Genomic DNA, 56,331 nt, shown 5'->3' with positions numbered 1-56,331 from the left:
TTTCATGACCATCCCGTTCGTCAAACCGGTGATTGCGCATGGCTATTCGGGATTGGTCGCAGCGGGCGGATCGATGTTCAAGGTCTTCGCAGACAACAAGAGTGAAGGCGAATTTCTTGTCAAACCGAACCATGCCTATGTCTATCGCGGACCGGGCAAGATCGAAGCCGTCCAGTAGGCGACGCACCTAGAAATCGGTTGGTGCACCACCTTCGGCCTTTCGCCGGTCCACAAAGGCGGCGAGTTCCTCCTTGATGCTTTCATCCATTGGCGGTGCCTCGAACGTGTTCAGGATGTCCTTGAAGGTCCGGTGCGCCCGTTCGGCAGTCCAGATACCGCCTGCAGCCTCCCACGCTTCGAAGTTGCGCCAGTCGGACACCATTGGCTGATAAAACGCCTTTTCATAGCGGTCCTGCGTGTGCTGGATGCCAAAGAAATGGCCCTGCGGACCGACCTCCTTGATCGCGTCGATGGCGATATCGTCAGGGCCGGTGGCCACCACCTCTGGCTCCATATAGCGCTGGATCATCTGCAACACTTCGCAATCCATCACGAATTTCTCGGGGCTGGCCACCAACCCGCCCTCAAGCCAGCCTGCGGCATGGTAGACGATATTGGTGCCCGACTGCACGGCGGACCAAAGGGAATTCGATGTCTCCCACATCGCCTGCCCATCCGGCACATTGGCCGCACACACGCCAGAGGCGCGCATCGGCAACCCATAAAACCGGGCCATCTGCCCGGTCATCTGGGTGGCCCGCATGTATTCCGGGGTCCCAAAGGCTGGCGCACCCGATTTCATGTCCACATTGCTGGTGAAGGTCCCGATGACGCATGGGCAACCGGGGCGGACATATTGGAACAGGGCAATCGCGCTTAACGCCTCGGCAATTGACAGGGTCACGGCGCCCGACATCGTCACCGGGGCCATCGCCCCCGCCAGCGTAAAGGGGGTCACAATCACCGCCTGCCCGCGCCGCACACAGCGCAAGCACCCGTCGATCATCGGCACATCATGTTTCAGCGGCGAGGTGGAATTGATGTTGGTATACATATGCGGCTTAGCGGCGAATTCATCCTCGCTCAGCCCGCCCGCGATCTTGACCATCTCCATCACATCCTCGACCCGTTCGCGGCCCAGCGAATAGGCATGGACGACCTTGTCGGTCAGCAGAAGCTTGTCATGGACCACATCCAGATGCCGGACAGAGGCATGGATATCCACCGGTTCCACCGGATAGCCGCCCGCGAAATGGATGCAGTTGAAATACTGGGTCAGGCGCAAAAGGTTGGCACATTGGGCGCGGCTGCCTGATACCTTCTTGCCGATCTCGAGGTCGAAGTAATTGGGCGGCGACGACACATTGCCAAACAGGATATGCTTGCCACCAATGGTGATCTTTCGGTCCGCGTTGCGTGGGGTGAGATCGAACTGCGCTGGCGCATGGCCCAGCATTTCCATCACCCAATCGCGGCCCATCCGCACATTGGTGCCGTCCACGCGGCACCCGGCCTCTTTGAAAATCTCGAGCGCCTCTTCGTTCAGAAACTCGATCCCGATCTCTTCCAGAATGCGCATCGCCCCGTCATGGATCGCCTGCACGCCGTCCTCGGTCAGCGGTTCGGTCGGGCGGTCGGTATTGACGGGCAGCCGCCAGGGCATCTGTTCGATCGCCGCCGTGCCGCGCCGGTTCGCCGCCCCTGCCCGGCCGCCGCCGCGCCGTTTTGGTTTTCCATCCGCCATGGTGTCACCCTCTGCTATCGCAGCAATGGTGCCACCGGCAGGCAGACGAATATCACGCAAAAGCGACAGGTCGTGTCGGTGGCAGGATCAGAGCAGGCTTTGCCCGCGCAACCAGCCCGGAATGTCGGCAATCGTGGGCAGGACAACATCCGCCTGCGATGCCAGTTCCTCTGCCGGGGCCGGGCCGGTCAGCACGCCGATGGTCAGCATACCCGCCGCGCGGCCTGCATCCAGATCATGCAGGCTGTCACCCACCATCGCGCAAACCCCGGCATCAAGCCCCGTCAGCGCGCAGAACGCCTGCATCTGGCCGGGACCGGGTTTGGCACCGTGGCCGCTGTCATAGCCTGCGATGAAATCGAAATGCTGCCTGACGCCCGCGCGTTCCAGATGGCGAAGCGCCGACGATTCCGCATCATTGGTGGCAATCCCCAGCGCCAGATCAGTCTGGCGCAACGTATCAAAATAGGGAACCAGCGGCGTGGCTTCGACCTGCACCACCTGGGTCGCTGCGGCATTCATCCGCGCGATCAGGTCGGATTTGTCGACACCCTTCAGAACACGCAGCATATGATCGGCGGTTTCGCTGACAGTCGATGCAATCACCACGCTGCCCGGATGGAAACGCTCGCCTACGGGATCATATCCCATCACCTCGGCCAGTGCGTCAAACAGCGCCGGGTCGCCGCCCACCTCCGCCTCAAGCATCCGCCGGGTCCAGGCGCCCCATGTGGCGTTGAAATCGAACAGCGTGCCGTCCTTGTCGAAGATGATACCTTTGATCACGTCACTGGTCCTTTGGGGTCATTGACACTGGCCCGCGCCCGGCTGAGGTTGCGGAAATGCTCAAGCTGCGATCCTACAAGAACCGCCCGATGCATCTGGGTCCGTTTCCACTGGAACGTCTGCGGCGTCAATCCACGATTAATGTCGCGGGATTACCGCCCTTCACGGGATTGTCGTTCCGGCGGCCCGATGACCCGCTCAGTATCGTCAACGCGATGCAGGATTATCAGGCGATGCTGGACGCGACCCGCGACGGCATGGTCAAGCGCGAGATGGCCGAGATCCCCGATGACCTGACCGAACGCGCCAATCACCTGAAGGCGTTCGGCTATTATTGCGATGCCGCCATGGTGGGCACCTGCCTGATCCCCGACGCGGCCTGGCTGGATGCACCCGTGATCAACCCCGATGTGGACCGGCTGGCCGACAAGCTGCGCACAATGCAGCCCAAGACGCTGGCCGCAGGTATCGACGTCATCATGGCGGGCCTGCGCGAAAGTATGGCACTGCCCCCCACCGATTGCCGTCACCACACCCATGCGCTGGTGTTCCTTTATGACCACCCTCGCGATCCCCGCCCGGACGAAGGCGACTGGATCAGCGATGCGCTTGATCATCGGGCCTGCCTGCGGGGCATGGAAACCGCCGTCACGTTGGCCAGCTACATCCGCACGCTGGGCTATGACGCGCGCGCCCATTCCATGGCCGCGTCCGACATGCATCTGGGCGCGCTGGCCCTGCAGGCCGGGCTGGTCGCGTTGGAGGATGGCAGCCTGCGCAACCCCTTCACCGGCGACCGTTACGGGCTGGCCGCGATCACCACGACGCTCGCCATGACCCCCGATCAGCCGATTGTGCCGGGCCAGCAACCGCCTGCCAGCTACCGCACCGGGCTGGGCGATCACGCAAAATCCGCCCGCACCCGCGACCCCTACGCGACCCGCGATTTCGCCATGGGTCCGCACCCGTTCGAAACGCTCAAGCGTGTGGACGAACCGACAACCTATATCGACCGACCCAACGTGGCGCGTGTCCCGAAACGGGCGAACATGTTTGCCCGCGGCCTCTTCGGGGACATGGGCAAACAGGTGCAGGAGGCGACGAAGAACGGTAATTATGTACGCAAATCCGCGGCCGCCTTTGCCTTTCGCCCGTCGCTAGGGGCGTTTGTCTTGCTACAGGATGGCCAGGCGGCAGAGAAGCATGAAACCGCACATATCCCAGACCTGAACGCCAAAAACATCAAATCAGCACTCTATTTCCTCGGCGTCGATGCGGTTGGCCTTTCTGCCTGTCCTGACTGGACCTATTACAGCCACGACGTGGCGGGCCAGCCAATCACTCCCTACCACAGCAACGCGATATCCATGATCATCGATCAGGGGCACGAGACGATGGAGGGCGCATCCGGCGATGACTGGATCGCTTGCGCCCAGTCCATGCGCGCCTATCTGCGGTTTTCCCTGCTGGGCGGCGTGCTGGCGCAGCATCTGCGCAATCTGGGCTACACCGCCCGCGTCCATTCGGTCATGGATGACGAGGTGCTGCACCCGCCGCTCCTGCTCCTCTCCGGTCTGGGCGAGGTCAGCCGGATTGGCGAGGTGATCCTGAACCCCTTCCTCGGCCCGCGCCTGAAATCCGGCGTGGTCACGACCAACATGCCGATGACCCATGACAAGCCGATTGATTTCGGCCTGCAGAAATTTTGCGACGCCTGCAACAAATGCGCGCGCGAATGCCCCAGCGGGGCGATCACCGCCGGGCCAAAGCTGATGTTCAACGGCTACGAGATCTGGAAATCCGACAGCCAGAAATGCACCACCTACCGCGTCAGCCAGAAGAACGGGGCGATGTGCGGGCGCTGCATGAAAACCTGCCCTTGGAACCTCGAAGGGTTGTTCGCCGAAGCCCCGTTTCGCAAATTGGCCATGACCGTGCCAACGGCCGCCAGGGCATTGGCAAGACTGGACGATTTGGCAGGCAAGGGCGCGATCAATCCGGTCAAGAAATGGTGGTGGGATCTTGAGATGGAGGATGACGGCGCCTATCGCCCGTCCCGCCATCCGGTCAACAAACGCGACCTGCAAAAGGACCTTGATCTGCGGTTCGCGGATCAGACTCTCGCGGTCTATCCCGCCCCTCTGGCACCGCCACCCTACCCCTGGCCCTACCCCATGGATCGGGAGGCCGGGATCGCCGCCTATCAGGCCATGATCGGCGCGGATGAACACCGCAAACGGCGCGACCAGGGGCTTGCGCCGGAACATGTCTATACGCCCGTCACAGGCGACGCACCGGTGATGCAAGTGGTGATCAGCAAGGTCACAAAGATGACCGACGCGTTGACCAAATATGAATTTTCCCTGCCCGACGGGTCCGACCTGCCGCCAGCCACGGCAGGCGCACATATCGACGTGGTCGTGGCCCCGGAATTCTTTCGCCAATACTCGCTCTCGGGCGATCCCGCCGACCGCAGCAAATACCAGATCGCCGTCCTGCGCGAAGATATCGGGCGCGGCGGATCAAAACTGATGCACCGCATCTTCACCGAAGGACGGAGGGTTTTCATCTCCAGACCCATCAACCATTTCCCGCTGGTCGAAGATGCCGCAAAAACGCTGCTGATGGGCGGCGGCATCGGCATCACCCCGATGATCGCCATGGCCCACCGGCTGCACGCCATCGGCGCCGATTTCGCGCTGCATTACAGTTGCCATGACCGGCAGGATGCCGGGTTCCTCGACGATCTGGCGGCAGTGCCATGGGCCGACAAGGTTCATCTGCATATCAGCAAGGAAGGCACGCGCGCCGACCTACCCAAAATCGCAACCTATTCAAAAGGCACGCATATCTATACCTGCGGGCCAGATGCCTACATGGCCGCGGTGATCGAAGCCGCCACGCAAAACGGCTTTCCCGAAGACGCGCGGCACCTTGAATATTTCGTCGTGCCCGAACAGCAGGATTACGAAAACCACCCCTTCACGCTGGAGTTGAAAGACGGGCGGCAGATCGCCGTTGCGGCGGATCAGTCAGCGGCTGACGCGCTGATTGCGGCCGGCGTCCATGTGGATCTGAAATGCGCTGACGGACTTTGCGGGGTCTGCAAATGCGGGGTCATCGACGGGGCCGTCGAACACCGCGATTTCGTGCTGTCGAAGGCCCAGCGCGACCACGAAATGATTCTCTGCCAAAGCCGCGCGGCAGACCCCGACGGGACCATCACAATCGATCTTTAGGTCCAGTGAACCTCGCCCGCGCCGGGCAGCGCATAGCGGGCGCGCAAGGGCTGGTCATAGGCCAGACCGGCACCATCACAAAATTCCATCACCCATTTGTCATCCATCGTGATGAACTCAAGAACCGATGCCAGAAACGCAGGATCTGTTGCCTTATCACGCAAATCGTCGACCGATCCGCCGGTTGAGCCCAGAAAAACCGGGCAAAGGTCGTCGTTTGCAACCAGCCAGCCCAAAGCCTGATAGGCGATCGTCTGCGCATGTTCCTGTTCCATCAAGCTTAATCCCACCAAAAGTACCAATAGGGCGCGCGCATCCGGTCTGCGGCGAGCGCCGAGATTGTGCCGACACCTTGCAAGACGACATCCGCATCATAGTGGAAATGCGTGATCGCCAGCGCAATAGCCGCTTCTTGATCGGTTGGGCGATTGGGGGCCCAAAGTTCCATCTGGTCATGCGCGATGACAATCGGTTCCGCCCCGTAGTCGTTGAACCATTGGCGCAAGGCGGCGACGTGGATTTCAGGAGAGGGATTGGCGTTCCAGCCGCCAAAGCGCAGATAGGCCGGGGCCTCCCACGGGTTTTCGGTGGGCAGGATGGCGATATAGGCGGTGTTGACCGGGCGACCGGTTTCCCAGTCATTCAGGCTGATAATCTCTTGCGGGGGTATATAGAAGAATGGCCAGCGGCCCATGTCCAGTTCGGCGATGGTCACGGGATCGAAGGTTTCCGGCAAATCGGTTTCGTAATCATTATCCTTCATCCAGGCGACGAAGTCCGCGTGTTCCGCAGCGCGGATGTCATAGAGCGCGCCGGGAAAGGCCAGATCATTGGCGGCTGCCACGACCTCTTGCGGTGACAATGGATAGAATTCGTCCCATTGCGGATCGAACATGTCGATCAGGCTGGTGACGGCATCGGCGTCGCCAATGATCACCGGCGTGCCGGGGGCGTCGCGCAGCCGGTGCCATTCGGCCTCGGCGTCCTCTCCGGCCACTTCGATCACCGGAAAGGGCAGAAGGTCGAGATCCTGCGCCGTGGCGGGGAGGGCAAGCAGAGCGAAAGCAAGTGTAAGGCGCATGGCATGGTCCGTTGGCGATTTACGCTAGTCTGGCGAAAGCACCACGTTGGTACAAGCATGGGAAATCATGGAATCTGTGTGATCTACGAATCACATTCCGGTGGGATTCGGTCAAAACTGGGTAGGATTGCGGTTATGTTCGCCGTATGAGAGGCCGGAATTGGCGGGGTAGCGTAAAAAAGTTGGGATTTTCTGGAATGGTTTGGAAATTGAACATCTCGTCTACATGTTGTGTGCAGTATTCCTTCTTCCGCTACAAATATGGCTGACTGGAGGTCCCGATGTCCATATCTTGTTTCGCAGAGCCCCCCAAAACACCATGTAGTACCATGAATTCCCAAAAAGTTGTTGATCGGTGATCCAACTGGTGTCACAACAGTTGCACGGTAAGACGGACACGACATCAAAGGGGCACCAAGAACCCCAACCGGCAAAAGCAGGTTTCATACAGGCTTCGTCTTACCCAACCAGATCCGGCGCGTGAGCGAGCAGACATCCCCCCAGGTGGCACGCGCAGTCGGACATTCCCCGCTAGGGGCGGAACCGGCGGATTGTGCAGTGGCAGCAGCGCAATCCGCCGTTTTCACATCCAGAGACAAGATTTCCGGGGGCAAGAGGTAAAGGACCGAGGGACAGTGGTTCTGAGTTTTACAGGCGAACACACCCAAAAGGTGGACGGTAAGGGGCGTATGTCGATCCCTGCCGATTTTCGTCGTGTGCTCGAAGCCGGCGACCCTGACTGGACCCCTGGCCTGTCCCCGCGCATGTTCCTGCTCTATGGCGATCATCTGAAAAATGAACTGCACGGCTACACGGTTGACGAATTCAACGCGGTGGTGGCCCAGATCAATGCCCTTCCCCGCGGGTCCGCGAACAAGAAGAAACTTCAGCGTCTGATCATCGGCCAGTCCATCAAACTGGACGTGGACAAGGACGGACGCACGGTCATGCCGCTGAAACAGCGCCAGAAACTTGGGATCACCGAAGGTGAGTTGGCCTTCAGCGGCATGGGCGACCATTTCGAAATCTGGAAGGCCGATGTCTTTGCCGAAGAGGTGGCAGAGGACATCAGCGGCTGGCTGGCAGAACACGAGGATGGCTTTGATCCGCTCATCCTGCTGGATGAGTAGATCATGCCTGCTGCTGCCGCACCTGACCCACATATCCCCGTTCTGATTGGACCGCTGATCGCAGCGGTCTCGCCCGTTTCCGGGGTCTGGCTGGATGGTACATTCGGGGCGGGTGGCTATACCCGTGCCTTGCTGGCCGCCGGTGCCGACAAGGTGATCGCGGTGGATCGTGATCCGCTGGCGTTCCAGATGGCCGCCGCCTGGGCCGGGGACTATGGCGACCGGATCGAGATGGTCGAAGGCGTGTTTTCCAAGCTCGATCAATACGGCTCCGACCTGGACGGTGTCGTGCTCGACCTTGGCGTCAGCTCCATGCAGCTTGATCTGGCCGAACGCGGTTTTTCCTTCATGCGTGACGGCCCGCTGGACATGCGGATGTCGCAGGACGGGCCATCAGCCGCCGATCTGTGCAACACTGCGGATGAGGGTGAACTGGCCGATATCATCTACCTTTACGGCGAAGAACGCGCCTCGCGCCGCATCGCCAAGGCCATTGTCGCCGCCCGCCCGCTGACCACCACCGGGCAACTGGCCAAGGTGGTCGAAGGCTGCCTGCCCCGCGCCAAACCAGGCCAGTCGCATCCGGCCACCCGCACCTTTCAGGCGCTGCGCATTGCGGTGAACAACGAATATGGCGAACTGGCCGAGGGGCTGATGGCCGCCGAACGGGCCTTGAAACCGGGCGGGCAACTGGCTGTCGTGACCTTTCATTCGGTTGAGGACCGGATGGTCAAACGGTTCCTGCAGGCGCGATCAGGCAATGTGGCCAACGCCAACCGTTACGCGCCCGAAACAGCGCAGGTCGTGCCCGCCTTTCGCATCGAAAAACGCAAGGCCATCGGTCCTGACGCACAGGAACTGGCCGAAAACCCACGGTCACGCTCGGCCAAGCTGCGGGTGGCGATCCGGACCGATGCGCCAGCCGAAGATATCGATCCGGCATCACTCGGAATGCCGATGAAGAAAGGGGCGCGGTAATGCGCGGTGTGTTGTATGTACTGGCGGCGCTGGCCGTCATGGGGCTCGCGTTCTGGGCCTATCAGGAGAATTATAAGACCCAGCAGGCGGTCAAGGAAGTGCGCCAGTTACATGCGCGCATCGGGGCCGCCCATGAGCGGCTGGGCATGTTGCGGGCCGAATGGGCCTATCTGAACCGGCCTGACCGGCTTGCCGATCTGGCAGAGCTGAATTTCGACCGGCTTGGTCTCTTGCCGCTGATGCCCGATGCCTTTGGCGCGGTCGATCAAATCATCTATCCGATCCCGCCGATCAGCCCCATCATCAACCCGATCGAGCTGTCATCGGACGCCTTTGACGACGTGGAGAACCCGCTATGAGAACGCCACTGCGTCCGCTTGCCCGTATCCTCAAGGCCCGCGCGCAGGGCGAAGACCCCGCCGCGATTGAGGCCGAAAACAAGCGCCGCCGTCACGAAGAAATGGCTGACAAGGCTCGCCAGCGATCCGAAGGGCGTTTGCTGCTGCTTGGCCTTGCGTTTTTCTGCGCCTTTGGCGTGATCGGCATGCGCATGGGCACGCTAGCCTCATCCGTCCCGGAAGAGCCGCGGGCGAGTGCTGTCGGTAACCCGATCATTGGCCAACGCTCAGATATTGTTGATAGAAACGGGCGTATTCTGGCGACGAACCTGCAAACCCATTCGCTTTATGCGCATCCACAGGACATGATCGACCCGCTGCATGCCGCCGCTGGTTTGGCCACAATTTTCCCCGAACTGGACGAGGAAGAACTGATCGCTGATTTCACCGGCGACCGGAAATTCATGTGGGTGCGCCGCCAGATCAGCCCTGAACAGATGCAGGCGGTCCATGATATCGGCTCGCCCGGTCTACTCTTCGGCCCGCGCGAGATGCGGCTTTACCCTAACGGCCCGATTGCGGCGCATATCCTTGGCGGGGCCAGCTATGGCCGCGAAGGAGTCGCCAGTGCCGAGGTGATTGGCGTGGCCGGTGTCGAGCGTCAGTTTGACGCCTTCCTGCGCGATCCCGCCAATGAAGGGGCGCCGCTGGAATTGTCCATCGACCTGACGGTGCAGGCCGCCGCGGAACAGGTGCTGGCAGGTGGCATGTCGCTGATGAACGCCAAGGGCGCGACCTCGATCCTGATGGATATTCACACGGGCGAAATCATCTCGATGGTGTCCTTGCCCGATTTCGACCCCAACAATCGCCCCCGCGTTCTGACCGAAGGCGATCAGTCCGACAGCCCGCTTTTCAACCGCGCGGTGCAGGGCGTTTACGAGTTGGGATCGGTGTTCAAGATCTTCACCGTGGCGCAAGCGATGGAGCTTGGGTTGGTCAACCCCAACACCCTGATCGACACGCAAGGGCCATTGTCCTGGGGGCGGTTCCGCATTCGCGATTTCCGTGACTATGGCCCGGAACTCAGCACCACGGATGTGATTGTGAAATCCTCCAACATCGGCACAGCGCGCATCGCTATGATGATCGGCGCGGACCGGCAGCGCGAATTCCTCGGCTCGCTCGGCTTTCTCGAAGCGACGCCCGTCGAAATGATCGAAGCCCCGACCGGCGCCCCCCTGTTGCCGCGCAACTGGTCAGAGATTTCAACGATGACAATCTCTTACGGCCACGGCCTGTCATCATCGCCCCTCCACCTGGCGACCGCTTATGCCTCACTGCTCAACGGCGGCACACGGGTCGAACCGACGCTGCTGCGCATGGAAAACGCGGTTGTCGGTGAACGGGTGGTCAGCGAGGCCGTCAGCCGCCGATCCATGTCGATGCTGCGGCAGGTGGTACAGGATGGGACCGCATCCTTTGGTGAGGTTCCGGGATACGAGGTTGGCGGCAAAACCGGCACCGCCGATAAGCCGCGCACCCGTGGCGGCGGCTACTACGATGACAAGGTGATCGCCACCTTCGCAACCGCATTTCCCGCCAGCGATCCGCAATATGTGCTGGTGGTGACGCTGGATGAACCGTCCGAAAACTCCGGCGAAGAACCGCGCCGCACAGCAGGCTGGACAGCCGTGCCCGTCGCCGCCGAAATGATACGCCGCGTCGCACCCTTGCTGGGCCTCAGACCGCAAGTGGACAGTCCTCAATCCATCGGTGTAACACTCACCTCAAACTGAATGGGGCGGCATATGACATCACTGGCGGAACTGGGGCTGACGGCACAAGGCGGGCGCGAGGCGCAGATCAAAGGGCTGGCCGTCGATAGCCGTGACGTCAAGGATGGGTTCCTTTTCGCGGCCCTGCCCGGTGCGCGGGTGCATGGCGGCGAATTCATCCAATATGCCCTGCGCATGGGCGCCGCGGCTGTGCTGACAGACGCGCAAGGGGCCGACATCGCTGCTAATGAACTGGCCGCATCCGACGCCGCCGTGATTGTCGCACAGGATCCGCGTCAGGCACTGGCGCAGACCGCATCGCTCTGGTTCGGGCCGCATCCCGACACCGTGGTCGCGGTCACCGGCACCAATGGCAAGACATCCGTGTCCACTTTCTGTCGCCAGATCTGGGAAGAGATGGGGATCGCCGGCGTCAACCTTGGCACCACCGGCGTCGAAGGGGCCTGGACCCACCCGCTCAAACACACCACGCCGGAACCGATCACCCTGCACCGCGTCCTGTCACAGGCGGCGCAAAACGGCGTCACCCATGTCGCGATGGAGGCGTCATCGCACGGGCTTGACCAGCGGCGGCTCGATGGCGTGCTGCTGGCCGCCGCAGGCTTTACCAACTTCACACAGGACCATCTGGACTATCACGGAACGTTCGAGGCGTATTTTGACGCCAAGATGGGCCTGTTCAAGCGCGTACTGGCCGAAGACGGCGTGGCCGTCATCAACCTCGACGATCCCAAAGGGCCGGAGGTCGCCGATATCTGCACCGCCCGCGGGCAAGAGGTGATCGGCGTGGGCCGCAGCCCCGCCGCGCGCCTGCGGATCACCGGCAACCGGTTCGACGCCACAGGTCAGGACCTGCTATTTGCCTGGCAGGGCCGCCCGCGTCAGGCGCGGCTGGACCTGATTGGCGGCTTTCAGGCCGACAACGTGCTGCTGGCCGCTGGTCTGGTCATCGCCGCCGGTGCCGACCCGGTCGAGGTGTTCGACAGCCTGTCGCATCTGGGCACTGTGCATGGCCGGATGGAGCTCGCCGCGACCCGCCAGAACGGGGCGGCGGTGTTTGTCGATTACTCACATACGCCCGATTCCGTGCAAACCGCGCTCAAGGCGCTGCGCCCGCATGTGATGGGGCGGATCGTCTGCATTGTCGGCGCAGGCGGTGACCGCGACCGAGGCAAACGCCCGCTGATGGGGGCGGCGGCTGCCCTGAACGCCGATGTCGTGATCATCACCGATGACAATCCCCGGTCCGAAGACCCCGCAACGATCCGCGCCGCCGTCATGGAAGGGGCCATCGCCGCTGGCGGTACCGACAGCATCACCGAAGTCGGCGACCGGGCTGAGGCGATCCTGCGCGGCATCGACGCGCTTGGTCCCGGCGACGCCCTGCTGATCGCGGGCAAGGGGCACGAGACAGGGCAGATCGTGGGCGATAGCGTGCTTCCCTTTGACGATGTGGAACAGGCCAGCGTGGCCGTCGCCGCGTTGGAGGGGCGGATATGACGCTGTGGACCTCTGCCGACGCGATAGCCGCCACCGGCGGGCGCAGTGCTGTGGATTGGACAGCAACCGGCGTGTCGATCGACACCCGCACGCTCGAACCCGGCGATCTGTTCGTCGCACTGAAAGACATCCGCGACGGGCATGATTTCGTGGCTCAAGCGCTGGAAAAAAGCGCGGCAGCCGCACTTGTGTCCTACAAACCCAAGGATATCCCCGTCGATGCCCCGTTGCTGATCGTCGATGACGTGCTTCAGGGGCTTGCCGATCTTGGCGCGGCTTCGCGGGCACGCTCCAACGCACGAATCGCCGCGATCACCGGGTCGGTGGGCAAGACCTCGACCAAGGAAATGCTGCGCGCGGTCCTGTCCCGCCAGGGCAAATGCCACGCCGCCGAAGCATCCTACAACAACCACTGGGGCGTGCCGCTGACGCTGGCCCGTATGCCTGCCGAAACAGACTATGCCATCGTCGAAATCGGGATGAGCAATCCGGGCGAAATCGCCCCGCTATCCAAACTTGCCCGCCCGCATGTGGCCATGGTCACCACAGTGGCCGCCGCGCATCTGGCATCGTTTGACAACCTCTCGGGCATCGCCGTCGAAAAGGCGACCATCATGGACGGGCTGGAACCCGGTGGGACCGCCGTGCTGAACGCCGATATCGAAACCACCGGCATCCTGCGCGATCACGCCACCGAAACCGGGGCTACGCAGGTGCTGTTCGGCACCACAGCCGATGACTGGCAGGTCAAGGATGTGCGCCTGACCGGCGACGTCACGGTCATAAACGCAACCGGCAAAGGGCATGATTACCTGTTCAAGCTTTCCGTCCCCGGACGGCATTTCGCCATGAACGCGGTCGGTGTGCTGGCGGTGGCTGACGCGCTGGGGGCCGACCCCGTCCAGGCCGCCCTTGATATCGCCCAATGGGTGCCGCCTGCCGGACGCGGCACACGCGAAGTCATCGTCATCGACGGCGCGAACGAGGATGAAACTCTCGATCTGATCGACGATGCGTTCAACGCGAACCCAACCTCGCTCGGAGCCTCACTGGAAGTGATCGCAGCATCCAAACCGCACGACAATGTCGGGCGCACGATCAAGGGGCGGCGGGTCGCGATCTTGGGCGACATGCTGGAACTGGGTCCGGACGAGGTCCAGATGCATCGGGATCTGGTCCACAACGCGCATCTGCAATCGCTCGACCTGATCCATTGCACGGGACCGCTGATGCACCACCTCTGGCTGGCCCTGCCGGAAGAAAAGCGCGGACAATGGGCCGAACATGCTTCCGATCTGGCCGCCCGCGTCACGCGGCTGGTTGACGCCGGGGACGTCGTGCTGGTCAAGGGATCAAAGGGCAGCAAGGTCTCACTGGTCGTTGACGCCATCCGCAAACTGGGGCATCGCCGCCCTCAAGAAGAATAGGACAACCCATGCTCTACTGGCTCACGGCTCTCTCTGACGGCGGCGACTTTTTCAACCTCTTTCGCTACATTACCTTCCGGGCGGGTGGGGCATTCATGACCGCGCTCATGTTCGGGTTCATCTTCGGGCCACCCCTGATCAACGTGCTGCGGCGCAAACAGGGTAAGGGGCAGCCGATCCGGGGCGACGGACCCGAAGGGCATTTCGTCAAGGCTGGCACACCAACCATGGGCGGGCTGCTGATCGTGGGGGCGCTGACCACCTCGACGCTGCTCTGGGCGCGGCTCGACAATCCGTTTGTCTGGATGGTGCTGTTTGTCACCCTGTCTTTCGCCCTGATCGGCTTTGCCGATGACTACGCCAAGGTCTCCAAGCAGAACACCGCAGGCGTGTCGGGTAAGATACGGATTTTACTGGGTATTCTGATCGCGGGGATCGCGGGATATTGGGCCGCCGCCTATCACCCGGATGATCTGACCAACCAACTGGCGCTACCGGTTTTCAAGGATACGCTGATCAATCTCGGGGTCATGTTCATCCCCTTCGCGATCATCGTGATCGTGGGTGCGGCCAACGCGGTCAACCTGACCGACGGGTTGGACGGGCTGGCGATCATGCCCGTGATGATCGCGGCAGGTGCTTTCGGGATCATCGCCTATGCGGTCGGGCGGACTGACTTTACCCAATATCTCGACGTGCATTACGTGCCGCAAACCGGTGAAATCCTGATCTTTTCCGCAGGGCTGATAGGCGGCGGGCTGGGGTTCCTGTGGTACAACGCGCCGCCTGCGGCGGTATTCATGGGCGACACCGGGTCTCTGGCGCTCGGCGGGGCACTGGGGGCGATTGCGGTCGCCACCAAGCACGAGATCGTGCTGGCCATCGTCGGCGGCCTTTTCGTGGTCGAGGCTCTCTCGGTCATCATCCAGGTCCTCTATTTCAAGCGGACGGGCAAGCGGGTCTTCCTGATGGCCCCGATCCACCATCACTACGAGAAAAAAGGCTGGGCCGAACCCCAGATCGTGATCCGTTTCTGGATCATCTCCCTGATCCTCGCGATGATCGGGTTGGCGACGCTGAAGGTACGCTAAAGCCGCTTATACATCACAAACGCATTCACCATCCCGGCCCTAGGATGGTCGAACGCATCGGGGATCGTGCCGACTGTTTCGAAACCCAGCCGGTGCCACAGCCCGACGGCACCCACATTGCTCGCCAGTACGAAATTGAACTGCATGGCGCGGTAACCCAGCGCCCGCGCCATGACTTGACTGTGTTCGCACATCTGCCGTGCCAGCCCCTGCCCGCGCGCAGCCTCGGCCACCACATAGCCGCAATTGCAGATATGGGCCCCGCCGCCGGGCTGGTTCGTGCGGATATAATAGGTACCAAGGATACCACCCTGCCCTTCGGCGACATAGGTCGCTGCAGGTGTCGTCATCCAGTAGTCACGGCAGGCTTCTTTGCTGATCCGGGGGTCCACGGCATAGGTCTCGCCTGCCCGGAAGACATCGTGCAGAATGGGCCAGATGGCATCGAAATCCGCCGCCTTTGCCGGGCGAATAATCACGCCATGCCACCCTCGATAAAGCGGCGGGCCAGGTGGCGATAGGCCTCGGCCATCGTACCATCACCCACGGCAATCGGTTCACCCGCATCACCGGCCAGCCGCGTATCAAGGTCAATCGGCAAGGCGCCCAGGAACGGCACCCCAATCCTGTCAGCCTCTGCAGCCACGCCACCCTGACCGAAGATGTGGCTTTCGGTGCCACAGGTCGGACAGACGAATGTGGACATGTTTTCGATCAGTCCCAGCACAGGGGTGTTCAGCGTCTTGAACATATCAAGCGCCTTGCGGGCATCAATCAGGGCCACATCCTGCGGGGTGCTGACAACAACCGCACCGGTCAAATGGGTCTTCTGGCACAGGGTCAGCTGCACATCACCGGTCCCCGGTGGCAGATCCACGATCAGCACATCCAACTCACCCCATTGCACCTGTCCCAGCATCTGCTGCAGCGCGCCCATCAGCATTGGGCCACGCCAGACCACCGCCTTGTCAGGGTCAACCATCAGACCGATGGACATCATCGTCACACCATGGGCCTGCAGCGGGATGATGATCTTGCCGTCAGGCGATCCGGGGCGTTTGTTCACGCCCATCATGCGCGGCTGGCTGGGTCCATAGATATCAGCATCCAGAAGGCCAACACGCCGCCCTTCCCTGGCCAGCGCAACGGCCAGATTGGACGACACGGTTGATTTGCCAACGCCGCCTTTGCCCGATCCGATGGCAAGGATGCGGTCAACGCCGGCGACCTTTGCAGGACCGGCCTGCGGCGTGGGATGGCGACCAACCTTCAGCGATGGCGGCTCCGGGGCCTTGGCGGCGGGGCCATGGGCTGTCAGCACGACAGAGGCGGAGGTTACACCGGGCAGACCCCTCACGATCTCCTCTGCAGCGCGGCGCACGCCTTCCATTTTCGCCGCTTCAGCCGGGTCGGCGGCTTCGATCACAAAACGGACGGAATCATTGTCGATATTCAGGGCACGGACCATATCGCGTGCCACAATATCCTCGCCCCCCGGCAAAGTGAGTCGCGATAGTGCGCCCAGAATTTCATCGCGGGTGACGGGCATGAATATACCTCCGGTTCATAAAGTGACTGTTTCCAAGGCAACATCTGGCGGTTTTTTGGCAAAGCGCAAGTAGATGGAAACAGATGCCCAAAAAAGCAACAGATTGATGACGTTAGGTCAGCAATGCTTATGCATTTTCTGCATGGCAGCGTTGCTCAGACAGGTATTGTGCAACTGCAGCATTATCCTACATGTTGATCGTAACGGGGGCGGAACAAACCGCAACACGACGATCATACGAAAGATGAGCAGATGACATATAACACAGACACAGGCTTTGCCGGTATCTCCCTCGGCCAGCGCTTTGCAGCGTTCCGCGCCGAGTTGGCAGAAAAAGCCGCCAAGCGCAAAGTGTACCGTACAACCTATAACGAACTGAACGCCCTGACTGATCGCGACTTGGCAGATCTGGGTATTCATCGTGCCATGATCAAGCGTATCGCGCTGGAAGCTGCGTACGACAACCAGATTTAAGGATCGGGTCGGCCGCCTCCTCCCTTTAGGCCGATCTGACAAGGACCCGACGGTTCTCTCCTCCTCCCTGAACGTCGGGTCAGCAATAAGGTGGCGGTATCCACCTCCTCCCGGGTACCGCCACTTTATGCACCAGTTTCGGAACCGCCCACCTCCTCCCGGGTTGGAACCGATCATACCGCTAGCTGCGCTCACCTCCTCCCGAGCAAAGCCAAGCGAGGAAGCGCCCCGCTCTTCTCCTCCCAGAGCAGGCGGGCGCTGATAATAAGAACGGTCATGCCCACCTCCTCCCGGGCATGGCCGTTTTTTTATGGCTTAAGCTCGTTTAATCAGCGTCCAGATATGGCGACGCCTAGATGGGCTGGATGGATTACTGTGAACCAATTCGTATCCCAAGACTTCGGCCCGGGCATCAATTGCAATCATGACCTTTTTCCATGATCCGGCGAATGTCTGTAGCGGCACAGCCAGCCGCTCACCATTTTGAAGCATGACACTTAGAACGTCATCGGCAACGTCATCACCGGTTATCTCGACCGTAAACTCTTCAATCTGCGACCAGCGGCACGTTCGTCTGTCCGGAAGAGGCTCGCCATGCGTGCACTCCAGCGTCACACCGTCCGCATCAATCACGATCCAGGATCGCCCAATCGGGGAGCGCTTCCAGATCACGAACGCACCCACAAAAAGAAGCGCTGCAAAAAGGTAGTTCGGCAAGAGCGATGGTTCCTGTTCGGCGTTTGCGGCAGAGTAATGGCCCAACAAAAGAACGCCACCTGCAAGTAAAGCGAGCGAACAAGCGATGAAGTAACCTCGATCAAATCGCGACGGGCCAAAAGTGACTGGTGGCATGCAGTGTCATTCCTTCATCGCGTCATCCGCCGGTTTTGCAGGGTCAGCTCTACCCCACGCGACCAATTTATTGTAATATTTCGGTATTACTTACCAACAACGATTTCAAAAAAGGACCATTTGCCATGTCTTTGACACTCGATATCCAACAACCCCGCCCTTTTGACCTAGTCGGCTCCGAAATCCTGATTGCCGGAAATGCTACGGCATTCGAAGGATCGCTAAGTGTGCGCGTGACAGAGGGTCACGACGAATACTCCGGCAGCCTGACTGTTGGCGCATTGGGATTGCGGCAGTTTCAGGGGTCGATCACCATCCCCAACGAAAATGCTTTCAAGCTGACGAGAGTGTTTGTGTCTCTGATTGACGACGGCGCCACTCTTGACGGGCCGTCGGTACTGATCCCGGTCCTTTTCGGGCCCCTGATCCTGCCCGGTTACCGCGGCTGGCAGCCATATACAGTACAATCTGGTGACACGCTCACCAGTATCGCGCAATCACAATATGGCAATCCGGATTTTCAACCGATCCTTCAAGCAAATCAGCATGTTGTAACAGATCCAAATCTGATCTTTGCCGGACAGGTGTTGCGGATTCCGCGCAACGATATCTAGGCCCGCACATCCTTTGGCGATCCCATCACCATATAGCTGGTGATCGACCGCACATGCGGCACCGTGCCCAGCGTGTCCGTATGAAACGCCTTGTAGGCAGGCAGGTCGGCCACCTCCACCCGCAGGATGTATTCAAACGCACCTGCCACATTGTGACATTCCGTCACCTCTTCGGCCCGGCGCATCGCCTGTTCGAACCCTTCCTGCGCGGCCTTGGTATGTTCAGCCAGCCCCACGGCCACATAGACCACATAGGCGCGGCCCGTTTGGGCAGGGTCCAGCCGGGCGCGATAGCCCTTGATCACCCCGCTCCGCTCCAGCTCCTGCACGCGGCGCAGACAGGCTGACGGCGACAGGCCCACCTTGTCAGCCAGCGTCAGGTTGCTGATCCGGCCATCGCGGGACAATTCACGCAATATTGCGTCGTTGATCTGATCAATCTTCGTCATCAGTTGCGAGCATAGGCCATTCACGCACAACTTGGCAATTTCATTGCGCGTCATACGCTCTATCGTTGCGTTATGAGTTACGAAATCCTGATCGCCCTTATCGGTTTTGCCTTTGCCAGTTCCATCACCCCGGGGCCCAATAATCTGATGCTGATGGCATCCGGCGCCAATTACGGGCTGCGCCGGACAGTCCCGCATATGCTGGGCATTTCGTTGGGGCATGCATTCATGGTGGTGATGGTAGGCGCCGTGCTGCTGCGCATGTTCGAAACCTACCCGGTCTTGAACACCGTGCTGAAGGTGCTCAGCGCCACCTATATGATCTGGCTGGCCTGGAAAATCGCCAACGCCGTCCCGCCGGAGGCGAAAAAGGTCGAAGGCAAACCCTTCACCTTCCTGCAGGCCGCGGCCTTTCAATGGGTCAACCCAAAGGCCTGGTTCATGGCCATCACCGCGATCAGCGCCTATGCGCCGCAGGATCGGGGGATTCTGATCGGGTCGCTGATCGTGGCCGTGGTGTTTTCAGCCACCAACCTGCCCTCCGTCACGGTCTGGGCCTGGATGGGCGTACAGGTGCGGCGCTGGCTGGGAACAGCGCGACGGTTGCGGGTCTTCAACGTGACAATGGCGGTGCTGCTGGTCGGGTCACTCTGGCCGATGCTGATGCATTAGCGGGGATTAATTTTGACCAAAATTAATCAGACGGGAAGATTTTTCGTGACGAAAAATCTTCCCCCTCTCTCAAAACGGCACATCATCCGCCTGTTCGGCATTCACCACAAATTTAGCCACCACATGTTTCGACCCGGCTTTGTCGAACTCGATCACCAGCTTGTCGCCTTCGATCCCCATCACCTCGCCATAGCCGAATTTCTGGTGGAACACCCGGTCGCCTTCGGTAAAGGCGCTGACCGCGTCCAGATCGATCGTCATATTGCGCGCCTCTGACGGCATCGACATGCCGCGCTGGCCGCTGCGCGCCTGCAACCGCCGCCAACCGGGAGAATTATAAACATTCGCCTCATGCGCCTTCTGATGCAGATCCGACATCGCCGCCCCGGCAATCGCAGGGGATGCACTGGCAGCCATACCAGCCGCGCCATAGCCACCACCATAAAGGCCCGGCGGCGTCAGCACCTCAACATGATCCTCAGGCAATTCATCAATGAAACGTGACGGCATCTGCGACTGCCACTGGCCATACACCCGACGGTTGGCGGCAAAGGAAATCGTGCAAATCTCCTCGGCCCGCGTGATGCCCACATAGGCCAGCCTGCGTTCCTCCTCCAACCCTTTCAACCCGCTTTCATCCATCGACCGCTGCGACGGGAACAGCCCGTCTTCCCAGCCCGGCAGAAACACGGCGGGAAATTCCAGCCCCTTGGCGGCGTGCAAGGTCATGATACTGACCTTTTCGCCCGGCTCGTCACTTTCATTATCCATGATCAGGCTGACATGTTCCAGAAACCCTTGCAGGTTCTCGAAATTCTCCAACGCCTTGACCAGTTCCTTGAGGTTTTCCAGCCGCCCAGGCGCCTCCGGCGTCTTGTCGTTCTGCCAGAACCCGGTATAGCCGCTTTCATCCAAAATCATCTCGGCCAGTTCAACATGGGTATCCGCTTCGGCCCGGACCTGTGCGGCCCAACGGTCAATCGCGGCCATCAGAATAGTCAGCTCTTTCAACCCCTTGCCGCCCAGCAGCTTGCCCTGACAGACCAGCCGCGCGCCCTCTACCAGCGACACACCGTTGGTCCGCGCCGTCCGCTGGATCGTCTGCACCGCCTTGTCGCCAAGGCCGCGTTTGGGGGTATTCACGATGCGTTCAAACGCCAGATCATCTTCGGGGCTGACGGCCAGCCGGAAATAGGCCATCGCATCCCTGATCTCCATGCGTTCATAAAACCGCGGGCCGCCGATGACGCGGTAGGGCAGACCAATCGTCAGAAACCGATCCTCAAACGCGCGCATCTGGTGCGAGGCGCGGACAAGGATCGCCATCTTCTCCAGCCCCATCGGGTCCAAGCCCCGCGTGCCGCGCTGCATCGCCTCGATCTCTTCCCCGATCCAGCGCGCCTCTTCCTCACCATCCCAATGGCCGATCAGGCGGACCTTTTCGCCATCGGTCCGGGAGGTGAACAGCGTCTTGCCCAACCGCCCCTTATTTGCCGAAATCACGCCAGAGGCCGCAGCCAGAATATGCGGGGTAGAGCGATAATTTTCCTCCAACCGCACCACATGGGCACCCGGAAAATCCTTCTCGAACCGCAGGATATTGCCCACCTCAGCGCCGCGCCAGCCATAGATCGACTGATCATCATCGCCGACACAACAGATATTCTTGTGACCACCCGCCAGCAGACGCAGCCACAGATATTGGGCCACGTTGGTATCCTGATATTCGTCGACAAGAATAAAGCGGAACCAGCGCTGATATTGCTGCAGCACATCGTCGCATTTCTGAAAGATCGTGACCATGTGCAGCAGAATGTCACCGAAATCGACGGCATTCAGTTCCAGTAAGCGGCGCTGATAAGCGGCATAGAGCTCCACACCCTTGTGATCAAACGCTCCACCGTCAGCGACGGGCACCTTGTCAGGGGTCAGCGCCTTGTTCTTCCACCCGTCAATAATCCCGGAAAGCATGCGCGCAGGCCAACGTTTCTCATCAATCCCCGCCGCCACGATCAACTGCTTCATCAGCCTGATCTGGTCGTCGGTATCGAGGATGGTGAAGTTTGACTTCAGCCCGGCAAGCTCTGCATGCCGCCGCAGCAGCTTGGCACTGATCGAATGGAACGTGCCCAGCCACGGCATCCCCTCGACCGCTTCACCCATATGGCTGCCGATCCGCTGCTTCATCTCGCGGGCGGCCTTGTTGGTGAACGTGACCGCAAGGATCTCGTGCGGGCGTGCCGTGCCGGTCGCCAGCAGATGCGCGATGCGGCTGGTCAGCGCCTTGGTCTTGCCCGTCCCCGCCCCGGCCAGCATCAGAACCGGCCCTTGCAGGGTCTCGACCGCCTCGCGCTGCGCCGGGTTTAACCCATCAAGATAGGGCATCGCAGGCCGCGCCATTGCCCGCTGGCTCAGCGGAACGGCGGCTTCGAACGCGTCATCTTCGGAAAAACTGCTCATTGGGCCAAGGTAAACTGAATCGCTGCGTAGGAAAAGCCCTTGTTCTACTAATGTTCCAACCCTTCCTCCGAGCATAAATATCCCCGCCGGAGGCAACCTGACCTTGCCTCTTTCGCATCAGTCGCCATAGCGTGCGCCCATGACACTCCACAGCCGCTACCCCGCCATTTCCGATCTGAAGGCCCGCGCAAGGCGGCGTATTCCGCATTTCGTCTGGGAATATCTCGACAGCGCCACCGGGGTGGAGGCAACGCAAAGGCGCAACCGCACCGCCCTTGATCATGTGCTGCTGAACCCGTCGATCCTGCATGGGGAGTTTGACCCCGACCTCAGCACCACGCTGCTGGGGCACACCCACCCTTTGCCCGTGGGCATCGCACCGGTGGGCATGTCCGGGCTGATCTGGCCGGGGGCCGAACAGATGCTTGCGCGCGCCGCCGCCCGCGAAAACCTGCCCTTCACCCTGTCCACCGTCGCCACCCAACTGCCCGAGGATGTGGGGCCACATGCAGGCGATCACGCCTGGTTCCAGCTTTATCCGCCACGCGACCCCGGCATTCGCGATGATATCCTCAAACGGGCCAAGGCATCGGGTTTCACCACGCTGGTGCTGACCGTCGATGTACCCGTCGCATCCCGGCGCGAACGCCAGACACGCGGCGGGCTGACCAATCCGCCAAAACTGACACCGCGTCTGGCACTGCAGGCCGCCCGCTGCCCGGTCTGGCTCAACGGGATCCGCAAAACCGGGATGCCGCGCATGAAACTGATGGATGGGTATTCCGATATCAAGACCGCCCTGCCCTCGACCCAGCATATCGGCTACCTGCTGCGCACCTCACCGGACTGGGACTACTTCAAGGCGCTGCGCGACGCGTGGGACGGCCCGCTGATCGTCAAGGGCGTGGGCCGCGCCGATGATGCCGCTCGGCTGACCGATGAAGGGGCCGATGCAATCTGGGTCAGCAACCATGCCGGGCGGCAATTCGACGGCGGGCCAGCGACCATCGAAATCCTGCCAGCGATCGGGGCGGCGACATCCCTGCCGGTGATCTTCGACAGCGGGATCGAAGGCGGGCTGGACGTGCTGCGCGCCGTCGCATGTGGCGCGGATTTCGTCATGCTCGGGCGGGCGTTTCACTACGGACTGGCCGCATTGGGCGAAGCGGGACCAGCCCATGTTTTCGACATCCTGCGGCAGGACATGATCAGCAATATGGGGCAGATCGGGGCGCGCAGGCTGGCCGATCTGCCGAGTTGCCTGCGCAGTTAACGCAATGTCATGCCGCCATCGACCATGTATTCCGATCCGGTGACATAGGCCGCATCGTCCGACAGCAGGAAACAGGTGACCGCCGCCACCTCCTCCGGCTTGCCCATACGGCCCAGCGGGACAGCCTCTGCGATCTGCTTTTTCATGTCTTCGGCGTCATCGCCACCCTTGCCCAGCGCATCAAAGAAATTCGTCTCGATCGGGCCGGGGGCAACAGCGTTGACGCGGATATTGCGCGACGCCAGATCCTTGGACCAGCTGCGCGCCATCGCCAGGCACGACGCCTTTGTCGCGGCATAAATGGCCCCCTTGGCCCCGCCCAGATACGGCGCGACAGAGGATGTAAGCAGCACAGCACCACCGTCCTTGATCAGCGGCTTAAGCGCAGCCATCTGCAACGCGGCACCACGCACATTCACATTCATCATGGCATCGAACCCGTCGGCATCCACATCTTCGGTCGCCATGTTCTTGCCGTAACCCGCATTCAGATAGGCGCCATCGATCTGGCCCATCTGCTCCTTGATCTTGGCCGCCAGTTCCTTGGCCGCTTCCGGATCAGACGCATCATTGCGCAACACCAGACTGCCCGATGGCAGGCTGCGCCCGGCCTCGTCCAGATGGTCCTGGGTGACACCGGTCACGGCAACCTCGCCGCCTTCCTCAACGATACGTTTGGCCGTCGCTAGGCCGATACCGCTCGTGCCGCCAGTGATCAGAATACGCTTGCCTTTGAAACGGGTCATCTTGGTCTCCTTCTTGGGGTTCCCAGGCCAACCGGCGCAGGCCGTGATCGTTCCACATTCGCCCGAATATACGTATTTCTACTGGTTTACGTGCCGTCAGAAACTCCCTAGACATTGCTGCAACTGCAAAGTGGGGACTTTAGTCATGGCCGAGTTCAAGAAAATCCTGATCGCCAACCGCGGCGAAATCGCGATCCGTATCATGCGGGCTGCCAACGAAATGGGCAAGAAAACCGTTGCCGTCTTTGCAGAAGAGGACAAGCTGGGCCTGCACCGTTTCAAGGCGGATGAGGCGTATCGCATCGGCGAAGGCATGGGGCCGGTCGCCGCTTATCTCAGCATCGAAGAAATCATTCGGGTGGCCAAGATGTCCGGCGCGGACGCGATCCACCCTGGCTATGGCCTGCTATCCGAAAACCCCGATTTCGTGGATGCCTGCACCGCCAACGGCATCACCTTTATCGGCCCCAAGGCCGAAACCATGCGCCAGCTGGGCGACAAGGCCAGCGCGCGGCGTGTGGCGATTGAGGCCGGGGTGCCTGTCATCCCTGCGACCGAGGTGCTGGGCGATGACATGGCCGCGATCAAGAAAGAAGCGGCCGAGGTCGGCTACCCCCTGATGCTCAAGGCGTCATGGGGCGGCGGCGGTCGTGGCATGCGCCCGATCATGAACGAAAGCGAGCTGGAGGAAAAAGTCCGCGAAGGCCGGCGCGAGGCCGAAGCCGCCTTCGGCAATGGCGAAGGCTATCTGGAAAAGATGATCATACGCGCCCGCCACGTCGAGGTGCAGATTTTGGGCGATAGCCACGGCCAGATCTATCACCTCTGGGAACGGGATTGTTCGGTCCAGCGCCGCAATCAAAAGGTCGTCGAACGCGCCCCGGCCCCGTATCTCTCCGGCACCCAGCGCGAACAGCTTTGCAATCTGGGCAAGAAAATCTGCGCCCATGTGAATTACGAATGCGCAGGCACGGTCGAATTCCTGATGGATATGGACTCGGGCGAGTTCTACTTTATCGAGGTGAACCCCCGCGTGCAGGTCGAACACACCGTGACGGAAGAGGTCACAGGCATCGACATCGTCCGCGCGCAAATCCTCATCGCAGAAGGCAAATCACTGGTCGAGGCGACAGGATGCGCTAGCCAGTATGACGTGAAACTCGACGGTCACGCCCTGCAATGCCGGGTCACGACCGAGGACCCGATGAACAATTTCATCCCCGACTATGGCCGGATCCAGATGTACCGGTCCGCCACCGGCCCCGGCATCCGGCTGGATGGTGGCACGGCCTATTCCGGTGCAGTGATCACCCGGTTCTATGACAGTCTGCTGACCAAGGTCACCGCCCGCGCGCCCACCCCCGAAATGGCCATCGCCCGGATGGACCGCGCATTGCGCGAATTCCGCATCCGCGGCGTGTCGACCAACATCGCCTTTGTCGAAAACCTGCTGAAACACCCGACATTCCTTAACAACGAATACCACACCAAATTCATTGACGAGACGCCGGATCTTTTCAACTTCACCAAACGCCGCGACCGGGCGACCAAGATCCTGACCTATATCGCCGATATCACCGTCAACGGGCATCCCGAAACCGCCGGGCGGCCCCTGCCCGCAGCGGATGTGAAACCGCCCCGCGCACCCGTCAAGCCAACCACCGATGTCACCCCCGGCACCCGCAATATCCTCGACGAATTCGGGCCAGAGGCTGTGGCCGACTGGATGCGCGACCAGAAACAGCTTCTGATCACGGACACCACAATGCGCGACGGGCACCAATCCTTGCTGGCAACCCGCATGCGCTCCATCGACATGATCCGCGTCGCCCCCACCTATGCCGCGAAAATGAACCAGTTGTTCAGCGTCGAATGCTGGGGCGGGGCCACGTTTGATGTGGCCTACCGTTTCCTGCAGGAATGCCCGTGGCAGCGGCTGCGCGACATACGCGCAGCGATGCCCAACATCATGACCCAGATGCTGCTGCGCGCATCAAACGGGGTCGGCTACACCAACTACCCCGACAACGTGGTGCAGGCCTTCGTGGCACAGGCCGCAAAATCCGGCGTCGACGTCTTCCGCGTATTCGACAGCCTGAACTGGGTGGACAACATGCGCGTCGCCATGGACGCCGTGATCAAGGCCGAAAAGGTCTGCGAAGGCACGATCTGCTACACCGGTGACATGATGGACCCGAACCGGTCCAAATATGACCTGAAATACTATGTCGGCATGGCCAAAGAGCTTGAAGCGGCAGGAGCCCATGTCCTCGGCCTGAAAGACATGGCCGGGCTGCTCAAAGCGCCCGCCGCGACCGCGTTGGTCAAGGCCCTGAAGGAAGAGGTCGGCCTGCCGATCCATTTCCACACCCATGACACATCAGGGGCCGCGATTTCCACCGTGCTCGCCGCATCCGCCGCCGGGGTGGATTGCGTGGACGGGGCGATGGACGCCCTGTCCGGCAACACCTCGCAACCCACGCTTGGGTCTATTGTCGAGGCGCTGAAAGGCACCGACCGCGACACCGGCCTTGATATCGGCGCCATCCGCGAGATCAGCAATTATTTCGAACAGGTCCGCGCCCATTACGCGGCCTTCGAATCCGGCCTGCAGGCCCCCGCGTCAGAGGTCTACCTGCACGAAATGCCCGGCGGCCAGTTCACCAATCTCAAGGCACAGGCGCGGTCGCTGGGACTCGAAGAACGCTGGCACGAGGTCGCGCAGACCTATGCGGACGTCAACCAGATGTTCGGCGATATCGTCAAGGTGACCCCGTCCTCCAAGGTGGTCGGCGACATGGCCCTGATGATGGTCAGCCAGGGCCTGACCCGCGCCCAGGTCGAAGACCCCGATGTCGATGTGGTCTTCCCCGACAGTGTGGTCGACATGATGCGCGGCAGCCTTGGCCAACCGCCCGGCGGCTGGCCCAAGGCGATCCAGAAAAAGATCCTCAAAGGCGAAAAACCGATCACCGACCGGCCCGGCAAATCGCTGCCGCCCGTGGACCTCGAAGCGACGCGCGCCGAACTGACCACCCTGCTCGAAGGCAAGGCCGTCGATGACGAGGATCTGAACGGTTACCTGATGTATCCAAAGGTCTTTCTTGATTACATGGGCCGGCACCGCGTCTACGGACCGGTCCGCACGCTGCCGACGCGCACATTCTTCTACGGCATGGAACCGGGCGAGGAAATCGCCGCCGAAATCGACCCGGGCAAAACGCTGGAGATCCGGCTGCAGGCAGTCGCCGACATGAACGAGGACGGCGAGGTCAAGGTGTTCTTCGAACTCAACGGCCAGCCCCGCACGATCCGGGTGATGAATCGACTTGCCGCCGCCAGCAAGGTGCAGCGCCCCAAGGCCGAAACCGGCAACCCCGACCATATAGGCGCGCCGATGCCGGGGGTTGTGGCTACGGTTGCCGCCGTCGCTGGCAAAAAGGTCAAGGCAGGCGATCTGCTGTTGACCATCGAAGCCATGAAAATGGAAACCGGCATCCACGCCGAACGGGACGCGGTGATCAAGGCAGTACATATCCAGCCGGGCGGGCAGATCGACGCAAAGGATCTGCTGGTGGAGCTTGAATAGGCACCTGACCCGATTGGTCATGGCGGTCGGCCTCGGCACGGCCACCATGGCCGCAGCCGACGACCGCACATTGCCCGGTTGCCGTGGTATGGGTCGTCTTTCGGCCAGTCTGCCGGAAGTGACAGAAAGCTGGCCACTTGTTCTGCGCAACGCCTTTGCCGCCGACGGAACCGGGCATGAATACCTGACCGTGACCGTTCTGCACCCCATCCAGCGCGGGACCATGCAAGAATGTCTGGCCCCCTATCTTGTGGGCGGTTTGGTCAAATCGGACGACGGCACGATCACCGGGCAAATCATTCCGACCAGCATGGATTATCCTGTGTTCTTTGGCGATACGATCACGATCGACCCTGCATTGATCGTGGATTGGTCCTATGCGCGCGACTTTCCGGGACCGAAATTCGGGGGCTTCCAGATGCGGCATCTCTACCGCCATGTCAGCTCGAATGAGCTTGTGGCGCTGTCCTACAGCCCGGACCCTGTGCCACCGGACTGGCGTTAGATATGCCACAGCACCTCGCTCTGATCTCGTTACTAGTGCCGGATTACGACGCAGGCATTGCTTTCTACGTCGGCAAACTGGGCTTTGACCTGCTCGAAAACACCGATCTGGGCGACGGCAAGCGCTGGGTGCGGGTGGCCCCCGCAGGTGCCGAAACGGCGTTTCTTTTGGCCAAGGCTGTTGGTGAACGGCAAATCTCTGCCATCGGCAATCAAGGCGGGGGTCGTGTCTGGTTGTTTCTGCAAACCGATGATTTCGACAGGGACTATGCAGCGATGCGCGCGCAGGCTATCGTTTTTGAAGAGGACCCGCGGCACGAGCCTTACGGCACCGTCGCGGTATTTAATGATGCGTTCGGGAATAGGTGGGACCTGATCGAATTTGGTAAGTGAGTGGTATGCAAAAACTGTTAGTGATTTCCGACCCCCATATCTGCGAACCCGGCGAAAAAGTCATTGGTTTGGACCCAAAGTCGCGGTTCGAACGGGTGCTTGATGCGGCCACAACGGCGCATCCTGATGCCACCGCGCTGATCCTGCTGGGCGATCTGACCCATAACGGGCTGGCTGCCGAATACGAGGTGCTGCACAGCATCCTCGAAAAGAAAACGATCCCCGTGATCCCCATGCTGGGTAACCACGACCGGCGCGAGGCGTTTCGAGAGGTCTTTACCAGCACCAAGACGGATGAAAACGGGTTCCTGCAATATGCCATCGATCTGCCCGGTCACCGGGTCATCACCCTCGATACGCTCGACGGGCCGCCCTATGATGATGTGCATCATAGCGGGCGGCTGTGCCCGGACCGAATGACATGGCTGGCGCGGGCGCTGGCCGGGTCCGAGGACCGAATGCCGCTGGTCTTCATGCACCATCCGCCCTTTGAGACAGGCATCTTAGGCATGGACAATATCAACCTGACCGATGGCCACGCGGTTCTGACCCTGATAGCGGCCAAACGGCGCGCGCATCTGTTCTGCGGCCATGTCCACCGCACGATTTCCGGCAGCACCCAGGGCGTGCCCTGGACGATCTTCAAAAGCTCGGCCCATCAGGGCGTGCTGGATCTGGAAACCAATGATTCCTCGCTTTCGGTCGATGAACCGGGCGCTTACGGTGTTCTGCTGCTGCGCCCCTATGGTGTTGTGGCCCATAGCGAAGACGTGGGCGCGGCCCCGGCCAAACCGCCAGAGCGGGCCTCCGGCTCCGGATGACCCTGCGGCTTGTGGCGGAAAACTAGGCCTTGCTGCGATTTTGGTCTTGCAGTGGGCGCAAAGTCTTTATAGATCAGCCCTCACGAAACGGATGCGGGCGTAGCTCAGGGGTAGAGCATAACCTTGCCAAGGTTAGGGTCGTGAGTTCGAATCTCATCGCCCGCTCCATTTCGGCCTCTCATAGGAAACCATAGCTAAACTAAAGCGCTGATTTTACTTGAGAAAGTTTTTTACAGGTGAACATAGGTGAACGCCGCTGACCGGGGTACAACACTGAATTGTTGTACGGATGTTGTACAGATCGCCCATTTTCGGCGTAAGGTGCTCATGCATCGCTTCGAAAATTCGTACAACAAGGGTACATCACATGCCCCTTACCGACACTCAAATCAGGTCTCTTCGTGCATCCGAGAAAAGATTTCGCTGCTCAGACGGTGGCGGATTGTTCATCGAAGTGTTGCCGTCTGGCAAAAAAGTGTTCCGTCTGGCGTACCGTGTTGCTGGAAATCAGCGCACCAAGATGATCGGGGACTACCCCCGCACATCACTGGCCGATGCACGCTTGAAAGCGTCGGCATTCAAACTCGACCTGAACAGCAACGATCCCGATATCGTCGAACATGCAACCCGACCACGCAAGACGACGAAGGTGCGCAAGCGGGAAACGACTACATGGGAACAGGTTGCCAATGGCTATTTGCTAATGCGGCAACAAAGCAATCCAGCACCAAGAACGCTGGCCAAGCTCAACCGACAGATCGGCGTCACGATAGATGCCTTGGGCACCAACCTGGTCTACGAAATCACCCCTGAGGATGTGTTAGATGTTGTCAACCCAATTGCTGCAACCGGGCGGGTGGAGACGGCACACGAGATCAGAACCAGGTTCTCGCAAGTGTTCCGCTATGCTGCCGCCCGTGGCCTCGTGACGCACGATCCGGCTGCATTCACCATAGATGCGATGGTACAGAGGCGGCGCGGTGAGTTCGCTGGGATCACCAATCCCAAAGAAGTGGGCGAGTTGATGGTGGCCATTGGCACCTACCGCGAAACCAACCCCATCGTCGGGACGGCGTTACTGCTCTCTGCTTATCTCTTCCCACGCAACACCGAACTGCGTGGAATGCGCTGGGAAGAAATTGATTGGGACGGTGCGCGTTGGGACATTCCCGGCAAGCGGATGAAAATGAACAGAGACCACATCGTGCCCCTGCCCGCACAGGCAATCGAGTTGCTGCGGCAGCTGCAACAATATGACTTCGGTTCTCAACTGGTACTGCCGTCGCCCCGTGATCCGATGCGCATGGTTTCCGAGATGACATTTAACGCCGCCCTGCGACGTATGGGGTACAACTCCGACCGTCATGTCCATCATGGCTTCCGGACCTCGGCCAGCACGAACCTCAACGAGATGGGCTGGAACTACGATTGGATCGAACGGCAGTTGGCCCACGTACCTGCCAACAAAGTTCGATCAAGCTACAACAAGGCGCATTACTTGGACGGTCGCACGAAAATGATGCAAGCCTATGCCGATTGGCTGGATGTGCGTTGTGCCGATGCGTGCAATGAGAATTTGGCGAAATCAGAAAGCTGATCTAAGGTTGTGCGGCCTAGGTTTTCGTACCCCTAGGGCATCGCGATGCTCTTCAATCATGGAGAGATCGTGATGCGGATACTATCAAAACGTCAGGTGAGTGATTTGGTCCTTTATTCCCCTCAACATATTGCCCGTCTGGAGATGGCCGGGAAGTTCCCCAAGCGGCTACGCCTCGGCCCGAACCGGGTGGGATGGCTTGAGCGTGAGATATTAGACTGGATTGAAGACAAGCTGGCTACCAGATAGACCTATACGACGCTCCTTCAAAAGAGCGTTTTGGTGGTCGGGCGTGCACAGCCCGGCCACCTATCGCTTCATAGCATACCCGCGGCATTCCTTGGCCGCACAGCATCTCAACCTGTCGCAACTTAGTGACAATCTCTTCCGGCTTGTGTCGTTTGATTCCCATCGTTGATCCTCCGTTTCCAAACTATAGGGCCGGACCAGTTCAGTGGGGGAGGATCACCGTGCTTGCGGGCTGTCAGTTCAAAAGCAACCGGCTCATCACACATTTCCACATCATGCCGCAAGAACCGCCAGTCGCGCGATGGTACTGGTGGCACCCGCCGAAACGGCACACCAAACAATTGTTCGACCAGGCGGCGTGATCTGGTGGTGTCGAGGTAGACATATGGCAACGACCGGATGGACTTGGCGATATCGACAAGCTTGATCACATTCAGCACGCGATCTGGTCCAGTTGAGAGACGGCGCAAGATGCCCTGCATCCGACGCAACGTCCCCACCCGATCCTGATACAGACGAAAGAGCTGTGCTGCTGTTTGCTTCCCCATCAGATGCACCGACAGCAAAATCTGCTCTTCTATGCTGGTATCAAATAGGCGGCTGTTCCCTTCCCTGATCGTGGTCGCTTGGCTCCGTTTTTTCTTCACCAGTTTAGTGTACGACACTCTTCCCTTTTGAGTTGAGCCTCCCCCTCCCCCACCAATTGGTATCTCCCAAATTCACTCCAAAATTTTCGGGCCTATTTCTATGCTCACCAAACGTTCAAATTGGCACGAACTCAAACGAAGTAAACAGGTCAGTCGCGCGTTTGATTAGGTTGCCATTTGGTGGGTCTTTTTGCTGCGGATTGGGTTGCGTCGCAAAGGGTGGTGGGTGGGATAAGGCGCAATGCGCATATATCTCGGGCAGTGCTGATGCCGATATGTATTTGATTTGCATGTATTCTTTTTGCTGGACAGATCGGGACGAAATCCGCCACCATTTCAGGTAGAGTATTGAGTATTTTGTTTTGTCTAAAGTTGTACCTCTTTCGATCACCCCCACAATCGTCGCCGCACTGTCGGCGATCCTGGCGTATCGATACCTGTCGGTGAAGCAGGTCGCGACCATCGTTGGGGTGGCGGAGAAGTCTGCCTCCGAGATGTTATTGCGGTTGCAACGGCATCACCTGCTGGGGTCATTTGGCAATGCCGGAATGTATGGCAGCGGCAAGACCCCGAAAGTGTACTTCCTCACGCGCACCGGCCATCGGCTGCTGTCCGAAGAATGCGAAGCAGATGGTGCCGCGATCAAGCCATTCAGCCAGGTCAAGATGAACACCAAGTGGACGCCACTGATGTTCCATCGGATGGCGACCCTGGATGTTATGTCATACGTTGAGCGGGATTGTGCGGCCCTATCTGACTATCGGTTGGTCGGCACGTTGGTTGAGTATCGTCGTGAGAAGACCGGCGGTGGAAAGCAGCGCTGCGAAACCACTGACTACGTCGCCACGCCGCTGGTGTCAGAAAACAAAATCGTGCCAGATGCAGGCTTTGCAATTGAGCATGTCGCCAGCGGCAAACGCGCCCTGTTTCTGATTGAGGTGGATCGCGGCACGACGCCTCTGACCAGTAATCAGCCGGAAGAAGATGTGAAGCCGTTCATTGCGAAACTGGCCCAGTATGATCGCTATCTGGCCAGTGGGCGGGTGCGGGATCGTTTTGCGCATCTGGGATCATTTGCAGGCTTTCATCTGCTGGTGATCACCACTGGCGGTAGCCGGGTCGCCAATATGCGGGCGGCGGCTGTATTGCTGTCCCCCGCCTTTCACCACCTGTACCGTTTCAGCACCCTCGACGCGGTAAGTCACAACGTGCTGCATGATGGCTGGCTGTCGAGGGATCATGCAGACAACACCACCTACAAATTGATCAAAGGGAGTTAGAAATGAAGGTAACGATTAACCATGTGCAAAAGTCGGTTGGACTGATCCGCAAGGTCACGCATCACGGTGTGGCGGTGAAGGTCGAGTTTAGCACCGAAGAATTGGCGGTGATCCGCGAACGCAAACTGGAGCCGGACGTTGTGATGGAGCGAGGCTATCCGTCGGATATGTCAGACGCTGCGATTGAAAAGCACGAAAGCCGAGGCTTGGGCAAGATGCTGTTAACCGCCGCCGTCAGCGGTGCCGACGCCAACCACCACCACCTCACAGTGCGCAAACTCATGGCTGGCGAAGATACATACTTCCAAAGCACACCGATGGAAGCGAAAGCATATGAAAATGCGCTTAAGGAGCAATTGGTGAAGCTCAAGGACTGGATTGTCGGCAACGCCGAGGTTGAGACCGAAGCGTCCAGCTTCGAGCTGTGATGGATGACTTTGCCGAACTGTTTGGCAATCTCTTTGGCATCGCCATCATCGTTTCGATGGTGGCGGTGGGCATTGTGTTTGTGGGCATGTTGGTCGCGCCCATCGGCCTGATCGGCGGTGGCACCCTATACTACCTATACAATATCCACCTGCCTGAAAAACGCCGCAAGGAGGCGCTGTCACGTACCGAAGCGTTGTATCGGCAGGCGAAGAAATTGTCTCCTAGCTTTGAGGCATTGGAGTTGGCTATGCTGGACGCTGGTATCGAAAGCGACGTGCTGTTCAGGATTGCCAAAGATCTCTATCGCCAAGAGGGGTTGCAGCCACCAGTCTTGCCGCCGGTTGGTGATGATGCCATCAAGCTGGCGCGATACCAAGATGAATTGGAGCGGTTCATCAAGGTGGCCGACCCAGCCCACTATCAGGACTTCGAACGCCACCTGATTTGGGCACTATCGGATTACGAACCTGATCCTGACGATCACAGCCAGACGTTCCATTCCAAGCGCAAACGCAGCAAGACAGAGATCGAACGGCTGATGCTGCGCTTCATCAATGATGACGGGCTGTTCCAACCATTACAGGATCAGCTCAACGCCAACTATCGCGATGAAAACGAGTTGATGCCATCAGCCTGCAAACATGATGACTATGTTTGGCGATATCTCAAAGACACACCTTTGCTACCCCTAGGCGAAGTGGATGAAATGGTGGGCCTGCAGAACCGCATGTATCACACCTATTTGTTGGGGTCGTCTGGCTCCGGCAAGACCGTCATGCTGGAGAACATCATCGCCCATGATTTACGGTCTGATGAGGATTGCTGTGTCGTTGTGATCGACAGTCAAACGCAGCTCACCGAAAAGCTGGCCGCGCTGGATATCCCTGACACGACATACATTACCCCGAAATACGACCTAGCCCTGAACCTCTTCGATGTAGGCTATGATGAAATGAAGTGTCGTGGGATTGAAGGCGAAACCCTGATCAATAAGACGGTGGGGCTGCTCAGCTTTGTACTTGAGGGCATGATGGGAGCGGACTTCACGAACCCGCAGAAAACGATCTTTCAGTATTGCATCCAGTTAGTAATCAGCATTCCCGGTGGCAACATCTTCACTTTCATGGACATCCTAGCTGACGGTGGCCATGAGCAATATGCTGACGACATTGCCAAGCTTGATGCCAACTTACAGCGCTTCTTTGCGGTGGACTTCCCTTCCAAGGAATACACCCGAACCAAGGAGGCGATTCGGCGACGGATCGACGGCTTGCTATTGAACCCGACGTTCAGACGGCTGTTCTCAGCGACCCAGAACAAGATCAATATGTTCGAAGAATTGGCCAGCCAAAAGCTGATCCTGATCGATACCAACAAGCCGATGCTGGATGATGCGGCGTCAGCCTTCTTCGGACGGTTGTTTATCGCAATGATCTTGCGTGCTTCGCATCTGCGCTTTGGCAAGGGCCGCAGCCTGCGCCCGGTCTATCTCATTGTGGATGAGGCGCATGAGTACTTTGATCGTTCCGTCTCCGACATGCTCGAACAGGCCCGCAAGGCGAACATCGGATTGATCGTGGCTCACCAGAGCATTTCACAATCACGTGGCACCAGAGTTGGCGGCAACATCGCTGATCCATTGATGGTCAATACGGCCACCAAGGTCATCTGGACATCCTTTCGGGAGGACGCGGCCAAGTTCGCGGGCAGTATGCAGATCAAACCAGAAGACATTCTCAGCTTGCCACAGTTCACCTTTGGGATGCATTCACGCAAACAGGGCTTTGTACCGATCCGAGGTGTGCCGGATGCACTGTCAGGCTTTGAGCGGCGCGAGGATCGCGATGCGTTGCGAGTTGAAATGGAAAGACGGTATGGACCGCCACCGACATCTAACGAACCAGATGACGAACCACCGAAAGGTGATGGTGACACAGAGTCGACCAATGGGCCAGACGATGATCCAGGTCCACCTCCGTCAGTAGAGATAATCTAGTCAATCAAACGAAAGGAAATGATATGGTAACCTGTGAAGAATGTGGTGGATTTAGGAAAGTTGATTGCATTCACTGCTACGGCAAAGGCAAGAAAGAGAATGGCGAACCCTGCCAGTACTGCAAAGGCAAGAAGATGAGTACTTGCCACGAGTGTGGTGGCACCGGTCGAACCGGCTGATGCAAAACAAGCCAGCTAAATTTGTGATACGATTGATGGATGGATTTTGAAACATTGACCAGACCTGAACCGATTCCCGGTGACGAACATGGATTTGCCGACTCTGCTTTTCAACGGGTTGCGGCAGTTTGTCGTCATGGCGATATCGAAAGTGTAGAAGAATTCCGTTCGTTCCTAGAGGCAGAAGCTGCTGAATGTGATCGGCAAGCGACCTATCTGCGTGGCATGACAAAGTATTTTCATGAAAATGCCGCCATTGGACAAGAATTGGAAGCAAAGGCACTGCGGGTGATGCTGAACCGAGCAGGTTAAACAGGCAGTATTTATTCAGTGAGTGGGTTATAAGCAGCCGGTCTTTCGGTTTTTTCAATGCTGCCGCGTAGCCTCGGTGTTCGCAGGGTACATTGGGCCGTGCACGGTAGACTCCGGCTCTTTTGCGCGACTAACCGCAAAGGCGCGAGGCGCTGCGACAGTTGAGGTCCCCGCCCCTCCCGCCTTTGCTACCTTTGCATCACGACCAGCCAAACTAGTTTCCCGCGAGGCGACAGCAGAGGTTCATGCGATTGGATGCAGACGCCTACCGGAACTGGAAACTTTGCTGTGCAGTTTTAGTAAGAATGCACGACAATGCTATTGAGAATGCTGCGGGAACTCTACGAGAATATGCAGAAAAGCGCATTTGGTACCGTCGATCAGCGAGCACATGACAAAATAGCTTCACGATGCATAATTTCAAATAAACCATTGGGATTATTACATGACAATCGCCACAATTTTGGCGATCCTTTGATTACGGCATCGGCTGATGCCGGGGGCATCGAGCAGTTGGCGATTACCGCCTTCAAAGGTTTTTTTTTCTACTATGCAAACCGGCATTCCGCCGAATGTGCACCTATCGCAATAAACTGCCCCAACGGAGCAGTTTCAAATGAACAGACTAACTTGCTACCCCATCGCAGCGGCCAACCGCATCGGTGGCCCTTTGATGACGCTGTCTGCCAGCGCGAGTGCTTCAAACAGGACCATGCTGCGCGGTTCGAAGTCAAAGATACGCCGTCGGTGTTTGGGCAGGTACCCGGCAATCTCAGGGTGCTCTGCCGCCAGCGCCACGGCCTCCTCATACTTCGACGGGAACGCACGCGGCCTTTGGACTGACACATCCAGCACCGTGTTGTGGCTGGCCAGCTCTGTAATAGACCGGATCAGAGCCTTTGTCCGTTGTCCCTTGCGGCAGCCCGTTGTGAGCTTCTCGGTTACAACCACATCAGGCTTCAGATCATTGATCAGCCCTTGCACAAAGCCAACCAGATCACTGCTATCCCGTGCGGCCTTCAGCGTGATGCCCCAGTCTTGCAGTTTGCCACCGGAGAGATAGACATAGCCAACCTTTCCGGAGGCCACGGCAATCGCCAAGACACTAAGCGCGGCCATGTGGTCTGGGGTGAGCAAGCCGCTCATGCAACTGCTTGAGCGAACTTGTGCGATTAAACGTGTGGGCGGTCTCGCGCACGTCTTTTGGCAAACGTGCAATCCGCTGTTTCAGCCGCTTGGTACAATCGGTCATGACCTCTGCAAAGAAGGCTTCGAATGATCGTCCATAGATCAGCGACAGGGTGATGATTTGCTCAAGGTCCGGGCGCACTGTCCCGCCCTCTAGGTCTGAGACCACCGATTGGTGGACTGACATCATGACGGCAATATCCGCCTGGGTATAGCCCGCCTTCCTGCGTGCCAGGCGCAGGTCGTGGGCAAATTGGGTTCTCATAGACTTTTGATTATTGATTAAACGTCTAGAGCTTCAGTCTATGGCGAGAGACAATGACATCCTAGCAGGCAGGATATCATGAGGGATGATATGGTGAGTGGTATTGGCAAGAAGGGACGCACATTGGCTGGTATGCGACGTTCTGGGACCGGAACATTTGACATGCTCCGGCGACAAACGCACATGCCTGCCAAGGCTGTTCCCATGCCATTCTGATCGGCTGTGCAGCAGATGCGACTGATGCTGTACAACAACGGGCGAGGCGGCTGACCTCACCCAAGGCTGTATAAGACCTGACGTATTTTTCGCTGTAATCTTTCAGTATTTCCAAGGAAGACGACAAAAACGCTGCGCCGGCTAGGAGCAGCTAAACCGCCGCCATAGGCTTCGCTGTCTTGCGACACCGGTCAGAACTCGCGTGGCGTTGGCCGCAGCAGACAAAATCAGATCTTCGTGCTATACTGATTGGCATAACAAACGCTTATGTCCAGCATCGCCATCGATACATACAAAACCATCCAAAAGTTGCAGAGCAAAGGTTTTTCCTTGGAACAGGCCGAGGGTGTTGTCGGAGCTTTGACCGAGAGCGAACTGGTCACCAAATCTGATCTTGTGACCGAGGTCGCCAAGCTGCGCACGGATATCTATCGTGCGATGCTGATCCAGACCGGCACCATCATTGCGGCCATTTTGGGCATCATCACGCTGCTGCAATAGCATCAGCCATCGACAGAGAAACGCCGCTCCGATCAGGAGCAGCGTTGTTTTTGTGCTTAGAAGAGCTTGAGTTGCTTGCAGTCCTCAACATAGGTCTGCCATGCTTTGCTCTGGGCTGTATCATCCAGCAGGGCGGTCACAAAGGTGATGATCTCCGCCTCATCGGCAAAACCAGCAGCCGGCACAAAGATCGAACGATAGCCCGTTTCTGTGACCGGCAATCGATCGTCACAGCGCAGCTCTATGTGCCAGTGCCCCGAGTTCAGCCAATTGGCCTGATGGCTGACCACAATCTCGCGGTCAGACCAGATCATGGCGAAGGTCTTATACTCACCGGCCATGATCAGTATTCACTTGCCAGCATGATGGTCAGCACCCGGTGGGTCAGTGCCTCGTTGGCTGGGTTTTCTGAACCTTGGGTCAGCGTAGGATCATAGCAATCCACTTTCCAGAAGACCTTCTGCCCCTCAATCTCGACAGCACCAAAGTCATGCTCGCCCCACGGGTCATTATCGTCTGAGAAGTCATTGAAGGTCTGCACAGCATTGATGGTGGCCATAACAAACGCCTGACCTTGCTCTTGAACCCCCGGTGTGAGCATTACAGACCCATTGCCACGACCATCACGCCGGAAGCTGTCGTTCAGGTCGCGCACCCGCAGATTTTCCACATTCTCCGGCCGGGTCCAGTCGAGCTTGGTTGGTGCCTCACACTGATGGCAATGCGCGTCATCAAACGTATTCTCGAGCTCCCACAGACCACTGTCGCGGTTGAAGCAGGCCCAGGCATCCACCGCGACCCGTTCTGAACCGCAGCTCTGGCACCGAGGCACAGAATGAATGGATTCTGGCGTGACCCTTTTATTGGTTCCCATTGGTATCTCCTTTCGATTGGGAACGGCCTTGCATCCTGCAAAGCCGCACCCGACGAAAGACGATGGGAACAAATGAACTATTCTGGGTACATGATGCCAGATGGTCATGACCTGGCAAAGCAGTCACCATATCACCCAGGGTGATATCCAGCCTGCTATTGTCAAAACGCGGATCAGCGCACAATCGGCCCATGTATCACACAAAAACCGCCGTGCTTGGTCTGGCGTATCGCCGCTACCACCCCCCAGGCCCATTTGGCATCACTGGTGCCGACCGCCTGCAGCACCTCTACATCGTCGGCCAGACCGGTACTGGCAAATCGACGCTGCTTCTGAACCTCACCCACCAGGACGCCAACAAGGGTACCGGGTTCTGTCTCATCGATCCACATGGCGACCTGGCCGAGGCACTGCACCGTGATCTGCTCATGCCGCATCGTTATTGGGATGTATCAGATCCGACATGTCCGCTGGGATACAACCCCTTGGCCAAGGTCTCTGCCATCCACCGACCGCTGGTGGCATCAGGTCTGATCGAAACGCTCAAGAAGCAATGGCCCGACGCCTGGGGTGCGCGCATGGAACACATCCTGCGGTTCTCAATCCTGGCGTTGTTGGAAACACCAAAAGCCGATCTGCGCGATGTGTTGCGATTGCTGACATACAAGGGCTATCGGCGGCAGGTCATCGACCAGATCACTGATCCGCAAACGTTATTCTTCTGGAAGACCGAGTTCCCAGGCATGAACTATCAAGGCGCGGCTGACGGCGTTGCCCCGATCGCCAACAAGCTGGGTGGGTTTCTGGCGCAACCGGCGGTGCGGACGGCGCTGTGTGAGCCCAAGCAGCCGCTGCGGTTCCGCAACATCATGGATAGCGGGCAGATATTGATTGTGAACCTGGCGAAGGGGCGGTTGGGATCTGATATCACCAATATCCTGGGTGGTCTGATCACCTCAACCTTGATGCATGCCGCAACGACGCGGCACGGGCTCCCAGAGGCCGCCAGGCGACCCTTCTTTCTCTACGTCGATGAGTTCCCGAACCTCACCACCAAGTCCTTCGCGGGCATGCTGTCCGAGGCCAGAAAGTACCGTCTGGGGCTCATTTTGGCGCACCAGCACCTGTCACAGGCCGACAATGACATTTTAGACGCCATCTTTGGAAACGTCGGCAATCTGGTGGCGTTCCGAGTCGGTGCGAAAGACGCGCCGCAATTGCAGCGCATGATGCCGTGCTTCAGCACCCTTGATCTGCAGAACCAACCCAACCACCGGGCTGCCGTGCAGGTGATGCATCGTGGCGAACGTCTGCCGTCGTTTTCCGCCTCGATGTATCCACCATATCAGCCGAGGTGATATCGTGGCTGCTAGGCACATGGTCCAGTGCGCATATCATGAAGAGGTATGACACGAGAAGAACATCTGCGAAGGCATCTGGAATTGTGCAAACGCGTCTATCTCCGCCTCAAGGCGGAGGGAAAATGGCCGTGGCCGGATTCGCCAAAATCTGAGGATATGATAGAGTCCGGTGACGGCAAAACAAGCCTATGACACCGTGTTTTGGATACATCCGGGTGTCCACCAAGGAGCAAGCCGAAGGTGCTTCACTCGACGCGCAGAAAGACGCCATCACGGTCTTTGCGAGTCAAAACAACCTTAAGGTCGTCAAATGGTTCGAAGAGCAAGAGACGGCGGCAAAGGCGGGTCGCCCATTGTTTGACAATATGCGCAAGCAGCTTCTGGGCGGTAAGGCCAAGGGCGTTATCATTCACCGCATTGATCGTTCTTCCCGCAACTACACCGACTGGTCACATATCGACGAGCTTTCCCGTCGCGGGATCAAGGTGTACTTTGCAGCCGACGGACTGGATTTCGAAAGCACCGGGGGCCGGTTGATGGCCGACATTCAGATGGTGCTGGCCGCGCATTATTCCCGCAACCTCAGTTTTGAGGTGAAGAAAGGGCTGTATGGCCGGATCAGGAATGGCCACTACCCTTTTCGGGCACCTATTGGATACGTTGACAATGGCGAGGGTCAGCTCAAAACAGTTGACCCAATCAAAGGACCGTTGGTCAAAGTCGCATTTGAACTCTACTGCTCTGGCGAATACTCGATCACCAGTCTCACCAAAGAAATGGCGCAACTTGGGCTGACCGGTTGGGGTGGCAGGCCGGTTGTACGCCGCAATATCGAGACCATGCTGCGCAACCCATTCTATATTGGCAAAATGGTCGTGCGCGGTGCGCTCCACGACGCGATCCATGAACCACTCATCACAGCGCGTCAGTTCCAGCAGGTCAAAGCCGTCAAAGCAGCGCGTTATCAAAAAAAAGACACCAAGCATCGCATGGCGTATCGGACACTGTTGACTTGTACGGATTGTAGAAAAACCCTCACCGGAGAGCGTCAGAAATCCCATATCTATTACCGTTGCCATACGACGAGGTGTCGCAGTGGCACCATCAGGGAAGACCGTCTGCAAGAGCAAATTTCCCGCCACCTTACGCGGCTTCAGCTTACACAACGCGATAAGAAACGACTTGAAGAGCAGTTTCAGAATTGGTTGAAAGATGCCTCGCCGAGCGACATGACGTCGTCAATCAAGTTGCGCATTGCTGACGTCGCCACAAGATTGGATCGCCTGACAGATTTGTTGATTGATGGCTCGATCGACAAGGCAAGTTTTGAGAGCCGCAAACAGAACACGGAGTTTGAACTGCAGGCCCTACGCGAGGAAGAACGGTCGCTGGTTAACAGAAAGAAGTCTGAGGCTGATCTGGTCGAGCTACTCGACATGGCCAGTGATCTGTCGGGCATGTTCGGCAGATTAATATCCGACGAACGAAGAGCGTTTCTTAAGAACTGCATTGACGCAATCAAAGTAAGAAAAGGTCGGGTTCGGGTGTATCCCGCTGGGTGGCTGAAGGAATTGCATACCGTGTCCAATGACGATGTTGACCGTCCAGATTCGGGCATTCCGGAGATGCTTGAGAGGCATATAACTAAGGCAAAGGATCGCGTTTCTTCGAAACGACATGTTCGGTAACGTGGCACAACCCATTCATCAGGATTTTTCCGACTGTTCAATTGGGCTTGGGCCCAAGTGGTCCTCCTCCACGAGAAATAGCAGCCGTTGGTGAACCATGCAGCAAAAGTGTCGAAGAGCCCAAAGTGCTGGATGCTGCACGCGGGGTGAATGACTAGGGTAGCGCAGGAAGCCGACCTAGCAAATTTGCAAAGTCTGGTCTGGTTACAGCGCTTGGACGGCCCATTCCTGCCGTTCGACCTCAGCCTTGAAAGCTGCGGATGCAGCCCGCTTTCCGGACATTCGCTGCAACCGCGAACTCAGGGCCTCTTCAAACTCACACTTCGCGGGACAATGCGGTTGCTGGAGTTCTTGAAATCAGTGTCTGCATTTCGATTGGTTGTTAGCAGGTGTTGAAATTTCAACGAGGGGATGACGGAGAGCTCGGCGAAAACTTCGAAAGTGATTGGCTTAGATTTCTTCACTATTGGGTCGAATGCTGTTGCCTAAAGAGGGCAGCTCAATATCACCTCAAATTTTCCGCCTTCATTGCTCAGCCCAACCTTGCCTCCCAACCCTTCGGCCACCGCTGCCGCGATAGGAAGACCAAGCCCTGACCCAGCACTCGGTCCGATCTGGCTGAAACGTCCTAACGCCCGATCAAAATCATTCTCAGCTATCCCCTTACCATCGTCACTCACGCTGACGACCAGAGTATCGCCGATGTCTTTTGCGACCAGACTAATTTGAGAAAGCTGCGGGCCACCATGATGAACTGCATTGTTGACGATATTGAGGATTGCCTGTTCGAACATCACTGGGTCGCCGCTCAAGTGCATGGCATGATCTGTGAGGTCTACGAAAAAGTCGATGCCGTGTTCACGGGCTATTGCTGCACAATTCTCGGCAATGCCTTCAAGAATATCTATCGGATTGAACGACGTGATATTCTCATCTGGCAATGTCGCCTGCGCCCGTTCCAGTGTCAGCAAATTATTTGCCAGCTGCCCCGCATCGCGGGCGGCATCGAGCAAATCGGTTGATCGTTCTTTCATATCATCCAGCGTTTTGGCATTTGCGACAGATTCCGCCAGAGTAAGCACACCCGCGATAGGATTGCGGAGCTGATGCGCTGCATCTGAAATGAACGCGTTCTTGGCATCCAGCGTGCGGGACAGGTCATCCAGCAGCTTGTTGAAGCGCCCAACAATACCGGTGACCTCTTGCGGGATGCGCCGCTTTATTGGTGACAGGTCCGTTGCAGAACGGCGGGCAATGGCTTCTTCAAGATCAATCAGTGGCGCCAACCCTCGGGCAACGCCAAACCACACGATGATCGCCAAAGCGCCAATCAACGCCGCAATGATGAGGAAAACGGGGCCGGTACGGGATGCTACGAAACCTTCCCGCACAGTTATTTTTTGCCACACCGTGAATGTGAAAGGGCCGGAGATGCCATCAATCGTTGTCGTTTGTGAAAACCGCAATGCCCGGACAGGATCACTCTGATAAGTCGCATCGTAGTAGGTTTGGGTCGTCTCAAGCGCGATTGGATCAGGTGGGATCGGGGGCGTCGCGTATCCGGTGACAAACACACCGTCAGGCGCATAGACATGGTAGAACACCGCCCCGCCTGACGTATCGCGCAACAGGTCCCGCGTTTCTTCGCGAAGCGCGTTTCCGCCCGTCGCGGCTGTGTCGCGCGAAATGGCGAGCGCGGTGGACAACAAGGAGCGATCGAACCTTTCGGCCGCGTTGGTTTGCGCGTCCCGGTAGGCCCACGCGCCGACCAGAATCGCCACCAAAATCAGGGGAAGCAGGATGATCAGCGTCAATCGCACCCGCAAGGACAGGGTGTTCTTCATGCCTCACCCTGTAGCATGTAGCCAAGCCCGCGCTTAACGTTGATCACCACACCGAACGGACGCAGCCGTTTGCGTAGGCGCGAGACATAGACCTCGACCACCGGTTCATCGACATCTGTGCCTGTGCCATACAGGCTATCCAGCAGCGCCTGTTTGGACACGATGCGCCCGTCTGCCAGCAACAACCGCTCGAACACAGCGACCTCGCGGCGTGGAATATCAAGCGGCCCATCGGGCCCCATGACCATCCGCGCGGTTTGATCAAATTGGATGTTCCCGATCGACCTCACCTGTTTGGGTTTTTCAACCACCCGCCGCGACAGCGCGCGAATGCGGGCCCCGAATTCCTCCATCTCAAAGGGTTTGCTGAGGTAGTCATCGGCCCCGGCATCCAACCCGGTAATCTTGTCATCTGTCTCGGACTGCGCGGTTAGCAGTAGCACCGGGCGTTGGTCGCTGCGCGCCCGCATGCGTCGCAGGATCGTGAGTCCGTCCATATCGGGCAGGTTGATGTCGAGGACGACGATATCAAAGTCTTCGCCTTGCAGAAGGTCATCGGCCTGGGCCCCGTTGTGTAGCGTGTCGACCGCATGGCCTGTGTCCCGCAAGTAGTAGCGGATGCCTTTGGCAACAGAGATATTGTCTTCGACAACGAGGATCCGCACGGGCTGCCTTTCAGATTAAGTCGGCGATGCAAGGTTCACGCAAGGATGCCACTGCAAGATCGCATCATCAAGAAGGCGAGGAGGCCTTCTGATTCTGTATTTTGGGGCCAAATTGGTCCTTCTGGGAGGAAAACAAATGCTGAAGAAAACACTGGGAGCGCTCGCGCTCACATCCGCGCTGGTGGCAACGCAGTCCGTTGCGGATGGTCACCAAATCGATCTGTCCGGCAAGACTGTCGAATGGATCATCCCGTTCTCTGAAACCGGCGGTTCGGCCAAATGGGCCAACTTCTACGCCCCGTTGCTGTCCGAAGCCCTGCCAGGCAACCCAACCGTTGTCGTGACGTTTAACCCTGGCGCGGGATCCACAAAGGGCGCGAACGCGTTTCAGGAAATGGAATATGAAGACGGCACGACCATCTTTGGTTCGTCCGGCTCTACACAGTTTCCATACCTGCTAAGTGATCCGCGTGTGCGCTACGAGTATAGCGATTGGAACGTCGTTCTTGCCTCTGGCACAGGCGGTGTGGCCTATCTTCCACCTGAACTGTCCGCGCAATTGGGCGACGGTGGCGATGCCTCTGCGCTGAAAGGCGAAGACTTTATCTATGGTTCGCAGGGGGCGACCCGTCTGGACCTTGTGCCGCTTTTGGCATGGGAAATGCTGGGACTTCAGGTTGAGCCTGTGTTCGGCATCGAAGGCCGTGGTGATGGTCGTCTGATGTTTGAGCGCGGCGAAGCCAACATCGACTATCAGACCTCGTCCAGCTTCCTTTCTGGCGTGACACCTCTTGTTGAGGCCGGCACAGCCGCGCCCTGGTTCTCATTCGGGGCACTGGACGCTGACGGCAACATCGTACGCGATCCAACCTTCCCTGACATGCCAACGTTCAAAGAAGTCTGCGAAGCCACTGAGGGTTGTGAAACATCTGGCGAACAGTGGGATGCATGGAAAGCGTTCTTTGTCGCAGGTTTCCCTGCCCAAAAAATGGTCTTCCTGCCCGCAGGTGCGCCTGACAATGCAATCGCTACTTTCACCGTGGCCTTTGCAGCCATTCAAGAGCGGGACGATTTCGCTGAGATCAGCAAAGCGCGCCTTGGTGTTTACCCGCAGCTGACCGGTGATGCGGCACAGACCGCGATGGCGAGTGCGACAGATGTCCCACAAGAAGCCAAAGACTTTGTGATCAACTGGCTGAGCGACCGCTACGGCGTCGTTCTTCAGTAACCACAGGGTCAACCCCATCCGCTGACCGGCGGGTGGGGTTTCTTCTTTCCAGCACATAACGACGGGGGACGTCATGGAGGTATTTGCAACAGCATTGCCTGCGTTAAGCGACGCATTTGCAATGATCCTACAGCCGCATGTGATCGGTTATCTGATCCTTGGCGTTGTTATGGGGCTGTGCATCGGCGTCTTTCCCGGACTTGGCGGAATTGCTGGCCTGTCCCTTCTTTTGCCATTCATGTTCGGGATGGAGCCTGTCACCGGATTGGCCCTGATGGTTGGCATGGTGGCCGTGGTTCCGACCTCCGACACCTTTGCCTCTGTGCTCATGGGTATTCCCGGATCATCGGCATCACAGGCCACAGTCTTGGACGGTTTTCCGATGGCCAAAAAGGGCCAGGCGGCGCGTGCTTTATCCGCCGCTTTTGCGTCGTCTTTGTTTGGCGGCCTCGTGGGCGCCGCGTTCCTGACCGTCTTCATTCTTGCCGCACGTCCCATTGTGCTGCTGTTCCAAACACCGGAACTGCTGATGATCACGATATTTGGTCTGTCGATGGTGGGCATTCTTGCGGGTCGCGTCGCGCTTAAGGGGTTGGTCGCCGCCTGTCTTGGCATCCTTGTGGGCACTATCGGTGAAGGTGCGAGCTCCGGAGCTTTGCGGATGTCGACCTATGACATGCCCTATCTGGTGGACGGGCTGAAACTGGTCATCGTGGGTCTCGGCATCTTTGCCATTCCCGAAATTGTCGCCTTGTTGCGCCGTGACAAGGCGATCTCGGACCGCGCGCCCTTGGGTGGTGGCTGGGCTGCAGGCGTCAAAGACTGGTGGGCCAATAAGTGGCTGTCCGTTCGTTGTTCGCTCATCGGTGTGGTCGTCGGGGTCATCCCCGGACTTGGCGGCTCGGTCGTCGACTGGATCGCTTACGGGCACACAGTGCAGACGGCCAAGGACAAATCCGGCTTTGGATCGGGCGATGTGCGGGGCGTCATCGGGCCGGAGAGCTCAAACAACGCCAAAGAAGGTGGTGGTCTCGTGCCGACGTTGCTGTTTGGTATCCCCGGCTCCGGCTCCATGGCGATTTTCATCTCGGCCGTGGCCTTGCTGGGCACCGGATCGATTGAGGTCGGCCCGTCGATGCTCAAGAACAACCTCGATTTCACCTATGCAATTGTCTGGCTGTTGGCGCTGGCGAACGTCGCGGGCACGATCATCTGCATCGCGGCCTCCGGCGGGATTGCCAAGCTGACCGAGATCCGGTTCGCGCTGCTGGCACCCTTCCTGTTTATGATCATTGCTTTTGCCGCCTTCCAGTCGCGGCAGGAAATCTGGGACCTTGTGGCCCTGTTTGGCATTGGCTTACTTGGCATCCTGATGCGGCGGTTTGACTGGTCACGACCTGCGTTCCTGATCGGTTTCGTGCTGGCCGCCCCAGCGGAGCGTTACACCAACCAAGCCTATCAGATTGGTGCATCGAGGTTCCGGCGTGGGTTTGAGGAAGGGATTGACTACATCTTCAGCCCCATCGTGATCGTGCTGATCATCATCACCCTGCTTTCTGTCGTGATTGGCCTGCGCCAAGCCAAGAACATTCAGGCGGAAGGTACGGTTGCAGCTGGCAGCAAACGTGCGCCTGTCGTATTCTTGCTGGCTATCACAGCCTATATCGCGCTGACATATTGGAATGCGGCCATCATTCCTGACTTTGCCCGCATGGACCGTGTGTTCCCTGTGTTTGTGGCGACGGTTGCCCTGATTGGTTGCGCTTTGCTGCTGGTGCAAATGATGCGCGCGGACGAGACGTCGGCGATTTTTGCGGATCGCGAAGCAGAGGGCGCCGATGATAATGTTCACGGGCTTTGGGCAACCTTGGGCTGGTTCGCAAGCCTGCTGGTCGCATCCGCACTGGTCGGATTCATACTTGCACTGGCAGGCTTCTTGTTGCTTTTCATCCGTTTGCGCGCAGGCAAAAGCTGGGGCTATGCCGCGATTTATACTGCCGTTGGTATCGCTTTCATCTGCGCCATGGCGTGGACCTTGAACCGGGACTTTCCACCGGGACTGCTGCAAGCCTACTTTGATTTGCCCTGGCCCCTGACATGACCCAGACTGCGATCCCATTCCTTTTCATGCGCGGTGGAACGTCTCGTGGACCATACCTGAACCGTGCTGATCTGCCCGAAGACCCAGAGACACTGGCGCAGGTCCTGATCGCCATGGTCGGCTCTGGTCATCCATTGAATATTGATGGGATCGGGGGCGGCAATGCGGTCACGACCAAAGTCGCGATGTTGTCGAAGTCCGATGATGATTGGGCGGACATCGATTATTTCTTCGCGCAGGTCAGCGTGGAAGACAGATCCGTCGACTTCAAACCGACCTGCGGCAACATCCTGTCAGGCGTTGGCCCTGCTGCAATCGAGATGGGGTTGATCGCGGCAAAGGGTGGCGAGACGACCGTGAACATCCGTGCTGTGAATACGGGGGCGCGGGTCATCGCGACGGTGCAGACACCAGATGGAAACTTGGCCTATGACGGCAATGCCGCAATTGACGGTGTGCCAGGCACAGCCGCCCCCGTTGCATTGCAGTTTATGGATACAATTGGCGGGGCGACGGGTGCGTTTTTGCCAACGAACAACTTAATTGACACGTTTGATGGCATTGAGGTCACCTGCATGGACGTCGCCATGCCGATGGTGATTGCAAAGGCCTCTGCTTTCGGCCTGTCGGGTTATGAAATTGCTGAGGCCTTGAACGACAACGCGGATTTCTTTGCGGCGATGGAGGCCGTGCGCATTCAGGCGGGAGAGGCCATGGGCATTACGGATGTGGCGTCCTCTGTCACGCCCAAGTTCGGGCTTTTGGCACCCGCGAAAGACGGGGGCACAATCGCTGCGCTGTATTTCATGCCGTGGAAGGCCCATCCGACAATGGCGGTGACCGGTGCGCAATGCCTAGCATCCTGTGTGCTGACGCCCGGTACCGTGGCGGACGGCATGGCGGTGCGGTCCAATGTGCGACCCGCGACGGTGACGTTGGAACATGCGTCCGGCCAGATTGATGTGCTTGTCGATTACGACCTGACGGAGGAAGGGATCGATTTGCGCTCGGCCGGACTGGTCCGGACGGCAAGATTGCTTGCGCGGGGGGAGGTTATGATCCCTCGCGGTGTTTTGGAGTACGGTTGAAACGAAACAGCCATTGCTGTATGCAATAGTATACATTTATTGAGTGGAGATCGCTATGACGGAATCTTACACTGAATGCCTGTTGCTCGCGCGAACGGAATTGCAGCAGGCTAAGTCCGAGTTGAGCCTGGAAATCCGTCAGTATCCGACGCCAATTTCCGGGTGTGATGCGCAGTTCAATCACCTGATCGGCGAACGCAGCCGCATCAATGACGCCCTTGATGCATTGGACAAGGACGTTTTTGTACCCACGCCGCGAACGCCAGATGCAGGTGCCGGGGTTGAAAGCCGGTGAAGGTCCATATCCTCGACGATTGGTTTGACACGCTGCGCGGGCTCCCCTGCTTCGAGAAATTGGATGATCATGACGTTACCGTCTGGACGGATCACGAACCCAACCCTGTGAGGCTTGCCGCGCGCATCAAGGAAGCGGACGCGTTGGTGTTGTTTCGTGAACGCACCAAGATCGGGGCAGAATTACTGGGGCGTGTGCCGCACCTCAAACTGATCAGCCAGCGCAGTGTTTACCCGCATGTTGACGTGCCAGCCTGCACCGAGAATGGGGTCATGCTGTGTTCCAACATGCACAGCGACACGCCCTCTTATGCGGCGGCAGAAATGACGCTTGCGTTGATCCTTGCCAGCTACCGTCAGATCCCGCAGCAGATGGCTTCGATCAAAGTGGGGGATTGGCAGGCAGGCGTCGGGCGCACGTTACGCGGGCGCACGCTTGGCCTTTTTGGGTATGGGCGGATCGCGCAGGCGGTTGCGGGCTATGTCGAAGCGATTGGCATGAAAGTGCAATGGTGGGCGTCGGACGATGGACGGGCGCGGGCGCTAGCTGATGGTCGCAAAGTGGCCGACAGTCGCGAAGCGTTCTTTGCAACTTCTGACATCGTGAGCCTGCACGTCCGTCTGAAACCTGCCACGCGGGGTATCATCACCTCCCAGGATCTCGCAGCGATGGCCCCACGCAGTTTGTTAGTGAACACTTCTCGGTCCGGCCTGATTGCGCCGGGCGTTCTGGAGGCTGAGATCGCGAAGGGGCGCATCCATGCGGCGGTCGATGTGTTCGATAATGAGCCGATGCGGGATACCGCCAATATCTTGTTGACCCACCCCAACGTCCTGCCCACACCTCATATCGGATATGTGACAGAAGACGAGTTTGATCTGCAATTCAGTGATATTTTTGACCAGATCAACGCCTATGCGGCGGGTTCACCGATCCATGTTATCAATCCTGAGGTGGCTGGCTGAACAGCCGCGCGGCAATCGGCGCGCCCACAATGACGGTCATGATCCTTAGGACGTGGTGCGCGATGACAAAGGCCATGTCCGCCCCTGCAATCAGCGCGAGCACGGTCATCTCTGCCTGACCGCCGGGTGCAAATGCCAACAGCGTCTCCATTGGCGGGGCGAGCGCAAAGAGATGGATGACCTCTACAAATCCCGCTGAAATAGCCGAGAGGATCACGCAGAACCCGAGTGCTGCTGCCACGTCGCGACGCACCTCTGCACCAGTGACCCCAGCGTATTTTGTGCCGACCGTCATACCGATGTAAAACTGCGCCGCCCAAATGGCCTCGGCGGGTGGGCGGTGCTGTAACATGCCCGCCAATGCCATCAGTCCAGCCAAGATCATCGGCCCCAGAATGGACGCGCCAAAAAGACCGACGGCTTTGGCAATTTGCCACCCGGCCAATCCGGCTAGGAGCATGAGCAAGAGTTGTGACACGGGCAGAGTGGAGGCTGGCACGCCCGGCGGGTTGCTGAGATCAACACCCCAATAGCCTTTCAGGATGAAGGGGAGTGCCACGACAATAACCATCACGCGGGTTGCATGGATCAGGGAGAGTGCCCGCACATCACCGCCAGCTTCCTCGCCAAAGAGCAGCATGTCCTGCAAACCACCAGGCATCGCGGAATAGTAGCTTGTCGCGAAATCAAATCCCCAGAGCTTCTGGAAATACGGAACACCGACCAATCCGATCAGGAAGACCATGACAGGCACCAGCAAAAGCGTTGCCCAATACCCTGCCATGCTGACCACCAATGCTGTCGTGAACGTCGCACCCACAGCCACACCCAAGATCGCACGCATCGCGTTGTTCAAAAACGAGATACCTTTCATCTCCGCACCCAACAGCGCGGCAATGAGACAGGCAAAGATTGGCCCCAGCAACCACGGCAAAGGCAGGTTCGCGATATGAAACACCAGCACGCCAAGCCCGGCAATCGCGTGGGTTAGCGCCATTTGTCTCATCCACGCATGACCTTCAGGCGATATCGCAGCGATGTTTGCAGGTGGGCCTCAGCCGCAGCGCCTGCGCCTTCGATGTCGCCCGCGCTGATGGCGTCGATGATCTGGCCGTGTTGATGAACGACCATGGCGATCCTGTCCGCGTCGGCCAATGTGGTTGGTCCCAATAACAGCAAGGCATTGTTCATGGCCCGTGCCGCGTCCAGTAAAAAGCGGTTACGCCCCGCAAGATAGATCGCGTGATGGAACTTTTGATTGATAGCTGCCGCACGCGCGGGGTCATCATATGTCCGACTGATGTCATCGTTTATGGCGACAAGGGCATCAATCTCTGCCTCGGCACTGTGTTTGGCCGCCATCTCTGCCGCCGTGCGTTCCAAGACCAGCCGCATTTCGTAAAGCTCAACCACCTCGGTCTGGCCGAGCTTACGGACAATGGCACCGACGCGGGGCCGATGTTCGATGATGTTTTCGGCTTCTAAACGGCGCAAGGCTTCACGGATGGGCGTACGGGACAGCGACAGTCTTTCGGCGATCTCAACCTCGCGCAGCCGATCCCCCGGCTGGTAGAGGCCGGTCTCAATTGCTTTCATCAGCTTGGCAAAGGCGACGCCGCCTTGCGACACATCGGTCGGATCAACCTGCATTTCAAAACTCGCTTCCAAAATTGTATCCGCTTGGATACATATCGGGATAAAGAGGAGAATCAAAGATGTCAAAGAAGATCATCGTTGTTGGCTCGGGCAACGCGGCCATGTGTGCAGGGATCGCAGCGTTAGAGGCAGGTGCAGACGTTTTGATGCTCGAAAAGGCGGATGCGGCACTGGCTGGCGGCAACACCAAATACACCGCCGGTGCGATGCGATTTGCTTATGATGGCGTCGAAGATTTAATGCCGTTGTTAAAAGACACGAATGATCCGCGATTGGTCGTAACTGATTTCGGCGGCTACACGACGTCCAAGTTTGCCGACGATCTGTTGATGTTCAACGGAGGGCGCCCCTTGTCGCCCGAGCAGGAATGGCTGATCAATCATTCGCTGCCCGCGATGCAATGGCTGGGGCGTCATGGTGTGAAGTTCGAACCCATCTATTCGCGCCAGAGTTTTGAAAAAGACGGGCGACACGTGTTCTGGGGCGGCCTGACGCTTGCCGCCGAGAATGAAGGCGTTGGGCTGTTTGATATGGAGCTGGAAGCATTCAAACGACTGGGTGGGAAAATCCGCTACGAAAGCGCGGTCACCGCGTTGATCACGAACGATGGGCAGGTTGTTGGTGTTAAAGTCGGTGATGAAAGCATTGCGGCTGATGCGGTGATCCTTGCCTGCGGCGGATTTGAGGCCAGCGCAGACCTTCGCCGCGACTGGATGGGGGGCTGTTGGGACAAGGCCAAGGTGCGCGGCACGCCTATGAACACAGGCGATGGCATTGTGATGGCGACTGAGGTTGGGGCGCAAACTTGTGGATTAATCGACGGATGCCACGCCACCCCGATGGATTTGCACATGCCTGACTATGCAAACCTCGATTTGCCCGCCGGCGAGCGTAAGAACTACCGCAAGATATGCTACTTCCTTGGGGTGATGTTGAACGCGAATGGCAACCGATTTGTCGATGAGGGCGAGAACTTTCGGAATTATACCTACGCCCAGTTTGGGAAGGCCGTTCTTGATCAGCCCGGGCATTTCGCGTGGCAGATTTTCGACGCAAAAGTAGATGAACTGCTCTATGCGGAATACAAATTTCATGATGCGCACTTTGTCGGGGCCGATACTCTCGACGCCCTGTGCGACAAACTTGAAGGCGTTGATCCCGTCGCGGCGCGCGCCACGCTTCAGGCGTTCAACGATGCTGTAAACGATGACGTTTCGTTCGACCCGACGTCCTTGGATGGCAAGAATACAATCGGATTGGACTTACCCAAATCAAACTGGGCCCAAAAAATCGATACACCACCGTTCAAGGCCTATCCTGTGACAGGCGGCATTACCTTCACCTATGGCGGGCTCAAGGTCTCAAAGAGATGCGAGGTTTTGAATGAAGAAGGCACTCCAATTGGCGGTTTATTTGCCGCCGGAGAGATGGTTGGGGGCGTGTTTTTTGAGGGATATCCCGGTGGATCCGGCCTTACATCCGGAGCAGTCTTTGGACGCTGCGCGGGACAATGCGCCGCTGGATAACTTGCAGCGCTTTGGCATGGGCATCATACGCGGGGAGTACTGGATTCTTCCCTAAAGCGGCGATGCGCTATGGTGCAGAAAACTAGGAACTTTGGGCCCATCGCTGCCATCGGAGCGTTTGCAGCATCAGCGTTGCAGCAGGCCTGGTCCAGATTCAAGTACGGCCCTTACCGGACATTGCTCCGAGGTTGCCGCGCTGCGGTGCAGTTTCCTCAAAGCAGCCCCTCGATCATCAGCCAACTCCGATGCTGCAGTGGCAGCCCGCATTGCGGACATCGAAATCACCGAAACGATTGCCCGACGTTTGAGGCCACCTATGGGATAGAGGGCAACGATAGGATTGTGACGTCAGCACCATTGTCGCGCAACGCATGTACGTCTGCGAGGTCTGGGTCCGTAAGCCAATTCTCTGCGTGTTGTGCCGACGGAAACTCGAGGATCACCCCTTTGGACGGCGTGCTCGCTTCCTGCAGGACTTTCGTGTCCGGACCTCCTGCAAAAGCACGCCCCTCATGTTTCGCAACGGCCGCGGCCCCGACCTTGAAGTATTCCGCTAGGGCTTCTTGGTCTTTCACAACGAGTAGAACCGAAAGGTAGTGCGCCATCATATTCTCCTTTGAAGTAGCGACATCCTTTTCGCACTTCGCTAATCTGTGTAAAATTAGCTATCTGTGCAAAGCTCATGTCCGAAAATAAGAGTCTTATTCCCGACTGGGATACCTTCCGCCTCGTCCTCGCAATTGATCGCTTCGGTGGCATTTCGGGCGCAGCGAAATCGCTGGGTGTGACGCATGCGACCGTTTCAAGGCGCCTTGCCCGCGCTGAAGGTGAAGCGAACATGTTGTTCTTCGAGCGTCTGCCTGCAGGTCTGCGGCTCACAAAAGTCGGAGCAGCGGTCTTGGCGCAAGCGGAAGACATGGAGCCTGGGCTGGATCAGTTGGAGCGAAGGCTCGTATCTACGGAAACGAGTTTGGCAGGCCCTCTTCGAATTACGCTGCCGCCATTGCTCTTGATCGGGGACTTGGCCGGGACCGTCTCGCGGTTTGCCCGAGCGCACCCCGAGATCGAGCTTCACGTTGTCGGTGACAATCAGCTTTTGAACCTCCATCAGCGCGAAGCCGACGTTGCCATTCGCGTGACGCACAAACCGCCTGAAACTCTGTGGGGGCGGAAGGTCACTGAGCAGAGTGCTGGGTTTTACGCCGGGACGGACTGGCTGGCAGAAAACCCGATTTCCAAAGACTTGCACGCGTTCGAACTTCCCCTGATCTCATTTTCAAGCTGGGCATCACCCATTCCAAAGATCGTCAAGACAGTCTGCTCCAACGCAGGGGTCGTTGCACGATGCGATGATATGGTTGCCGCAGTTCAGATGGTAAAAGCAGGGCTCGGCGTTACACGGATGCCGCGCTTTCTGGGCGAAGGCACGGCTGGTGTCACCCGTCTGGAATTTCTTCCATGGGAAAGGTATTTCCCTATCTGGGTTCTCACCCACCCCGAGCTGCGCAATGCCCCGCGCGTCAAAGCGTTCATGCGCTTTGTCTCTTCCTACATCGCGGAGCGGCGAAGCAAATACGTCGTAGAATAAGGATCAAAAGGACGGCCCGAAGCTGCCGTTTATGTATTTAGACAGTTGCTGCGGCGCAGCCTGCCAGACCGGACTTTCGCTGCACATGCAAGTTCTATGCGCGTGAAGCCTGCCCCAAGGCGCGAGTCGCTGCCGCTCACTCCATCAGCCCTCGCTTGCGGAGGGTGCGCGTCCCATGGCGGATGATCCATTTTGTGTCTTGCGATGCATCGTTCTGCCAACACCCAACCAGCTCAATCACAAGTGCCGTATGATCTTTGGATATGTCGTTGATCAGGTTTGCGACGGACTTGCGCACATAGGGGGATGGGTCCGAACGAAGCGCATGTGCAATGGCAATAGCGGGGTTAGGATTCTCAATGAACGCAGTTAGACGGCGCGCCCAAGGCAGCCAAGGACGAACCCCCTCCGAGGCGAGCCGCCTGACATGGCTGTTGGGATGGCGCACTCATTGATGGATACGTGTCAGTGTCTCGCTGGGATATCGTTCAAGATAGGGTCGAATGGCATATTCAGCGGTGTGGCGCTGCGTAATTGCCTCGCAAAGACCCAGAGATGTGTGAAGTTCGTCGGTCCCATGATCTTCGACCAGGCGCGCAACCGGCATGAGCCAGTAGCCAGAGGTAAACATCCCTGACTCACTCTCGAGTTGCGGCCCAAGAGAGGCGGCGATGATCGCAGCTGCTTCTTTGTAGTCTTCTGGCAGTCGTGCACGCAAAGCATCTGACATCAAGCCAACACGGTCTTTGAGTTCAAGGGGCCGGACGCCCCTGTCTACTTCGGCTGCATAACTGTCGATATCGAACGTTTTATGGTTGGCCTTGATTGCGCGACCCAGCAAGGTCGCGCAATCGCCATCGAACCAGTCTTTTAGCTTCTTGGCCATTACCGATCAGACCGGAACGGCGGCAGCCGCGTATTGCGCGAGAAACTCTTCGGTCGGCGGAATTGGCGTGATGACATCAATCAGCACGCCATTTGGATCGCGGTAGATTGCGTGGCGCTGGCCAAAGGGCTCACTGACCAGTGCCTTCGCCACCGGCACGCCGTCGCTGCGCAGCTTTTGGTCGATGGCATCGACGTC

General features: G+C 58.4%; 55 protein-coding genes and 1 tRNA gene (1 of these 56 only partly in view). 34 read left to right on the top strand and 22 right to left on the bottom strand.

Features of this window, described 5'->3' with window-relative positions:
* Positions 1-178: the 3' portion of a hypothetical protein gene (locus tag ACFWW4_RS10590; protein ID WP_393926925.1), read on the top strand. It extends 143 nt beyond the left edge of the window; the window shows 178 of its 321 coding nt (coding positions 144-321); the start codon falls outside the window, past its left edge; it ends in the stop codon at positions 176-178.
* A gap of 9 nt (positions 179-187) precedes the next feature.
* Here the strand turns inward: ACFWW4_RS10590 and ACFWW4_RS10585 are convergent, their stop codons facing one another.
* A complete protein-coding gene (locus ACFWW4_RS10585; RefSeq protein ID WP_411890971.1) occupies positions 188-1,744 on the bottom strand; it encodes a trimethylamine methyltransferase family protein in 1,557 nt (518 codons plus the stop codon).
* An 87-nt stretch (positions 1,745-1,831) separates the two neighbouring features.
* Positions 1,832-2,530 carry an HAD family hydrolase gene (locus ACFWW4_RS10580; RefSeq protein ID WP_411890812.1) on the bottom strand — a complete coding sequence of 233 codons (699 nt, stop codon included), beginning with the start codon at positions 2,528-2,530 and terminating at the stop codon, positions 1,832-1,834.
* A gap of 56 nt (positions 2,531-2,586) precedes the next feature.
* Between ACFWW4_RS10580 and ACFWW4_RS10575 the strand changes: the two genes are divergently transcribed.
* A complete protein-coding gene (locus tag ACFWW4_RS10575) occupies positions 2,587-5,769 on the top strand; it encodes a 4Fe-4S dicluster domain-containing protein (protein ID WP_411890811.1) in 3,183 nt (1,060 codons plus the stop codon).
* Here the strand turns inward: ACFWW4_RS10575 and ACFWW4_RS10570 are convergent.
* Positions 5,766-6,044, bottom strand: a complete 279-nt coding sequence (locus tag ACFWW4_RS10570; protein ID WP_411890810.1) for a DUF3572 domain-containing protein — start codon at positions 6,042-6,044, stop codon at positions 5,766-5,768. The two genes, ACFWW4_RS10575 and ACFWW4_RS10570, sit on opposite strands and share 4 nt — an antisense overlap.
* 5 nt (positions 6,045-6,049) lie before the next feature.
* Entirely contained in the window at positions 6,050-6,850 is an 801-nt protein-coding gene (locus ACFWW4_RS10565; RefSeq protein ID WP_411890809.1) for a DUF4253 domain-containing protein, read from the bottom strand.
* A 635-nt stretch (positions 6,851-7,485) separates the two neighbouring features.
* On the opposite strand from ACFWW4_RS10565, the gene ACFWW4_RS10560 reads away from it, so the two are divergent.
* From ACFWW4_RS10560 to mraY, 7 genes are read left to right on the top strand one after another with little or no spacing between them, the layout of a single operon-like run.
* Complete coding sequence (locus ACFWW4_RS10560; protein WP_393931055.1) at positions 7,486-7,980, top strand: division/cell wall cluster transcriptional repressor MraZ; 495 nt, start codon at positions 7,486-7,488, stop codon at positions 7,978-7,980.
* Between the two features lie 3 nt (positions 7,981-7,983).
* The gene (rsmH, locus tag ACFWW4_RS10555; protein WP_411890808.1) at positions 7,984-8,958 is read left to right on the top strand and encodes a 16S rRNA (cytosine(1402)-N(4))-methyltransferase RsmH; all 975 of its coding nucleotides are present in this window, start codon (positions 7,984-7,986) and stop codon (positions 8,956-8,958) included.
* Positions 8,958-9,317 carry a cell division protein FtsL gene (locus ACFWW4_RS10550; protein WP_393931059.1) on the top strand — a complete coding sequence of 120 codons (360 nt, stop codon included), beginning with the start codon at positions 8,958-8,960 and terminating at the stop codon, positions 9,315-9,317. The genes rsmH and ACFWW4_RS10550 overlap by 1 nt, the downstream gene beginning before the upstream one ends.
* Positions 9,314-11,095, top strand: a complete 1,782-nt coding sequence (locus tag ACFWW4_RS10545) for a peptidoglycan D,D-transpeptidase FtsI family protein (protein ID WP_411890807.1) — start codon at positions 9,314-9,316, stop codon at positions 11,093-11,095. The genes ACFWW4_RS10550 and ACFWW4_RS10545 overlap by 4 nt, the downstream gene beginning before the upstream one ends.
* 12 nt (positions 11,096-11,107) lie before the next feature.
* Positions 11,108-12,595: a UDP-N-acetylmuramoyl-L-alanyl-D-glutamate--2,6-diaminopimelate ligase gene (locus ACFWW4_RS10540; protein WP_411890806.1), complete on the top strand. Its 1,488-nt coding sequence runs from the start codon at positions 11,108-11,110 to the stop codon at positions 12,593-12,595.
* The gene (locus ACFWW4_RS10535) at positions 12,592-14,022 is read left to right on the top strand and encodes a UDP-N-acetylmuramoyl-tripeptide--D-alanyl-D-alanine ligase (protein ID WP_411890805.1); all 1,431 of its coding nucleotides are present in this window, start codon (positions 12,592-12,594) and stop codon (positions 14,020-14,022) included. Before ACFWW4_RS10540 ends, ACFWW4_RS10535 begins: the two co-directional genes overlap by 4 nt.
* A gap of 8 nt (positions 14,023-14,030) precedes the next feature.
* Positions 14,031-15,113: a phospho-N-acetylmuramoyl-pentapeptide-transferase gene (gene mraY / locus ACFWW4_RS10530; protein WP_411890804.1), complete on the top strand. Its 1,083-nt coding sequence runs from the start codon at positions 14,031-14,033 to the stop codon at positions 15,111-15,113.
* Here the strand turns inward: mraY and ACFWW4_RS10525 are convergent.
* Positions 15,110-15,592, bottom strand: coding sequence for an N-acetyltransferase family protein (locus ACFWW4_RS10525; protein WP_411890803.1), 483 nt, complete (start codon positions 15,590-15,592; stop codon positions 15,110-15,112). The two genes, mraY and ACFWW4_RS10525, sit on opposite strands and share 4 nt — an antisense overlap.
* Positions 15,589-16,662: an Mrp/NBP35 family ATP-binding protein gene (locus ACFWW4_RS10520; RefSeq protein ID WP_411890802.1), complete on the bottom strand. Its 1,074-nt coding sequence runs from the start codon at positions 16,660-16,662 to the stop codon at positions 15,589-15,591. Before ACFWW4_RS10520 ends, ACFWW4_RS10525 begins: the two co-directional genes overlap by 4 nt.
* Before the next feature lie 252 nt (positions 16,663-16,914).
* On the opposite strand from ACFWW4_RS10520, the gene ACFWW4_RS10515 reads away from it, so the two are divergent.
* Positions 16,915-17,136 (top strand): DUF1127 domain-containing protein, encoded by a 222-nt coding sequence (locus ACFWW4_RS10515; protein WP_393931045.1) that lies wholly within the window; start codon positions 16,915-16,917, stop codon positions 17,134-17,136.
* A 315-nt stretch (positions 17,137-17,451) separates the two neighbouring features.
* On the opposite strand, the gene ACFWW4_RS10510 is transcribed toward ACFWW4_RS10515, so the two are convergent.
* Positions 17,452-17,988, bottom strand: coding sequence for a hypothetical protein (locus ACFWW4_RS10510; protein WP_411890801.1), 537 nt, complete (start codon positions 17,986-17,988; stop codon positions 17,452-17,454).
* A 125-nt stretch (positions 17,989-18,113) separates the two neighbouring features.
* Here ACFWW4_RS10510 and ACFWW4_RS10505 point away from each other — a divergent pair, with 125 nt between their 5' ends.
* On the top strand, positions 18,114-18,602 hold the full coding sequence (locus ACFWW4_RS10505; RefSeq protein ID WP_411890800.1) for a LysM peptidoglycan-binding domain-containing protein: 489 nt from the start codon (positions 18,114-18,116) through the stop codon (positions 18,600-18,602).
* On the opposite strand, the gene ACFWW4_RS10500 is transcribed toward ACFWW4_RS10505, so the two are convergent.
* Entirely contained in the window at positions 18,599-19,051 is a 453-nt protein-coding gene (locus ACFWW4_RS10500; protein ID WP_411890799.1) for an Lrp/AsnC family transcriptional regulator, read from the bottom strand. The genes ACFWW4_RS10505 and ACFWW4_RS10500 overlap by 4 nt on opposite strands.
* A gap of 72 nt (positions 19,052-19,123) precedes the next feature.
* Here ACFWW4_RS10500 and ACFWW4_RS10495 point away from each other — a divergent pair, with 72 nt between their 5' ends.
* Complete coding sequence (locus ACFWW4_RS10495; RefSeq protein ID WP_411890798.1) at positions 19,124-19,723, top strand: LysE family translocator; 600 nt, start codon at positions 19,124-19,126, stop codon at positions 19,721-19,723.
* Positions 19,724-19,792: 69 nt separating this feature from the next.
* Here the strand turns inward: ACFWW4_RS10495 and ACFWW4_RS10490 are convergent, their stop codons facing one another.
* Entirely contained in the window at positions 19,793-22,183 is a 2,391-nt protein-coding gene (locus ACFWW4_RS10490) for an ATP-dependent helicase (protein WP_411890797.1), read from the bottom strand.
* A gap of 139 nt (positions 22,184-22,322) precedes the next feature.
* On the opposite strand from ACFWW4_RS10490, the gene ACFWW4_RS10485 reads away from it, so the two are divergent.
* Positions 22,323-23,456, top strand: a complete 1,134-nt coding sequence (locus ACFWW4_RS10485; RefSeq protein WP_411890796.1) for an alpha-hydroxy acid oxidase — start codon at positions 22,323-22,325, stop codon at positions 23,454-23,456.
* Here the strand turns inward: ACFWW4_RS10485 and ACFWW4_RS10480 are convergent.
* Positions 23,453-24,202: an SDR family oxidoreductase gene (locus tag ACFWW4_RS10480; RefSeq protein ID WP_411890795.1), complete on the bottom strand. Its 750-nt coding sequence runs from the start codon at positions 24,200-24,202 to the stop codon at positions 23,453-23,455. The two genes, ACFWW4_RS10485 and ACFWW4_RS10480, sit on opposite strands and share 4 nt — an antisense overlap.
* A gap of 145 nt (positions 24,203-24,347) precedes the next feature.
* Here ACFWW4_RS10480 and ACFWW4_RS10475 point away from each other — a divergent pair, with 145 nt between their 5' ends.
* The 7 genes from ACFWW4_RS10475 to ACFWW4_RS10445 all read left to right on the top strand — a co-directional run bounded on the left by ACFWW4_RS10475 (position 24,348) and on the right by ACFWW4_RS10445 (position 31,355).
* Positions 24,348-27,791 (top strand): pyruvate carboxylase, encoded by a 3,444-nt coding sequence (locus ACFWW4_RS10475; RefSeq protein ID WP_411890794.1) that lies wholly within the window; start codon positions 24,348-24,350, stop codon positions 27,789-27,791.
* Positions 27,784-28,296: a hypothetical protein gene (locus ACFWW4_RS10470; protein WP_411890793.1), complete on the top strand. Its 513-nt coding sequence runs from the start codon at positions 27,784-27,786 to the stop codon at positions 28,294-28,296. The genes ACFWW4_RS10475 and ACFWW4_RS10470 overlap by 8 nt, the downstream gene beginning before the upstream one ends.
* A gap of 2 nt (positions 28,297-28,298) precedes the next feature.
* Positions 28,299-28,688: a VOC family protein gene (locus ACFWW4_RS10465; RefSeq protein ID WP_411890792.1), complete on the top strand. Its 390-nt coding sequence runs from the start codon at positions 28,299-28,301 to the stop codon at positions 28,686-28,688.
* Positions 28,689-28,693: 5 nt separating this feature from the next.
* On the top strand, positions 28,694-29,509 hold the full coding sequence (locus ACFWW4_RS10460; RefSeq protein ID WP_411890791.1) for a metallophosphoesterase: 816 nt from the start codon (positions 28,694-28,696) through the stop codon (positions 29,507-29,509).
* A 93-nt stretch (positions 29,510-29,602) separates the two neighbouring features.
* Positions 29,603-29,677: transfer RNA gene (locus tag ACFWW4_RS10455), tRNA-Gly, on the top strand.
* A gap of 199 nt (positions 29,678-29,876) precedes the next feature.
* A complete protein-coding gene (locus ACFWW4_RS10450; RefSeq protein ID WP_411890790.1) occupies positions 29,877-31,106 on the top strand; it encodes a tyrosine-type recombinase/integrase in 1,230 nt (409 codons plus the stop codon).
* A gap of 45 nt (positions 31,107-31,151) precedes the next feature.
* The gene (locus tag ACFWW4_RS10445; protein WP_411890789.1) at positions 31,152-31,355 is read left to right on the top strand and encodes a helix-turn-helix transcriptional regulator; all 204 of its coding nucleotides are present in this window, start codon (positions 31,152-31,154) and stop codon (positions 31,353-31,355) included.
* Between the two features lie 122 nt (positions 31,356-31,477).
* On the opposite strand, the gene ACFWW4_RS10440 is transcribed toward ACFWW4_RS10445, so the two are convergent.
* Positions 31,478-31,903 (bottom strand): hypothetical protein, encoded by a 426-nt coding sequence (locus ACFWW4_RS10440; protein WP_411890978.1) that lies wholly within the window; start codon positions 31,901-31,903, stop codon positions 31,478-31,480.
* A 461-nt stretch (positions 31,904-32,364) separates the two neighbouring features.
* On the opposite strand from ACFWW4_RS10440, the gene ACFWW4_RS10435 reads away from it, so the two are divergent.
* From ACFWW4_RS10435 to ACFWW4_RS10420, 4 genes are all read left to right on the top strand, one after another.
* Positions 32,365-33,282, top strand: a complete 918-nt coding sequence (locus tag ACFWW4_RS10435; protein WP_411890788.1) for a replication-relaxation family protein — start codon at positions 32,365-32,367, stop codon at positions 33,280-33,282.
* Between the two features lie 2 nt (positions 33,283-33,284).
* A complete protein-coding gene (locus ACFWW4_RS10430; protein WP_411890787.1) occupies positions 33,285-33,710 on the top strand; it encodes a hypothetical protein in 426 nt (141 codons plus the stop codon).
* The gene (locus ACFWW4_RS10425) at positions 33,710-35,707 is read left to right on the top strand and encodes a hypothetical protein (RefSeq protein ID WP_411890786.1); all 1,998 of its coding nucleotides are present in this window, start codon (positions 33,710-33,712) and stop codon (positions 35,705-35,707) included. The genes ACFWW4_RS10430 and ACFWW4_RS10425 overlap by 1 nt, the downstream gene beginning before the upstream one ends.
* A gap of 218 nt (positions 35,708-35,925) precedes the next feature.
* Positions 35,926-36,198: a hypothetical protein gene (locus tag ACFWW4_RS10420; RefSeq protein WP_411890785.1), complete on the top strand. Its 273-nt coding sequence runs from the start codon at positions 35,926-35,928 to the stop codon at positions 36,196-36,198.
* 633 nt (positions 36,199-36,831) lie between these two features.
* Here the strand turns inward: ACFWW4_RS10420 and ACFWW4_RS10415 are convergent.
* Together ACFWW4_RS10415 and ACFWW4_RS10410 are read right to left on the bottom strand one after the other, a co-directional pair.
* Positions 36,832-37,344, bottom strand: coding sequence for a hypothetical protein (locus ACFWW4_RS10415; protein ID WP_411890784.1), 513 nt, complete (start codon positions 37,342-37,344; stop codon positions 36,832-36,834).
* Positions 37,304-37,651, bottom strand: coding sequence for a helix-turn-helix transcriptional regulator (locus ACFWW4_RS10410; protein WP_411890783.1), 348 nt, complete (start codon positions 37,649-37,651; stop codon positions 37,304-37,306). Before ACFWW4_RS10410 ends, ACFWW4_RS10415 begins: the two co-directional genes overlap by 41 nt.
* Positions 37,652-38,197: 546 nt before the next feature.
* Between ACFWW4_RS10410 and ACFWW4_RS10405 the strand changes: the two genes are divergently transcribed.
* On the top strand, positions 38,198-38,368 hold the full coding sequence (locus ACFWW4_RS10405; protein WP_411890782.1) for a hypothetical protein: 171 nt from the start codon (positions 38,198-38,200) through the stop codon (positions 38,366-38,368).
* 56 nt (positions 38,369-38,424) lie between these two features.
* On the opposite strand, the gene ACFWW4_RS10400 is transcribed toward ACFWW4_RS10405, so the two are convergent.
* Entirely contained in the window at positions 38,425-38,709 is a 285-nt protein-coding gene (locus ACFWW4_RS10400; protein ID WP_411890781.1) for a hypothetical protein, read from the bottom strand.
* Positions 38,710-38,711: 2 nt separating this feature from the next.
* On the bottom strand, positions 38,712-39,242 hold the full coding sequence (locus ACFWW4_RS10395) for a DUF3768 domain-containing protein (protein ID WP_411890780.1): 531 nt from the start codon (positions 39,240-39,242) through the stop codon (positions 38,712-38,714).
* Positions 39,243-39,433: 191 nt separating this feature from the next.
* Between ACFWW4_RS10395 and ACFWW4_RS10390 the strand changes: the two genes are divergently transcribed.
* Positions 39,434-40,600, top strand: coding sequence for a type IV secretory system conjugative DNA transfer family protein (locus tag ACFWW4_RS10390; protein WP_411890779.1), 1,167 nt, complete (start codon positions 39,434-39,436; stop codon positions 40,598-40,600).
* A gap of 191 nt (positions 40,601-40,791) precedes the next feature.
* Complete coding sequence (locus ACFWW4_RS10385; RefSeq protein WP_411890778.1) at positions 40,792-42,291, top strand: recombinase family protein; 1,500 nt, start codon at positions 40,792-40,794, stop codon at positions 42,289-42,291.
* Between the two features lie 485 nt (positions 42,292-42,776).
* Here ACFWW4_RS10385 and ACFWW4_RS10380 read toward each other — a convergent pair whose 3' ends face one another.
* Both ACFWW4_RS10380 and ACFWW4_RS10375 read right to left on the bottom strand, forming a co-directional pair.
* Complete coding sequence (locus ACFWW4_RS10380) at positions 42,777-44,135, bottom strand: sensor histidine kinase (protein ID WP_411890777.1); 1,359 nt, start codon at positions 44,133-44,135, stop codon at positions 42,777-42,779.
* Positions 44,132-44,800 (bottom strand): response regulator transcription factor, encoded by a 669-nt coding sequence (locus ACFWW4_RS10375; protein WP_411890776.1) that lies wholly within the window; start codon positions 44,798-44,800, stop codon positions 44,132-44,134. The genes ACFWW4_RS10380 and ACFWW4_RS10375 overlap by 4 nt, the downstream gene beginning before the upstream one ends.
* A gap of 136 nt (positions 44,801-44,936) precedes the next feature.
* Between ACFWW4_RS10375 and ACFWW4_RS10370 the strand changes: the two genes are divergently transcribed.
* The 5 genes from ACFWW4_RS10370 to ACFWW4_RS10350 all read left to right on the top strand — a co-directional run bounded on the left by ACFWW4_RS10370 (position 44,937) and on the right by ACFWW4_RS10350 (position 50,477).
* A complete protein-coding gene (locus ACFWW4_RS10370; RefSeq protein WP_411890775.1) occupies positions 44,937-46,028 on the top strand; it encodes a tricarboxylate transporter in 1,092 nt (363 codons plus the stop codon).
* A gap of 73 nt (positions 46,029-46,101) precedes the next feature.
* On the top strand, positions 46,102-48,129 hold the full coding sequence (locus ACFWW4_RS10365; RefSeq protein ID WP_411890774.1) for a tripartite tricarboxylate transporter permease: 2,028 nt from the start codon (positions 46,102-46,104) through the stop codon (positions 48,127-48,129).
* The gene (locus tag ACFWW4_RS10360; RefSeq protein WP_411890773.1) at positions 48,126-49,217 is read left to right on the top strand and encodes a 4-oxalomesaconate tautomerase; all 1,092 of its coding nucleotides are present in this window, start codon (positions 48,126-48,128) and stop codon (positions 49,215-49,217) included. The genes ACFWW4_RS10365 and ACFWW4_RS10360 overlap by 4 nt, the downstream gene beginning before the upstream one ends.
* Before the next feature lie 55 nt (positions 49,218-49,272).
* Complete coding sequence (locus ACFWW4_RS10355; protein ID WP_411890772.1) at positions 49,273-49,512, top strand: hypothetical protein; 240 nt, start codon at positions 49,273-49,275, stop codon at positions 49,510-49,512.
* The gene (locus tag ACFWW4_RS10350) at positions 49,509-50,477 is read left to right on the top strand and encodes a D-2-hydroxyacid dehydrogenase family protein (protein ID WP_411890771.1); all 969 of its coding nucleotides are present in this window, start codon (positions 49,509-49,511) and stop codon (positions 50,475-50,477) included. The genes ACFWW4_RS10355 and ACFWW4_RS10350 overlap by 4 nt, the downstream gene beginning before the upstream one ends.
* On the opposite strand, the gene ACFWW4_RS10345 is transcribed toward ACFWW4_RS10350, so the two are convergent.
* Both ACFWW4_RS10345 and ACFWW4_RS10340 read right to left on the bottom strand, forming a co-directional pair.
* Positions 50,455-51,483 carry an AbrB family transcriptional regulator gene (locus ACFWW4_RS10345; protein ID WP_411890770.1) on the bottom strand — a complete coding sequence of 343 codons (1,029 nt, stop codon included), beginning with the start codon at positions 51,481-51,483 and terminating at the stop codon, positions 50,455-50,457. The two genes, ACFWW4_RS10350 and ACFWW4_RS10345, sit on opposite strands and share 23 nt — an antisense overlap.
* Positions 51,480-52,145: a GntR family transcriptional regulator gene (locus ACFWW4_RS10340; RefSeq protein ID WP_411890769.1), complete on the bottom strand. Its 666-nt coding sequence runs from the start codon at positions 52,143-52,145 to the stop codon at positions 51,480-51,482. The genes ACFWW4_RS10345 and ACFWW4_RS10340 overlap by 4 nt, the downstream gene beginning before the upstream one ends.
* Positions 52,146-52,192: 47 nt before the next feature.
* Between ACFWW4_RS10340 and tcuA the strand changes: the two genes are divergently transcribed.
* Positions 52,193-53,659, top strand: coding sequence for an FAD-dependent tricarballylate dehydrogenase TcuA (gene tcuA, locus ACFWW4_RS10335; protein ID WP_411890768.1), 1,467 nt, complete (start codon positions 52,193-52,195; stop codon positions 53,657-53,659).
* A gap of 314 nt (positions 53,660-53,973) precedes the next feature.
* Here tcuA and ACFWW4_RS10330 read toward each other — a convergent pair whose 3' ends face one another.
* Positions 53,974-54,264, bottom strand: a complete 291-nt coding sequence (locus ACFWW4_RS10330) for a DUF1330 domain-containing protein (protein ID WP_411890767.1) — start codon at positions 54,262-54,264, stop codon at positions 53,974-53,976.
* Between the two features lie 77 nt (positions 54,265-54,341).
* Between ACFWW4_RS10330 and ACFWW4_RS10325 the strand changes: the two genes are divergently transcribed.
* Positions 54,342-55,247 (top strand): LysR family transcriptional regulator, encoded by a 906-nt coding sequence (locus tag ACFWW4_RS10325; protein ID WP_411890766.1) that lies wholly within the window; start codon positions 54,342-54,344, stop codon positions 55,245-55,247.
* 448 nt (positions 55,248-55,695) lie between these two features.
* Here ACFWW4_RS10325 and ACFWW4_RS10320 read toward each other — a convergent pair whose 3' ends face one another.
* Positions 55,696-56,133: a hypothetical protein gene (locus ACFWW4_RS10320; RefSeq protein WP_411890765.1), complete on the bottom strand. Its 438-nt coding sequence runs from the start codon at positions 56,131-56,133 to the stop codon at positions 55,696-55,698.
* Positions 56,134-56,139: 6 nt separating this feature from the next.
* On the bottom strand, positions 56,140-56,331 hold a 192-nt coding region (locus tag ACFWW4_RS10315), incomplete at its 5' end, for a VOC family protein (protein WP_411890764.1).

Source organism: Yoonia sp. SDW83-1 (assembly GCF_046762885.1).
Classification (GTDB): domain Bacteria; phylum Pseudomonadota; class Alphaproteobacteria; order Rhodobacterales; family Rhodobacteraceae; genus Yoonia.
This window is presented reverse-complemented; position numbering and strand designations above follow the sequence as displayed.

What these genes read in the sequence shown, in the direction of transcription:
- ACFWW4_RS10320 (WP_411890765.1), bottom strand. Translation starts at nt 56,133, where the DNA reads ATGGCCAAGAAGCTAAAAGACTGGTTCGATGGCGATTGCGCGACCTTG.
- ACFWW4_RS10485 (WP_411890796.1), top strand. Translation starts at nt 22,323, where the DNA reads ATGACACTCCACAGCCGCTACCCCGCCATTTCCGATCTGAAGGCCCGC.
- ACFWW4_RS10545 (WP_411890807.1), top strand. Translation starts at nt 9,314, where the DNA reads ATGAGAACGCCACTGCGTCCGCTTGCCCGTATCCTCAAGGCCCGCGCG.
- ACFWW4_RS10430 (WP_411890787.1), top strand. Translation starts at nt 33,285, where the DNA reads ATGAAGGTAACGATTAACCATGTGCAAAAGTCGGTTGGACTGATCCGC.
- ACFWW4_RS10575 (WP_411890811.1), top strand. Translation starts at nt 2,587, where the DNA reads ATGCTCAAGCTGCGATCCTACAAGAACCGCCCGATGCATCTGGGTCCG.
- ACFWW4_RS10345 (WP_411890770.1), bottom strand. Translation starts at nt 51,483, where the DNA reads ATGAGACAAATGGCGCTAACCCACGCGATTGCCGGGCTTGGCGTGCTG.
- ACFWW4_RS10400 (WP_411890781.1), bottom strand. Translation starts at nt 38,709, where the DNA reads ATGGCCGGTGAGTATAAGACCTTCGCCATGATCTGGTCTGACCGCGAG.
- ACFWW4_RS10500 (WP_411890799.1), bottom strand. Translation starts at nt 19,051, where the DNA reads ATGACGAAGATTGATCAGATCAACGACGCAATATTGCGTGAATTGTCC.
- ACFWW4_RS10445 (WP_411890789.1), top strand. Translation starts at nt 31,152, where the DNA reads ATGCTCTTCAATCATGGAGAGATCGTGATGCGGATACTATCAAAACGT.
- ACFWW4_RS10480 (WP_411890795.1), bottom strand. Translation starts at nt 24,202, where the DNA reads ATGACCCGTTTCAAAGGCAAGCGTATTCTGATCACTGGCGGCACGAGC.
- ACFWW4_RS10585 (WP_411890971.1), bottom strand. Translation starts at nt 1,744, where the DNA reads ATGGCGGATGGAAAACCAAAACGGCGCGGCGGCGGCCGGGCAGGGGCG.
- ACFWW4_RS10565 (WP_411890809.1), bottom strand. Translation starts at nt 6,850, where the DNA reads ATGCGCCTTACACTTGCTTTCGCTCTGCTTGCCCTCCCCGCCACGGCG.
- mraY (WP_411890804.1), top strand. Translation starts at nt 14,031, where the DNA reads ATGCTCTACTGGCTCACGGCTCTCTCTGACGGCGGCGACTTTTTCAAC.
- ACFWW4_RS10420 (WP_411890785.1), top strand. Translation starts at nt 35,926, where the DNA reads ATGGATTTTGAAACATTGACCAGACCTGAACCGATTCCCGGTGACGAA.
- ACFWW4_RS10365 (WP_411890774.1), top strand. Translation starts at nt 46,102, where the DNA reads ATGGAGGTATTTGCAACAGCATTGCCTGCGTTAAGCGACGCATTTGCA.
- ACFWW4_RS10465 (WP_411890792.1), top strand. Translation starts at nt 28,299, where the DNA reads ATGCCACAGCACCTCGCTCTGATCTCGTTACTAGTGCCGGATTACGAC.
- ACFWW4_RS10495 (WP_411890798.1), top strand. Translation starts at nt 19,124, where the DNA reads ATGAGTTACGAAATCCTGATCGCCCTTATCGGTTTTGCCTTTGCCAGT.
- ACFWW4_RS10520 (WP_411890802.1), bottom strand. Translation starts at nt 16,662, where the DNA reads ATGCCCGTCACCCGCGATGAAATTCTGGGCGCACTATCGCGACTCACT.
- ACFWW4_RS10540 (WP_411890806.1), top strand. Translation starts at nt 11,108, where the DNA reads ATGACATCACTGGCGGAACTGGGGCTGACGGCACAAGGCGGGCGCGAG.
- ACFWW4_RS10395 (WP_411890780.1), bottom strand. Translation starts at nt 39,242, where the DNA reads ATGGGAACCAATAAAAGGGTCACGCCAGAATCCATTCATTCTGTGCCT.
- tcuA (WP_411890768.1), top strand. Translation starts at nt 52,193, where the DNA reads ATGTCAAAGAAGATCATCGTTGTTGGCTCGGGCAACGCGGCCATGTGT.
- ACFWW4_RS10355 (WP_411890772.1), top strand. Translation starts at nt 49,273, where the DNA reads ATGACGGAATCTTACACTGAATGCCTGTTGCTCGCGCGAACGGAATTG.
- ACFWW4_RS10550 (WP_393931059.1), top strand. Translation starts at nt 8,958, where the DNA reads ATGCGCGGTGTGTTGTATGTACTGGCGGCGCTGGCCGTCATGGGGCTC.
- ACFWW4_RS10510 (WP_411890801.1), bottom strand. Translation starts at nt 17,988, where the DNA reads ATGCCACCAGTCACTTTTGGCCCGTCGCGATTTGATCGAGGTTACTTC.
- ACFWW4_RS10370 (WP_411890775.1), top strand. Translation starts at nt 44,937, where the DNA reads ATGCTGAAGAAAACACTGGGAGCGCTCGCGCTCACATCCGCGCTGGTG.
- ACFWW4_RS10410 (WP_411890783.1), bottom strand. Translation starts at nt 37,651, where the DNA reads ATGAGAACCCAATTTGCCCACGACCTGCGCCTGGCACGCAGGAAGGCG.
- ACFWW4_RS10330 (WP_411890767.1), bottom strand. Translation starts at nt 54,264, where the DNA reads ATGGCGCACTACCTTTCGGTTCTACTCGTTGTGAAAGACCAAGAAGCC.
- ACFWW4_RS10460 (WP_411890791.1), top strand. Translation starts at nt 28,694, where the DNA reads ATGCAAAAACTGTTAGTGATTTCCGACCCCCATATCTGCGAACCCGGC.
- rsmH (WP_411890808.1), top strand. Translation starts at nt 7,984, where the DNA reads ATGCCTGCTGCTGCCGCACCTGACCCACATATCCCCGTTCTGATTGGA.
- ACFWW4_RS10325 (WP_411890766.1), top strand. Translation starts at nt 54,342, where the DNA reads ATGTCCGAAAATAAGAGTCTTATTCCCGACTGGGATACCTTCCGCCTC.
- ACFWW4_RS10385 (WP_411890778.1), top strand. Translation starts at nt 40,792, where the DNA reads ATGACACCGTGTTTTGGATACATCCGGGTGTCCACCAAGGAGCAAGCC.
- ACFWW4_RS10450 (WP_411890790.1), top strand. Translation starts at nt 29,877, where the DNA reads ATGCCCCTTACCGACACTCAAATCAGGTCTCTTCGTGCATCCGAGAAA.
- ACFWW4_RS10425 (WP_411890786.1), top strand. Translation starts at nt 33,710, where the DNA reads ATGGATGACTTTGCCGAACTGTTTGGCAATCTCTTTGGCATCGCCATC.
- ACFWW4_RS10415 (WP_411890784.1), bottom strand. Translation starts at nt 37,344, where the DNA reads ATGAGCGGCTTGCTCACCCCAGACCACATGGCCGCGCTTAGTGTCTTG.
- ACFWW4_RS10440 (WP_411890978.1), bottom strand. Translation starts at nt 31,903, where the DNA reads ATGGGGAAGCAAACAGCAGCACAGCTCTTTCGTCTGTATCAGGATCGG.
- ACFWW4_RS10505 (WP_411890800.1), top strand. Translation starts at nt 18,114, where the DNA reads ATGTCTTTGACACTCGATATCCAACAACCCCGCCCTTTTGACCTAGTC.
- ACFWW4_RS10475 (WP_411890794.1), top strand. Translation starts at nt 24,348, where the DNA reads ATGGCCGAGTTCAAGAAAATCCTGATCGCCAACCGCGGCGAAATCGCG.
- ACFWW4_RS10490 (WP_411890797.1), bottom strand. Translation starts at nt 22,183, where the DNA reads ATGAGCAGTTTTTCCGAAGATGACGCGTTCGAAGCCGCCGTTCCGCTG.
- ACFWW4_RS10380 (WP_411890777.1), bottom strand. Translation starts at nt 44,135, where the DNA reads ATGAAGAACACCCTGTCCTTGCGGGTGCGATTGACGCTGATCATCCTG.
- ACFWW4_RS10535 (WP_411890805.1), top strand. Translation starts at nt 12,592, where the DNA reads ATGACGCTGTGGACCTCTGCCGACGCGATAGCCGCCACCGGCGGGCGC.
- ACFWW4_RS10515 (WP_393931045.1), top strand. Translation starts at nt 16,915, where the DNA reads ATGACATATAACACAGACACAGGCTTTGCCGGTATCTCCCTCGGCCAG.
- ACFWW4_RS10570 (WP_411890810.1), bottom strand. Translation starts at nt 6,044, where the DNA reads ATGGAACAGGAACATGCGCAGACGATCGCCTATCAGGCTTTGGGCTGG.
- ACFWW4_RS10360 (WP_411890773.1), top strand. Translation starts at nt 48,126, where the DNA reads ATGACCCAGACTGCGATCCCATTCCTTTTCATGCGCGGTGGAACGTCT.
- ACFWW4_RS10390 (WP_411890779.1), top strand. Translation starts at nt 39,434, where the DNA reads ATGTATCACACAAAAACCGCCGTGCTTGGTCTGGCGTATCGCCGCTAC.